This window comes from Staphylococcus edaphicus (assembly GCF_002614725.1).
Classification (GTDB): Bacteria; Bacillota; Bacilli; order Staphylococcales; family Staphylococcaceae; genus Staphylococcus; species Staphylococcus edaphicus.
Window position 1 is genome coordinate 1 of the sequence record NZ_MRZN01000017.1, and the last position, 57,671, is coordinate 57,671.

General features: G+C 33.6%; 55 protein-coding genes, 6 tRNA genes, 1 rRNA gene and 1 pseudogene (1 of these 63 running past the window's edge). 53 read left to right on the forward strand and 10 right to left on the reverse strand.

Annotated features, from left to right (window positions below):
- Positions 1 to 13 precede the first annotated feature (13 nt).
- The 11 genes from rrf (at position 14) to glmM (ending at position 5,079) form a co-directional block, all read left to right on the forward strand.
- Positions 14 to 128 (forward strand): 5S ribosomal RNA (rrf, locus tag BTJ66_RS09895).
- Positions 129 to 139: 11 nt separating this feature from the next.
- Positions 140 to 214 (forward strand) — tRNA-Asn (locus BTJ66_RS09900).
- A gap of 4 nt (positions 215 to 218) precedes the next feature.
- A tRNA-Glu gene (locus BTJ66_RS09905) sits at positions 219 to 290 on the forward strand.
- A 10-nt stretch (positions 291 to 300) separates the two neighbouring features.
- Positions 301 to 376: transfer RNA gene (locus BTJ66_RS09910), tRNA-Val, on the forward strand.
- An 18-nt stretch (positions 377 to 394) separates the two neighbouring features.
- Positions 395 to 478: transfer RNA gene (locus BTJ66_RS09915), tRNA-Tyr, on the forward strand.
- A gap of 4 nt (positions 479 to 482) precedes the next feature.
- Positions 483 to 557: transfer RNA gene (locus BTJ66_RS09920), tRNA-Gln, on the forward strand.
- A gap of 3 nt (positions 558 to 560) precedes the next feature.
- Positions 561 to 633: transfer RNA gene (locus tag BTJ66_RS09925), tRNA-Lys, on the forward strand.
- 275 nt (positions 634 to 908) lie between these two features.
- Positions 909 to 1,814 (forward strand): arginase, encoded by a 906-nt coding sequence (gene rocF, locus BTJ66_RS09930; RefSeq protein ID WP_099090804.1) that lies wholly within the window; start codon positions 909 to 911, stop codon positions 1,812 to 1,814.
- Positions 1,815 to 1,954: 140 nt separating this feature from the next.
- On the forward strand, positions 1,955 to 2,761 hold the full coding sequence (cdaA, locus tag BTJ66_RS09935) for a diadenylate cyclase CdaA (RefSeq protein ID WP_099090805.1): 807 nt from the start codon (positions 1,955 to 1,957) through the stop codon (positions 2,759 to 2,761).
- Between the two features lies 1 nt (position 2,762).
- The gene (locus BTJ66_RS09940; RefSeq protein WP_099090806.1) at positions 2,763 to 3,695 is read left to right on the forward strand and encodes a CdaR family protein; all 933 of its coding nucleotides are present in this window, start codon (positions 2,763 to 2,765) and stop codon (positions 3,693 to 3,695) included.
- A 28-nt stretch (positions 3,696 to 3,723) separates the two neighbouring features.
- Positions 3,724 to 5,079: a phosphoglucosamine mutase gene (glmM, locus tag BTJ66_RS09945; protein WP_099090807.1), complete on the forward strand. Its 1,356-nt coding sequence runs from the start codon at positions 3,724 to 3,726 to the stop codon at positions 5,077 to 5,079.
- Positions 5,080 to 5,151: 72 nt separating this feature from the next.
- Here the strand turns inward: glmM and BTJ66_RS09950 are convergent, their stop codons facing one another.
- From BTJ66_RS09950 to BTJ66_RS09965, 4 genes are read right to left on the reverse strand one after another with little or no spacing between them, the layout of a single operon-like run.
- Positions 5,152 to 6,255 carry a mannitol-1-phosphate 5-dehydrogenase gene (locus tag BTJ66_RS09950; protein WP_099090808.1) on the reverse strand — a complete coding sequence of 368 codons (1,104 nt, stop codon included), beginning with the start codon at positions 6,253 to 6,255 and terminating at the stop codon, positions 5,152 to 5,154.
- Positions 6,255 to 6,689, reverse strand: a complete 435-nt coding sequence (locus BTJ66_RS09955; RefSeq protein WP_099090809.1) for a PTS mannitol transporter subunit IIA — start codon at positions 6,687 to 6,689, stop codon at positions 6,255 to 6,257. The genes BTJ66_RS09950 and BTJ66_RS09955 overlap by 1 nt, the downstream gene beginning before the upstream one ends.
- Positions 6,690 to 6,694: 5 nt before the next feature.
- Positions 6,695 to 8,725 (reverse strand): BglG family transcription antiterminator, encoded by a 2,031-nt coding sequence (locus tag BTJ66_RS09960; RefSeq protein ID WP_099090810.1) that lies wholly within the window; start codon positions 8,723 to 8,725, stop codon positions 6,695 to 6,697.
- 40 nt (positions 8,726 to 8,765) lie between these two features.
- Positions 8,766 to 10,295 (reverse strand): PTS mannitol transporter subunit IIBC, encoded by a 1,530-nt coding sequence (locus BTJ66_RS09965; RefSeq protein ID WP_099090811.1) that lies wholly within the window; start codon positions 10,293 to 10,295, stop codon positions 8,766 to 8,768.
- A gap of 664 nt (positions 10,296 to 10,959) precedes the next feature.
- On the opposite strand from BTJ66_RS09965, the gene glmS reads away from it, so the two are divergent.
- The 5 genes and pseudogenes from glmS (at position 10,960) to BTJ66_RS09990 (ending at position 16,201) form a co-directional block, all read left to right on the forward strand.
- Positions 10,960 to 12,765, forward strand: a complete 1,806-nt coding sequence (glmS, locus tag BTJ66_RS09970) for a glutamine--fructose-6-phosphate transaminase (isomerizing) (protein ID WP_099090812.1) — start codon at positions 10,960 to 10,962, stop codon at positions 12,763 to 12,765.
- A 202-nt stretch (positions 12,766 to 12,967) separates the two neighbouring features.
- A pseudogene (locus BTJ66_RS09975) lies at positions 12,968 to 13,951 on the forward strand (BtrH N-terminal domain-containing protein).
- A gap of 120 nt (positions 13,952 to 14,071) precedes the next feature.
- Complete coding sequence (locus tag BTJ66_RS09980; RefSeq protein ID WP_099090813.1) at positions 14,072 to 14,428, forward strand: DUF2200 domain-containing protein; 357 nt, start codon at positions 14,072 to 14,074, stop codon at positions 14,426 to 14,428.
- Positions 14,429 to 14,491: 63 nt separating this feature from the next.
- Positions 14,492 to 15,277: an ABC transporter ATP-binding protein gene (locus BTJ66_RS09985; protein WP_099090814.1), complete on the forward strand. Its 786-nt coding sequence runs from the start codon at positions 14,492 to 14,494 to the stop codon at positions 15,275 to 15,277.
- A 66-nt stretch (positions 15,278 to 15,343) separates the two neighbouring features.
- Positions 15,344 to 16,201, forward strand: a complete 858-nt coding sequence (locus BTJ66_RS09990) for an HAD family hydrolase (protein WP_099090815.1) — start codon at positions 15,344 to 15,346, stop codon at positions 16,199 to 16,201.
- Positions 16,202 to 16,380: 179 nt separating this feature from the next.
- Here the strand turns inward: BTJ66_RS09990 and BTJ66_RS09995 are convergent, their stop codons facing one another.
- The gene (locus BTJ66_RS09995; protein WP_099090816.1) at positions 16,381 to 17,478 is read right to left on the reverse strand and encodes a hypothetical protein; all 1,098 of its coding nucleotides are present in this window, start codon (positions 17,476 to 17,478) and stop codon (positions 16,381 to 16,383) included.
- A 132-nt stretch (positions 17,479 to 17,610) separates the two neighbouring features.
- On the opposite strand from BTJ66_RS09995, the gene BTJ66_RS10000 reads away from it, so the two are divergent.
- The gene (locus tag BTJ66_RS10000; protein ID WP_099090817.1) at positions 17,611 to 18,342 is read left to right on the forward strand and encodes a metallophosphoesterase family protein; all 732 of its coding nucleotides are present in this window, start codon (positions 17,611 to 17,613) and stop codon (positions 18,340 to 18,342) included.
- Between the two features lie 194 nt (positions 18,343 to 18,536).
- Here BTJ66_RS10000 and czrB read toward each other — a convergent pair whose 3' ends face one another.
- Both czrB and BTJ66_RS10010 read right to left on the reverse strand, forming a co-directional pair.
- The gene (gene czrB / locus BTJ66_RS10005; RefSeq protein ID WP_099090818.1) at positions 18,537 to 19,502 is read right to left on the reverse strand and encodes a CDF family zinc efflux transporter CzrB; all 966 of its coding nucleotides are present in this window, start codon (positions 19,500 to 19,502) and stop codon (positions 18,537 to 18,539) included.
- 23 nt (positions 19,503 to 19,525) lie between these two features.
- Positions 19,526 to 19,819 (reverse strand): ArsR/SmtB family transcription factor, encoded by a 294-nt coding sequence (locus BTJ66_RS10010; RefSeq protein WP_099090819.1) that lies wholly within the window; start codon positions 19,817 to 19,819, stop codon positions 19,526 to 19,528.
- 153 nt (positions 19,820 to 19,972) lie between these two features.
- On the opposite strand from BTJ66_RS10010, the gene BTJ66_RS10015 reads away from it, so the two are divergent.
- The 9 genes from BTJ66_RS10015 (at position 19,973) to BTJ66_RS10055 (ending at position 28,059) form a co-directional block, all read left to right on the forward strand.
- Positions 19,973 to 20,629: an SDR family oxidoreductase gene (locus tag BTJ66_RS10015; RefSeq protein ID WP_099090820.1), complete on the forward strand. Its 657-nt coding sequence runs from the start codon at positions 19,973 to 19,975 to the stop codon at positions 20,627 to 20,629.
- Positions 20,630 to 20,754: 125 nt separating this feature from the next.
- Positions 20,755 to 21,453 carry a FadR/GntR family transcriptional regulator gene (locus BTJ66_RS10020; protein WP_099090821.1) on the forward strand — a complete coding sequence of 233 codons (699 nt, stop codon included), beginning with the start codon at positions 20,755 to 20,757 and terminating at the stop codon, positions 21,451 to 21,453.
- Positions 21,454 to 22,014: 561 nt separating this feature from the next.
- A complete protein-coding gene (locus BTJ66_RS10025) occupies positions 22,015 to 22,953 on the forward strand; it encodes a type I phosphomannose isomerase catalytic subunit (RefSeq protein WP_099090822.1) in 939 nt (312 codons plus the stop codon).
- A 24-nt stretch (positions 22,954 to 22,977) separates the two neighbouring features.
- The gene (locus BTJ66_RS10030) at positions 22,978 to 23,208 is read left to right on the forward strand and encodes a hypothetical protein (protein WP_099090823.1); all 231 of its coding nucleotides are present in this window, start codon (positions 22,978 to 22,980) and stop codon (positions 23,206 to 23,208) included.
- A gap of 204 nt (positions 23,209 to 23,412) precedes the next feature.
- A complete protein-coding gene (locus BTJ66_RS10035; RefSeq protein ID WP_099090824.1) occupies positions 23,413 to 24,393 on the forward strand; it encodes a YeiH family protein in 981 nt (326 codons plus the stop codon).
- A gap of 72 nt (positions 24,394 to 24,465) precedes the next feature.
- Positions 24,466 to 25,833 carry an EVE domain-containing protein gene (locus BTJ66_RS10040; protein WP_099090825.1) on the forward strand — a complete coding sequence of 456 codons (1,368 nt, stop codon included), beginning with the start codon at positions 24,466 to 24,468 and terminating at the stop codon, positions 25,831 to 25,833.
- A 314-nt stretch (positions 25,834 to 26,147) separates the two neighbouring features.
- On the forward strand, positions 26,148 to 26,531 hold the full coding sequence (locus tag BTJ66_RS10045) for a thiol-disulfide oxidoreductase DCC family protein (protein ID WP_099090826.1): 384 nt from the start codon (positions 26,148 to 26,150) through the stop codon (positions 26,529 to 26,531).
- A gap of 33 nt (positions 26,532 to 26,564) precedes the next feature.
- Positions 26,565 to 27,434 carry a ribokinase gene (gene rbsK / locus BTJ66_RS10050; protein ID WP_099090827.1) on the forward strand — a complete coding sequence of 290 codons (870 nt, stop codon included), beginning with the start codon at positions 26,565 to 26,567 and terminating at the stop codon, positions 27,432 to 27,434.
- A gap of 175 nt (positions 27,435 to 27,609) precedes the next feature.
- Positions 27,610 to 28,059: a Dps family protein gene (locus tag BTJ66_RS10055; RefSeq protein WP_099090828.1), complete on the forward strand. Its 450-nt coding sequence runs from the start codon at positions 27,610 to 27,612 to the stop codon at positions 28,057 to 28,059.
- 110 nt (positions 28,060 to 28,169) lie between these two features.
- Here the strand turns inward: BTJ66_RS10055 and deoD are convergent, their stop codons facing one another.
- Positions 28,170 to 28,880 (reverse strand): purine-nucleoside phosphorylase, encoded by a 711-nt coding sequence (gene deoD / locus BTJ66_RS10060; protein WP_099090829.1) that lies wholly within the window; start codon positions 28,878 to 28,880, stop codon positions 28,170 to 28,172.
- 183 nt (positions 28,881 to 29,063) lie between these two features.
- On the opposite strand from deoD, the gene deoC reads away from it, so the two are divergent.
- From deoC to BTJ66_RS10080, 4 genes are all read left to right on the forward strand, one after another.
- Positions 29,064 to 29,726, forward strand: a complete 663-nt coding sequence (deoC, locus tag BTJ66_RS10065; protein WP_099090830.1) for a deoxyribose-phosphate aldolase — start codon at positions 29,064 to 29,066, stop codon at positions 29,724 to 29,726.
- A 67-nt stretch (positions 29,727 to 29,793) separates the two neighbouring features.
- The gene (locus tag BTJ66_RS10070) at positions 29,794 to 31,095 is read left to right on the forward strand and encodes a pyrimidine-nucleoside phosphorylase (RefSeq protein ID WP_099090831.1); all 1,302 of its coding nucleotides are present in this window, start codon (positions 29,794 to 29,796) and stop codon (positions 31,093 to 31,095) included.
- 12 nt (positions 31,096 to 31,107) lie between these two features.
- Complete coding sequence (deoB, locus tag BTJ66_RS10075) at positions 31,108 to 32,295, forward strand: phosphopentomutase (RefSeq protein ID WP_099090832.1); 1,188 nt, start codon at positions 31,108 to 31,110, stop codon at positions 32,293 to 32,295.
- Positions 32,295 to 32,645 (forward strand): DoxX family protein, encoded by a 351-nt coding sequence (locus tag BTJ66_RS10080; protein WP_099090833.1) that lies wholly within the window; start codon positions 32,295 to 32,297, stop codon positions 32,643 to 32,645. The genes deoB and BTJ66_RS10080 overlap by 1 nt, the downstream gene beginning before the upstream one ends.
- A 97-nt stretch (positions 32,646 to 32,742) precedes the next feature.
- Here the strand turns inward: BTJ66_RS10080 and BTJ66_RS10085 are convergent, their stop codons facing one another.
- Positions 32,743 to 33,213: an S-ribosylhomocysteine lyase gene (locus BTJ66_RS10085; protein WP_099090834.1), complete on the reverse strand. Its 471-nt coding sequence runs from the start codon at positions 33,211 to 33,213 to the stop codon at positions 32,743 to 32,745.
- Positions 33,214 to 33,497: 284 nt separating this feature from the next.
- Between BTJ66_RS10085 and BTJ66_RS10090 the strand changes: the two genes are divergently transcribed.
- From BTJ66_RS10090 to BTJ66_RS10100, 3 genes are all read left to right on the forward strand, one after another.
- Positions 33,498 to 34,682: a M20 family metallopeptidase gene (locus BTJ66_RS10090; protein WP_099090835.1), complete on the forward strand. Its 1,185-nt coding sequence runs from the start codon at positions 33,498 to 33,500 to the stop codon at positions 34,680 to 34,682.
- Positions 34,679 to 35,875, forward strand: coding sequence for an L-aspartate--L-methionine ligase LdmS (gene ldmS / locus BTJ66_RS10095; protein ID WP_099090836.1), 1,197 nt, complete (start codon positions 34,679 to 34,681; stop codon positions 35,873 to 35,875). Before BTJ66_RS10090 ends, ldmS begins: the two co-directional genes overlap by 4 nt.
- A 229-nt stretch (positions 35,876 to 36,104) precedes the next feature.
- On the forward strand, positions 36,105 to 36,770 hold the full coding sequence (locus tag BTJ66_RS10100) for a DUF2750 domain-containing protein (RefSeq protein ID WP_099090837.1): 666 nt from the start codon (positions 36,105 to 36,107) through the stop codon (positions 36,768 to 36,770).
- Between the two features lie 325 nt (positions 36,771 to 37,095).
- Here the strand turns inward: BTJ66_RS10100 and coaW are convergent, their stop codons facing one another.
- Entirely contained in the window at positions 37,096 to 37,893 is a 798-nt protein-coding gene (gene coaW, locus BTJ66_RS10105; RefSeq protein WP_099090838.1) for a type II pantothenate kinase, read from the reverse strand.
- Between the two features lie 500 nt (positions 37,894 to 38,393).
- On the opposite strand from coaW, the gene BTJ66_RS10115 reads away from it, so the two are divergent.
- From BTJ66_RS10115 to atpB, 20 genes are all read left to right on the forward strand, one after another.
- Positions 38,394 to 39,254 carry a GNAT family N-acetyltransferase gene (locus tag BTJ66_RS10115; RefSeq protein WP_099090839.1) on the forward strand — a complete coding sequence of 287 codons (861 nt, stop codon included), beginning with the start codon at positions 38,394 to 38,396 and terminating at the stop codon, positions 39,252 to 39,254.
- Between the two features lie 109 nt (positions 39,255 to 39,363).
- Positions 39,364 to 39,909 carry a DNA-directed RNA polymerase subunit delta gene (gene rpoE, locus BTJ66_RS10120; protein ID WP_099090840.1) on the forward strand — a complete coding sequence of 182 codons (546 nt, stop codon included), beginning with the start codon at positions 39,364 to 39,366 and terminating at the stop codon, positions 39,907 to 39,909.
- Between the two features lie 322 nt (positions 39,910 to 40,231).
- Positions 40,232 to 41,842, forward strand: a complete 1,611-nt coding sequence (locus BTJ66_RS10125) for a CTP synthase (RefSeq protein ID WP_099090841.1) — start codon at positions 40,232 to 40,234, stop codon at positions 41,840 to 41,842.
- 262 nt (positions 41,843 to 42,104) lie between these two features.
- Positions 42,105 to 42,965, forward strand: coding sequence for a class IIb fructose-bisphosphate aldolase FdaB (fdaB, locus tag BTJ66_RS10130; RefSeq protein WP_099090842.1), 861 nt, complete (start codon positions 42,105 to 42,107; stop codon positions 42,963 to 42,965).
- A gap of 402 nt (positions 42,966 to 43,367) precedes the next feature.
- Positions 43,368 to 44,627: a UDP-N-acetylglucosamine 1-carboxyvinyltransferase gene (locus BTJ66_RS10135; protein ID WP_099090843.1), complete on the forward strand. Its 1,260-nt coding sequence runs from the start codon at positions 43,368 to 43,370 to the stop codon at positions 44,625 to 44,627.
- 87 nt (positions 44,628 to 44,714) lie between these two features.
- On the forward strand, positions 44,715 to 45,059 hold the full coding sequence (locus tag BTJ66_RS10140; protein WP_099090844.1) for a winged helix-turn-helix transcriptional regulator: 345 nt from the start codon (positions 44,715 to 44,717) through the stop codon (positions 45,057 to 45,059).
- Positions 45,060 to 45,449: 390 nt separating this feature from the next.
- On the forward strand, positions 45,450 to 46,877 hold the full coding sequence (locus BTJ66_RS10145) for an aldehyde dehydrogenase family protein (RefSeq protein WP_099090845.1): 1,428 nt from the start codon (positions 45,450 to 45,452) through the stop codon (positions 46,875 to 46,877).
- Between the two features lie 173 nt (positions 46,878 to 47,050).
- A complete protein-coding gene (gene rho, locus BTJ66_RS10150; RefSeq protein ID WP_099090846.1) occupies positions 47,051 to 48,367 on the forward strand; it encodes a transcription termination factor Rho in 1,317 nt (438 codons plus the stop codon).
- Between the two features lie 145 nt (positions 48,368 to 48,512).
- Entirely contained in the window at positions 48,513 to 48,770 is a 258-nt protein-coding gene (locus tag BTJ66_RS10155) for a type B 50S ribosomal protein L31 (RefSeq protein WP_002482711.1), read from the forward strand.
- A 357-nt stretch (positions 48,771 to 49,127) separates the two neighbouring features.
- Complete coding sequence (locus BTJ66_RS10160; protein WP_099090847.1) at positions 49,128 to 49,727, forward strand: thymidine kinase; 600 nt, start codon at positions 49,128 to 49,130, stop codon at positions 49,725 to 49,727.
- Positions 49,727 to 50,803, forward strand: coding sequence for a peptide chain release factor 1 (gene prfA / locus BTJ66_RS10165; RefSeq protein ID WP_099090848.1), 1,077 nt, complete (start codon positions 49,727 to 49,729; stop codon positions 50,801 to 50,803). The genes BTJ66_RS10160 and prfA overlap by 1 nt, the downstream gene beginning before the upstream one ends.
- Positions 50,790 to 51,629, forward strand: a complete 840-nt coding sequence (gene prmC / locus BTJ66_RS10170; RefSeq protein WP_099090849.1) for a peptide chain release factor N(5)-glutamine methyltransferase — start codon at positions 50,790 to 50,792, stop codon at positions 51,627 to 51,629. Before prfA ends, prmC begins: the two co-directional genes overlap by 14 nt.
- A gap of 90 nt (positions 51,630 to 51,719) precedes the next feature.
- Positions 51,720 to 52,763, forward strand: coding sequence for an L-threonylcarbamoyladenylate synthase (locus tag BTJ66_RS10175; RefSeq protein ID WP_099090850.1), 1,044 nt, complete (start codon positions 51,720 to 51,722; stop codon positions 52,761 to 52,763).
- Entirely contained in the window at positions 52,760 to 53,182 is a 423-nt protein-coding gene (locus tag BTJ66_RS10180) for a low molecular weight protein arginine phosphatase (protein WP_099090851.1), read from the forward strand. The genes BTJ66_RS10175 and BTJ66_RS10180 overlap by 4 nt, the downstream gene beginning before the upstream one ends.
- 146 nt (positions 53,183 to 53,328) lie before the next feature.
- Positions 53,329 to 53,853 carry a TIGR01440 family protein gene (locus BTJ66_RS10185; RefSeq protein ID WP_099090852.1) on the forward strand — a complete coding sequence of 175 codons (525 nt, stop codon included), beginning with the start codon at positions 53,329 to 53,331 and terminating at the stop codon, positions 53,851 to 53,853.
- Between the two features lie 22 nt (positions 53,854 to 53,875).
- On the forward strand, positions 53,876 to 55,114 hold the full coding sequence (gene glyA / locus BTJ66_RS10190) for a serine hydroxymethyltransferase (RefSeq protein ID WP_099090853.1): 1,239 nt from the start codon (positions 53,876 to 53,878) through the stop codon (positions 55,112 to 55,114).
- A 19-nt stretch (positions 55,115 to 55,133) separates the two neighbouring features.
- Complete coding sequence (upp, locus tag BTJ66_RS10195; protein ID WP_099090854.1) at positions 55,134 to 55,763, forward strand: uracil phosphoribosyltransferase; 630 nt, start codon at positions 55,134 to 55,136, stop codon at positions 55,761 to 55,763.
- A gap of 22 nt (positions 55,764 to 55,785) precedes the next feature.
- Complete coding sequence (gene wecB / locus BTJ66_RS10200) at positions 55,786 to 56,916, forward strand: non-hydrolyzing UDP-N-acetylglucosamine 2-epimerase (RefSeq protein WP_099090855.1); 1,131 nt, start codon at positions 55,786 to 55,788, stop codon at positions 56,914 to 56,916.
- A gap of 157 nt (positions 56,917 to 57,073) precedes the next feature.
- Entirely contained in the window at positions 57,074 to 57,424 is a 351-nt protein-coding gene (locus tag BTJ66_RS10205; RefSeq protein WP_099090856.1) for an ATP synthase subunit I, read from the forward strand.
- 28 nt (positions 57,425 to 57,452) lie between these two features.
- Positions 57,453 to 57,671 carry the 5' end (the start) of a F0F1 ATP synthase subunit A gene (gene atpB, locus BTJ66_RS10210; protein ID WP_099090857.1) on the forward strand. Its footprint extends 510 nt past the window's final position, so the window shows 219 of its 729 coding nt (coding positions 1-219); the start codon lies at positions 57,453 to 57,455; the stop codon falls past the right edge of the window.

Genomic DNA, 57,671 nt, shown 5'->3' on the forward strand with positions numbered 1-57,671 from the left:
ATACATTTCATTGTCTGGTGACAATGGCAAGGAGGTCACACCTGTTCCCATGCCGAACACAGAAGTTAAGCTCCTTAGCGCCGATGGTAGTCGGACTTACGTTCCGCAAGAGTAGGACGTTGCCAGGCAATTAAATTATTCCACAGTAGCTCAGTGGTAGAGCTATCGGCTGTTAACCGATCGGTCGTAGGTTCGAGTCCTACCTGTGGAGCCATTATGGCCCCGTGGTCAAGCGGTTAAGACACCGCCCTTTCACGGCGGTAACACGGGTTCGAGTCCCGTCGGGGTCATTACATATTTGGAGAATTAGCTCAGCTGGGAGAGCATCTGCCTTACAAGCAGAGGGTCGGCGGTTCGAACCCGTCATTCTCCACCATTTTTAATTGAATAGCTTGGAGGGGTAGCGAAGTGGCTAAACGCGGCGGACTGTAAATCCGCTCCTTCGGGTTCGGCAGTTCGAATCTGCCCCCCTCCACCATGAATGGGCTATAGCCAAGCGGTAAGGCAATGGACTTTGACTCCATCACGCGCTGGTTCGAATCCAGCTAGCCCAGCCATTAGAGCCATTAGCTCAGTTGGTAGAGCATCTGACTTTTAATCAGAGGGTCAGTGGTTCGAGCCCACTATGGCTCACTTTTTAAACACTTCTCGTATGAGAAGTGTTTTTTTGTTATGAACAAATATTTGCATTTATGAAAATTAAATTAATAATTTTTTCTTTATACATAATTCTAGTCAGAAAATATCTGAATAGTGTAAAACCAGTCAATTTATTGAATGATAAACCAGTAAAGTGGTTTTATATGTAAAATAAAATTCAATCGATGAAAGCGTAACATTAACAAGCTTGAAAACTAAAACGCTTTAGATTATTCTATTAACAAGATAATAACAAAGGGGTTTTATAGATGAATAAAATAGTAGAAATTATAGGGGCACCATCCACATTTGGTCAAAGAAAACTTGGGGTGAATCTTGGGCCAGATGCAATACGTTATGCAGGTATAGTCGAAAGAATTGAGGCAATTGGGTTAAGTGTAAAGGACTCTGGTAACATAAAATTACCAGAAATTGATTTAAAAAAATTCAATTCGGAACAACAAGGTTTACGAAATTTAGAAGAAATCATTGAAACATCAGAGTTATTGAGTCATGCTGTTTCTAATAGTATAGAAAATAATCATTTCCCATTAACGTTAGGTGGGGATCATTCAATAGCGATTGGCTCTATTTCAGGAGTGAGTAAGCACTATGAAAACCTAGGTGTTATTTGGTATGATGCTCATGGAGATTTAAATGTCCCAGAAGAATCACCTTCAGGTAATATACATGGTATGCCTTTGAGAGTACTCGCTGGAGATGGTGACGAAAGGTTAGTCAATATTTCAAATTATGCACCAAAAGTAAAGCCAGAGCATATTGTACTGATTGGTATGAGAGATTTAGATGAAGGCGAACGACGTTATATAAAGGAACATAATATTAAAACATATACGATGGCTGAAGTAGATAGATTTGGTATTAAGCAAGTAATGGAAGAAACATTAGATTATCTAAAAGAGAAAACAGATGGCATTCACCTATCTCTAGATGTTGATGCTTTAGATCCGATTGAGACGCCGGGCACGGGCACAAGAGTATTGGGAGGACTTACATATCGAGAAAGTCATTTTGCTTTAGAAATGCTTCATAATTCCAACTTAGTAACTTCAATGGATTTAGTCGAAGTCAATCCATTGATTGATCATAATAATGATACAGCAGAACAGGCAGTTGGTTTAGTAGGTAGTTTCTTCGGGGAAACTTTATTATAAATATTAGAGGAAAACTGATGTAGAATACTTTTACATCAGTTTTTATTTATTTTGGCTAAAAAATTAAATACTAAATATGACAGTTAGTGTTATGATTGGTATAATAGATAACATGGTAACAGTTAACCGGAGGAGATGTTATGGATTTATCCAACTTTTTTGACGACTGGAGTACAGTTAAAATTATTGCTAGTGTACTTGACTTACTCATAGTATGGTATGTACTTTATCTTCTGATTACAGTTTTTAAAGGTACCAAAGCCATTCAACTATTAAAAGGTATTGTAGTTATAGTGATTGGTCAACAATTGAGTAAAATGCTGAATTTAACAGCAACATCCCGATTATTTGATTTAGTTATTCAATGGGGTGTATTAGCATTGATTGTAATATTCCAGCCAGAAATCAGACGTGCCTTAGAACAACTTGGTCGGGGCAGTTTATTTAAGCGATATTCAACGAATTTAAATAGTGATGAAGGTAAACTCATATCATCTGTATCAAAAGCAGTACAGTATATGGCAAAACGTCGTATTGGTGCTTTAATTGTTTTTGAAAATGAAACAGGATTACAGGATTATATTGAAACAGGTATACCGATGAATTCAGAAATATCACAAGAATTATTAACGAATGTATTTATACCCAATACTCCGTTACACGACGGCGCAATGATTATTCAAGGTAATAAAATTGCAAGTGCAGCGAGTTATTTACCGCTGTCTGATAGTGCAAAAATAGCCAAAAGTTTAGGTACAAGACATAGAGCGGCAGTAGGTATTTCAGAAGTATCAGATGCTTTTACCGTAATTGTTTCTGAAGAAACAGGCTCAATTTCCGTCACTTTTGATGGCAAATTGAGAAAAGATATCTCAAATGAAGCTTTTGAAGAATTATTAGCTGAACATTGGTTTGGCACACACTTTCATCAGAAAGGTGTGAATTAAGATGTTAGAAAGCAAATGGGGTTTAAGATTAATTGCGCTTATGTTAGCAGTTTTATTTTTCCTATCAGCCAATAACATGTTTGGTAATATTTTTGATGCTGATAATTTAAGTCAAAAATCATCAGAAACCATTCAAGATGTACCAGTGCAAGTGAAATATAATAGCAAAGAACTTTATGCAAGTGATGTTCCAAATAAAGTGGATGTAGAAATATCTGGCCCACAATCACAAGTGTTAAAAGCAGAAAATGGGGAAAATATAAGAGCAGTATTGGATCTTAGTGATGAAAAAGCAGGTAAACATACAGCACAATTTCAAGTGAACGGATTAAATAAAGATATTGATTACAAAGTGAAACCTAAAGAAACCACAGTTTCACTTGAAGAAAAAGTAAATAAAACATTTAATGTTGAAGCAGATGTGAGTAATAATGACTTAAACGCTAACTATAAAATAAGTGAACAAAGCGTTTCACCTAACACAGTAAAAGTTACCGGTGGTCAAAATCAACTTGATAAAATTGCTTATTTAAAAGCAACTTATAAAAACAAAAGTAAAGTTTCAAAAGATACCACAGACGTTGCAAAAATCACAGCATTCGATAGAAACTTAAATAAAATTGATGTTTCAATAGATCCTAACGAAGTTAATTTAAGTGTTAAAGTTGAGGATTATAGTAAAAAGGTAAAAGTTAAAACGAAATCTATTGGTTCGCTTTCAAATGGACAAGAAATTCAAAATATTAAATTAGATGATAATGAAGTTGAAATCTATGGTAATAAAAACGATTTAGAAGATATCAATGAAATTACAGCAAATATTAATTTAGATGGAATTTCAGATTCTACAGAGAAAAAAGTTGATTTCGAAGTTCCAGATAAAGTAACGAAAGTTAGTCCAAAAGACACTACTGCAAAAATTACAGTTAAATAGATTTTTTAATAAAGGAGATATATATATAATGGCAAAATATTTTGGTACAGACGGCGTAAGGGGCGTTGCAAACAAAGAATTAACGCCAGAACTTGCGTTTAAGTTAGGACGCTACGGTGGCTATGTTTTAGCGCACAATGAAGGAGAAAAGCATCCTAAAGTACTAGTTGGTAGGGATACACGTGTATCAGGCGAAATGCTAGAATCTGCTTTAATTGCAGGTTTAATTTCAATTGGTGCAGAAGTCATGCGCTTGGGTGTTATTTCTACTCCAGGTGTAGCTTATTTAACTCGAGAAATGGAAGCTGACTTAGGTGTAATGATTTCAGCTTCTCATAATCCAGTGCCTGATAATGGTATTAAATTCTTTGGTTCTGATGGTTTTAAATTATCAGATGATCAAGAACAAGAAATTGAAGTATTATTGGATCAAGAAAATCCCGACTTACCTAGACCAGTTGGTGAAGACATTATACATTACTCAGATTATTTTGAAGGTGCACAAAAATATATTAGTTATTTAAAATCAACTGTAGATGTTGATTTAGAGGGAATGAAAATCGCACTTGATGGTGCTCATGGTTCTACATCATCTCTGGCGCCGTTTTTATTCGGTGATTTAGAAGCTGACACGGTAACAATAGGATGTAATCCAAACGGTTATAATATTAATCAAGATGTAGGCTCTACGCACCCTGAATCGTTAGCTAAAGTGGTTGTAGAATCTGATTGTGATTTTGGGTTAGCCTTTGATGGTGATGGAGATAGGCTCATTGCAATCGATGAAAAAGGTAATATTGTTGATGGAGACCAAATTATGTTTATTATTGGTCAGGCAATGAGCAAGAACCAAGAATTAAATCATAACATGATTGTATCTACAGTCATGAGTAATTTAGGTTTCTATAAAGCACTTGAACATGAAGGTATCCAATCAAACAAAACTAAAGTTGGAGATCGTTATGTCGTTGAAGAGATGAGAAGAGGTAACTATAATTTAGGTGGAGAACAGTCAGGTCATATTGTATTGATGGATTATAATACTACTGGCGATGGTCTACTCACTGGTGTCCAACTCGCAAGTATAATTAAAATGACTGGAAAAAGCTTGAGTCAGCTTACAAGTCAAATGAAAAAATATCCTCAATCATTAGTTAATGTTCGTGTGACTGATAAATATCGTGTTGAAGAGAATATTGATGTACAAGAAATAATGACTAAAGTTGAAGTAGAAATGAATGGTGAGGGTCGTATCTTAGTTAGACCTTCTGGCACAGAGCCACTTGTTCGCGTAATGGTTGAAGCAGCAACAGATGAAGACGCGCAGAGATATGCAAATACAATTGCTGAAGTAGTCCAAGATAAAATGGGACTAGACAAATAATATATTTTAAAATGTAAAAAGCACTGATAGGCTTATTTAAGTCTATCAGTGCTTTATTTTAATTAATAAGGTTTACAAGACGTTATATTCTTTTACAATTTCTGAAGTTAATTGATCATCTGTTTTAGCAAATGCTTTTAAGAAAGCTTCAACGCCATGTTGATGGATGTACTCATTTTTTTCAACGGTTTCTTGGTCATTTGTATCTTCATATTTTAATAATAAAGCTGCAGTTTTAACTAAAGCATCGTGTTTTAGATTATTTTGATATAAATATGATAATGGTTTGATAATTCTATCTTGAGGACCAATCTTACGTAATGTGCCACGTCCAACCCGTGTTACTTCATCTGATAAATTTGGGTTTTTGAAACGATCAATAATTTTATCAACATATTGTGCTTGTTCACTTTCTGTAAAATCAAATTGTGTGGTAATGTATTGACTTGTTTCTTTTAAAACATTTTCTAAACCATGTCTAATATTGGCATCATTAACAGCATCTAATACTGTTGGTTGACCATAATACCTTCCTGCATATGCAAGGTAAGCGTGACCAGTGTTAACTGTAAGCAGTTTACGTTCAATGTATGGCGTTAAATTCTCAACATATTTTATGTGATTTAATTCAGGGCCGAACCAAGCATCTTTTTCGATTACCCATTCATAAAATGGTTCAACTACAACATCCAAAAGATTTTCATTTGTTTGCATAGGTACAATACGATCGACGGCAGAATTAGCAAAGTGTATATGATCACCTAATGGACCAGTAATATCTAATATTGCATTTTTCAATGTGTTAGTTGCCATTATTGCATTTTCACAAGCTACAATATTAACGGGTTTTTCTTTTTCTTTTAAATAAGATGCAAATGATTTTGCAATAATAGGTAAGATGTTGACACCTACAGCAGTTGTAATTAAATCTGCTTCTAATACAGCTTGTTTTAGGCTTTCAGATGGACCACCTGAATTAATTGCATCGACATTATGCACACGTGTCGTTGTTTTCGATTCATCAGCTAAAATGACATCATATTGCTGTTGTTCGTCTAAAGCATTTATTATATCTGCGTTTACATCTGCAAAAGTAACTTTCACATCGTTATCTGCTAGAATATAACCGATAAAGCCACGTCCGATATTACCTGCGCCAAAGTGTAATGCTTTCATTATGCTTCAGCCTCCTCAAAGACTTGTTTAATTTCTTCTGCAGAAGAAGCATTAATAATGCGTTCGACATTTTCTTCTTCACTAAATGTAATTGCAATTTTAGAAAGTAAATCTAAATGTTCGCCATCTTTTCCGGCAATACCTACAACGACTTTAACCTCTTCTCCTTCCCAATCAACACCATCAGGAATTTGAATTAACGTTAAGCCAGATTTTAAGACACTTGTTTTTGCGTCATCCGTACCGTGTGGAATAGCTAAAGCATTCCCCATAAATGTAGATACTAGTTGTTCACGGTCTTTCATTGCTTGGATATAATCTTCTGTAACTGCACCGCTAGATACTAGGGCGTTACCTGCTTTTTCAATTGCTTCATTTTGATCCTTAATAGATTGGTTAATAAAAATGTTTTCATTACTAAATAATTCACTCATGTTCTTCACTCCGTATTTAATAGATTTTGTAATTGTATAAGATAACTTTGTTTCAATAAGTCTTGAAGTTGTTCGGGTTTTTCCATAAATCCGTCAATATTATCAAGGTGTTCTACCAATTTTCCAGATATATCACTAACCAATTGAGACATAATATCATCTGGTGGTACAAACATATTTAATAAATATGTCACGGTTTGATTGTCATTTTGATTACTTTTAAGCACGATAGGCTCATTTAAAATCGTTATAAGAATGAAAGGTTTTTTGATAATTTCATTTTTCAAATGAGGTATAGCGATAGGGTAGGGTTCTAAAACAAACCCTTGTCTATCCATGTGTTGCTTAATAAGATCAGCGAATGACGTACCATCCGTAATAATTTGATGAGATATTAATGTTGATGTTAAGTAATTAGTCAAATCTGAAACTGCTGTGTAGTCAATATTTACTGAGTCGATTATCTCTAATCCTTTTCTAATATAGTTCAGCTTATCATCTGGATTTAAAATATTTTGATCTGTTTGTTGAATTGGTTGATACTTCAGTTGATGTTGCTGAGTATTTAAGAAAGCAGCAACATGATTGATATCTGAATCAGGTAGTAGAGGATTTACCGTAATATACGGTGTTGCTATATCAATATCTACAGTAGAAATAATGGCATCAAATTGGGAGGTATCCATTTCTTTTAGGTCTCCAACTGATGCTTGTGTTGTTTTTTGAATTTCACTAAAAGTCTGTTGAAGTCGAGTAGCCAGTAATCGGCTTGTACCAATACCACTACTACAGACCACAAGGACATTGTATAAGTGAGCACCTTGGCTTTGAATTGCACCTCCGAAGTGTAATACGATAAATGCTATTTCACTATCCGGAAATGAAAAATTTGGCCAATTTTGAAGTAAGGCCCGATGGACACTTTCAAATAATCTAGGGTATTTGTGTTTTATCATTTCAGTTAAAGGATTATATGTTTCAATGTTGGCATTTAATCTATTAATAGCTGGAATAATATGCAATTTTAAACCTTCGCTTAATGTTTCGGTATCTTTAAACGTTTGCTGTGAAAAATGGGTTACGGATTGTATGAATTTTTCTATTTTTGATTCATCTTTACTGTCTTTAATTGCTTCTACAGAATCTTTACGTTTAGCACCTCGAAGATGAATCGTAATAAACGTAACTTCCGCTGGATTAAACTGAACACCATATATATGTTCGAGATGCAGTGCCAAGGCTTGAGCTATTTCGTGTTCAAAGGAATATTTGACACTTTGATAAATATCATTATTTAATGCGACATACTGGCCATTTAACATTCGGTCGATACTTAAGACAATATGCACGGTTAGCGTTAAATAACTTGATTCGGTCAATGAGTAAGGCAATTGGCCAAGATGATCCATCAAAATTCGTTCGATTTGGAAAATCTTATCCATATCGACCATGGCTAATTGAGATTGATTAATAGATTGATATACGAAATGATTTTCAATAACAGAATAAACACTAGTACTGTTAAGGTTATTGACCATTAATTGACTTAATAACTCACGTTTTTTAGATTCAGCACCAAGCAATTGAATACCTTCACCGCGTTTTTTCTTTAAACGTAATTGATATAAATCAAGTTCAGACTCAAGTTCATCTAAAAGTTTTGTTAATGTTTGATTTGAAACCCCAATTTCTTGTGCTAAACCATATTGTTTAATAGGGGTGTTAGCCTGAATTAATGCATATAAAATAATTACTTTTTGTTCCTCTTGGGATAAATCTATCGTATTTTCATGTAATAATGCGTGTTTCAATGATGATAATGCAGCTTCACTCGTATTGAGTTGAATGCCTTTCTTTGTGACACGGTCGAGAACAATTTCGAAATGAGATAAAAAAGCTTCAATCGATTTTAATTCTCTATGAATAGTACGAGAGGATACAGCCAAGTTTTGAGCAATGTCATAAATCGTGACATATTGACCGTGATATTTAATTAACATTTCGATAATTTCTTTTTCACGTGTACTCAAAAACATAGCCATACCCTCCAGTATTGTCCTATATAGTGATTATTTATTATTTAAGATTTTCAAGTAATTCATCATATCTTGGAGAGTTTAAGAAATTATCTACAGAGATATGGATTGCATTTGGAACTTGTTTAATTGCTCTGTCAGTAAGTTTCTTCTGAGTGATAACAAGTTGTGCATCGCTAGGTAATTGATTGATTGCAGTATTAGTCACATCTACATCTTGAATACCTGCTTTTTTGAATTTATTACGTAACATGCTTGCACCCATAGCACTTGAACCCATACCAGCGTCACATGCAAATATAACATGATTAACTTTGCTATAGTCGTGTGCATCTACATTTTCAGTATCATAATTATCTAATAGTTCGTCCTCAGATTGGGCTTCATCATTATCTGAAGTAGAAGCCGTAGCACCAGTTGTTGAAACCTTACTACTATCTTCATTCCCTTTTAACTTAGAAGATACACTTGATTTTTTCCCTTTTGAAGCTTCCATTTTTTCAGTAGCAGCTTCTAGGTCTTCTTCTGGCTCTTTTGTGAACTTCAAAATAAGCGCCGCAACAACAAATGAAACAATGGCAGCTAATAAAACACCGAGAACCATGTGTAAGAATTCACCCTTAGGTGCGTTTAACATGTATACGATGAATGAGCCAGGTGAGGCAGGGCTCTTGAAACCGAAATCAACTAATGAATAAGTTGCAACGCCAGTCATTCCACCTAAGATAACAGCAATGAATAATAAAGGACGCATTAATACGTATGGGAAATAAATTTCGTGTATCCCACCTAAGAAATGAATAATACCTGCACCATAAGATGTTGCTTTAGCTGTCCCTTTACCAAAAATCATATAAGCAACTAAAATACCTAAACCAGGTCCAGGATTAGATTCAATTGTGTATAAAATAGATTGTCCTGCAGTAGCTGCTTGATCTGCACCAAGTGGTGTAAATACACCATGATTAATTGCATTATTTAAAAATACTATTTTAGCAGGTTCTACAATAATACTTACTAATGGAAGTAAATGTGCATGCACTAATGCTTCAACAGCGATTGATAAAATGTGCATTATAAATTGCATAATTGGTGCTAAGATTTTAAATCCTACAATTGTCATGATAAATCCTAAGATACCAGCTGAGAAGTTATTGAACAACATCTCAAAACCTTGTGGTGTTCTAGGTTGAATAAATTCATCTGTTTTTTTCATTAACCAACCAACCAGTGGCCCCATAATCATAGCACCAAGTAACATTGGTGTTTCAGGTAATGCTACGATAACACCCATAGTTGCAACAGCAGCAATAATACCGCCGCGCATTTCATGTATTAGGCGACCACCGCTATATGCAATTAGCAAAGGAATTAAGTATGAAATCATTGGCCCAGCTAATTCACTTAAATCTTTATTAGGCCACCAACCGCCGTCGATAAATATGGCAGCGATAAAGCCCCATGCGATAAATGCGCCAATATTCGGCATTATCATACTACTTAAAAATGACCCGAAAGATTGAACTTTACGTCCCAGCCCATTGTTTTCATTAGTTTCTGTTTGTGACATAGTATTGCACCTCTTTTTCTTTTTTATTTATAACTTAATTGTAGTGGTGCATTATTGAATAAACAATATAAAGTAATTTCAAATTTGGCACAGTGTTTTTGACAATTTTGAGAATATATAATGGTGCATCATAAAGATAATCATACTTAGGATAATTAGTTTGATATTTATAAGTCACTTTGTAAATTTATTGTTAATAAAATATTTGCATTCAGTGTTAAGGACATTGTACAATTAACAGTATTGAAAGAAAGGAGGACAGTTTAAGCAAAAGTTCAATTAAAGCGCCTGTACAAGTGAAGAGGTTATGTGTTAGTAATTTAAGGTTTATAACAGAAATCTTAATAGACATCATTATCGAAGCTTGTAGACGAGGAGGATAGTTATCGAACCATCGGCGGATGCTATCCCGGATGTGGCTCATTCGTAAGCTTATTAAGGAAAACATTAGGGTAACCTGGTGCACAAAGTTAATAAGATAGCCAAAACTAAATATAAAGAATATAAGGTGAATGAGATAACCATTGCTATCAAGAGATTTTCAATTTCTATAGAATGAATATAGGGATAAGTCTGTCTATGATGGTTTATATTAAATTGAACAGGTTCGAATTCGCTAGAAGTTCAATTATCTCTTCATCATTAAACTGGAGGAAAATTTAAAATGTGTGGAATTGTTGGATATATTGGGCATGATAATGCCAAAGAATTATTATTAAAAGGTTTAGAAAAATTAGAATATAGAGGTTATGACTCTGCTGGGGTAGCGGTAGTAAATGATGAAGGTACGTCTGTATTTAAAGCAAAAGGCCGTATCGCAGAATTAAGAAAAGTTGCAGATAGCGAAGCTACAGACGGTACTGTTGGGATTGGTCATACGCGTTGGGCGACGCATGGCGTACCTAACTATGAAAATTCACATCCGCATCAATCAACGACGGAGCGTTTTACGTTAGTTCACAATGGTGTTATTGAAAATTATGAAGAGTTAAGAAACGAATATTTATCAGATGTTTCATTTATTTCTGAAACAGATACAGAAGTCATTGTACAACTTGTTGAATATTTTTCTAATAAAGGTCTTAATACAGAAGAAGCATTTACAAAAGTTGTGTCATTATTAGATGGATCATATGCTTTAGGGCTAACTGATAACGAAGATAAAGATACTATTTATGTAGCAAAAAATAAATCACCATTATTAATTGGTGTTGGCGATGATTTTAACGTTATTGCTTCAGATGCCATAGCTATGTTACAAGTTACAAATCGCTATAAAGAAATACATGACCACGAGATTGTTATTGTTAAACGTGAAGAAGTGATTATCAAAGATCAAGAGGGTCAAGTTCAGGAAAGAGAAGCCTATACAGCACAGATTGATGCGGCTGATGCTGAAAAAGGTGTTTATGATCACTATATGTTAAAAGAAATACATGAACAACCAGCCGTTATGCGTCGTATTATTCAAGAATACCAAGATGAAGATGGTAACTTAAAAATGGATCCAGAAGTCGTTAAAGATGTTGCAGAAGCGGATCGTATTTATATTATTGCAGCAGGTACAAGCTATCATGCTGGTTTAGTTGGTAAAGAATTTATTGAAAAGTGGGCAGGCGTACCAACGGAAGTACATGTTTCTTCTGAGTTTGTGTATAATACGCCTTTACTTTCTGAAAAGCCATTATTTATCTATATTTCTCAATCAGGTGAAACAGCAGATAGTCGTGCCGTTCTTGTTGAAACAAACCGTTTAGGCCACAAGTCATTAACAATTACGAATGTAGCTGGTTCAACATTATCACGCGAATCTAATCATACTTTATTGCTACATGCCGGTCCTGAAATCGCAGTTGCTTCTACTAAAGCCTATACAGCACAAATCGCAGTATTATCCATATTGTCACAAATTGTTGCCAAAGAGCACGGTAGAGATGTAGATGTAAGTTTATTACGTGAATTAGCAAAAGTAACAACTGCAATTGAATCAATTGTTGATGATGCAGATATTATGGAACAAATCGCTACAGATTTCTTAAGAACAACAAGAAATGCTTTCTTCATAGGACGTACTGGAGATTATAATGTAAGTTTAGAAGGCGCATTGAAACTTAAAGAAATTTCTTATATCCAAGCAGAAGGATTTGCTGGTGGCGAATTAAAACATGGTACGATTGCATTAATTGAAGAAGGTACACCAATTATTGCACTCGCTACGCAAGAAAAAGTAAATTTATCTATTCGTGGTAACGTAAAAGAAGTTGTTGCACGTGGCGCGAACCCATGTATTATTTCAATGGATGGCTTGAATAAAGATGGAGATTCATACGTCATTCCACATGTTCATGAACTGTTAACACCATTAGTTTCTGTAGTTGCATTACAATTAATTTCATACTATGCTGCATTACACAGAGACTTAGATGTGGATAAACCACGTAACTTAGCTAAATCAGTAACAGTTGAATAAATGTATAATTTAGATTGAGCTGAGACATTTTGATGTCTCAGCTTTTTATTTATAATTTTTAGTGATTGATAAGTTTCAAAGAACAACTTTATTTATGAATCTTTTTAATAAAAAAATGTTACATTCAAAGAAGTTATAATAAACAATTGGGAGAATCTATTTCATTAGTAAAGAAATCATACATAGAAGGGAAAACAAAATGATGGATAGTGAATTTAATTATTTTTATGGCGACCATTGTGAAACTACAGCGACTGGTACATTATTAAAGCATATTGGAATAGAGTTATCCGAACCGATGCTATTTGGTATCGGAGAAGGACTTGGATATATTTATTGGGATATGAAAAACATGGCTTTTCCATTTCTCGGTGGACGTATTAAACCAGATTATTTAACGAATAATATTGTGAAAAATTTGAATTTAGAAATTTTTTTAGAAGAAACTACATCCGTTAAAAAAGCTTGGAAAAATGTCGAAAAATCGCTAGATAATGGGCACCCAGTTGGTTTAAAATTAGACAGTTATTATTTAGATTATTTTTCGAGTAAAGTTCATTTTGCAGGGCATTATGTAGCTATGTATGGTTATGATGACACCTATGCCTATTTGTTTGATACAAAGCAACAGGGCAGTGTTGTAAAGGCGACGTTAGAACACTTAGCACAAGCTAGAAATGCTAAAGGACCGATGTCATCTAAAAATCTTTCTTACACGATTAAACAAAGCCAATCTTTACCAGACTTGAAAGAAGTCATAGTAAAAGCTATACATAAGAATGCACAAGATTATTTAAATCCGCCAATTAAAAATATAGGATATAAAGGTATAAAGAAAACAAGTGATAAAATACAAACATGGTTCGAAAGAAGTTCAAACATTCAAAATGATTTATTACTTACTGCCAATTTAATGGAAAACGGCGGGACTGGTGGTGCATTGTTTAGAAAAATGTAGCTATCCTTTCTTGAAGAAGCTAAATTATTAATCAAAGATAGTGCATTAGACAGAGCATACCAGCTATTTTCAGAAATAGTTATTTTGTGGGATGAAGTGATAAAATTAATTAAATTTGCTGGAGAAACACAAGATAAAGCTTATTTAAAAAAAGCTTCAGACATACTCGTTGATTTATCAGACAAAGAACACACTGCGATGAAGCGACTACTAGAAATAAAAAATTAAGACCATTAGCGCTGTAATTTTTTATTTACCAGGAAAGTGATATATTTTCAACAATATAGAAAATTTAATGTGCTAAGTAGAACAATTACATTTAAAAATTAAGGAAAGGTGTATAAAATAATGACAAAACCCAAAATTTATACTATAGCTTTTGGAAAGGTTTATGATTTATTAATAAAAAAAGTGGAAAAAAAGCATAGATCAAAGGAAGAAGTGGATAAAATTATAAAATGGATGACAGGTTATTCACAGTCAGAGCTTAACGATAAAGTTGAAGATGGTACCGATTATGAAACTTTTATTAATGAAGCTCCTAACTTAAACCCAGATAGAACAAAGATAACAGGTATGATCTGTGGTGTTCGTGTTGAGGATATGGATGCATCCATAATGAAAGAAATTAGGTATTTAGATAAAATGGTAGATGAATTAGCTAAAGGCCAAGTATTGGAAAAAATATTTAGACAAAAATTATAGCACTTAAATGACTTTGGAATAACAAGGTTATAAAAGTACGTGTCATCGGAAAAGGGGAAAAATATGTTAATTGATTTGAAAAATATTTCACGAAGAAAACAAGGTAAAGAAATAATTGAAAATGTAAGTTGGCGAATTAATGAAGGGGAAAAATGGATGCTCTATGGTTTGAATGGTGCTGGTAAGACCACTTTACTTAACATATTAAATGCTTATGAACCTAATACATCGGGAACGATGACACTATTTGGTATGCAACCAGGAAAAATAGGGTATTCTGCAGAAACGGTCAGAGATCATATTGGCTTTGTTTCAAACAGTTTAATGGATCGCTTTCAAGATGGGGAAACAGTGAGAGATGTTGTTATTAGCGGTATATTTAAATCTATAGGTATATTTAAAAAAATTGAGCCACAGCATATTGAATTAGCTCAACACTATTTACAGCAAATGGGGATGCATGAATTTGAAACACAATATTTTGGTTATTTATCTACAGGAGAACGTCAAAAAGTACTTATAGCACGTGCATTAATGGGTAATCCTAAATTACTTATTTTAGATGAACCAGCATCCGGTTTAGATTTTATATCGCGAGAAGATTTATTACAATCATTAGAAAAATTATACCAACAATATCCTAAATTAGCTGTTATATATGTGACACACTTTATTGAAGAAATTACTACTGATATACAAAAAGGTTTTTTACTGAAAAAAGGTAAGAATTATAAACAAGGTGACATTCAACATATATTGAAAAGCGATATAATGAGTGACTTTTTCAATAGAAGCGTGCAGGTATTATATCAAAACCAACGCTACGCGCTATTTATGAACCATGGGTAAATTGCACAATTTCTTAGATAATGCCATAATTTAATATAATAATACGTGATGGAGGATTATAGAAAAATGAATAAGGTAAAAGCAATATTTTTAGATATGGATGGAACAATTTTACATAAAGATAATCGTGTTGACCTAGAAACTACTGAGGTTATTCAACAATTAAGAGAAAAAGGATTTAAAGTATTTCTAGCAACAGGTCGAGCACATAATGAAATACATTATCTGGTTCCTAAAACATTTGCAGTCGATGGGATTATTAGTTCAAACGGTACATTAGGAATGGTAGAGAATAGCGTCATATTTCAGCACAGTTTGTCATATCATACTGTAATTGATATTGTAAAACGCGCGCAACAACAGGAGATTTATTATGAGGTATTTCCCTTTGATAGTAACCGTATTGTTTTACAAGAAGATCAAGAATGGGCAAAAGCATTATTCAAATCAGAAACGCCACCTGATGAAGTTGGTGTTTCCGAGTGGTCTTCCCGTAAATCATCGCTTATAGATAAAGTAGATTGGAAAACAAGCATACCTGATAAAGCATTTTCAAAAATCTATTTATTTTCACCGGATATTGAAAAAATCACAAACTTTAGAAATAAATTATTAGAAGATCAGCATGATTTGCAGATTAGTGTTTCTAATTCTTCACGCTGTAATGCAGAAACGATGGCATATAAGATTGATAAGGGCACAGGCATTAAAGAAATGATAGAGTACTTTGAAATTTCGCAACAAGAAACTCTAGTTATTGGAGATAGTGACAATGATAGAGCAATGTTTGCATTTGGGCACCACACGGTTGCTATGAAGAATGCAAGACCTGAAATTCAAGCTTTAGCTAAAGAAGTGACCGATTATACAAATGAAGACAACGGGGCAGCACGTTATTTAAAAGCACAATTCTTGAATGATTAAAAATGGGAACGATGAGAAGTATAATTTAACAAATAATTTCGTATTCGCAGAAGCCAAAGATGACAAAGTAAAAAGATAGTAGCTTTTTGCTTACTAGAACCAATATAAATAAAAGCGTCCGAGACATCAATAAATGCCTCGGACGCTTTGTGTTTATATGATTTTATTCACAAAATATATTACTTTTCCTTGTTGTTTAAGTTGTTTTTTAAATCTGTAGTTTCATCTTTGACTTTATCTTGCAATTCCTCTGATTTGTCAGTGACGTTCGAAGTTGTTTTTTCTGTTGTGTTTGAGACACTGCTGTTTACTTTTGATTTTTGGCTTGATAGTGTAGCACTGTTATTTCGTTTAGATTTTTTAGAGCTACTTGATTCTATTCTTTCGCCATTACGATTATAGTATTGAATGATTGCTAAAATATTTGTGTAGTAGATGATTAATCTAACAATGATGACAATCACAATTACGATGTACGTAATGACTGTAGCAATTGTTTGTGACATGCTACCAGTAAATATTGAAACCAATTGACTAATTGGATTTGCGAGCAAGATTACAAGTAAATTCAATAATAGTAAACCGAGATAGAATTTGAACCATGTTTTCTTACCATTTTTAATGCCTTTAAATCCTTGTTTTACTGAAGACCATGCACCATTACTAGGTTCTTTAACAAATGCTAATGTATAGTTTATTGTAATAATAGCAAAGAACCAGTATATGAATGATTGGATAAATAAAATAAGTGTTGCAGCGATAATTTGATAAGTAAGTGAAAATCCAAGTGCGTGGTCAGAACTACTTAATGACCCTTGCAACGCTGAGAATAATTGAACTACTCCTAAATTAAGTACTTTTGAAACTACTAGATTTATTAAAATCGCTAAAATAACAAATATTAAAGTTATTAAAGACAATTTTAAGCCTTTCAAATATCTACCTTTTTTAAAAGTAGAAAGTAAATCTTTGAAATTCACCTTGTCTTTATTTATAGCTTTGTCTATAGTGTAGATAGTTCCAGCAATTAATGGGTAACCTATAAATATAAATACGATTAATGGTATAAGCAATGCAAGTACAAGTGAGAATATTGCACCACCGATAGGTTGTTGCATAGCCATTGACATTAACATTTTATAAATAGCAGGTTGAACTGGCATAAATGTTAGAACGGTTAAAGCAAATAATATTATAAAACTTACAATTGTGAACATTAAAATTTTAGCATTTTGGGGTTTGGCATGATTTAATGCTAATTTATGAAATTTAAACAAATTTTAAGCACTCCTTTTTAGTGATAAACATACGATATCAAAAATTTGAGGATTTTAAAATTAATAGGTACAAAAATAGCAATAAAATGTTAAAATGTCCTAATGAGTAAAAAGTTGAAAGGAGATATCATCATGAAATTTGCAATAATTACTGATGTTCATGGCAATTTTGATGCATTAGAAACTGTTTTGGATGATATTGATAGACGAGAAGATATCAATAAAATATTTAACCTTGGTGATAATATTGGGGTTGGGCATGAAACGAATAAAGTACTAGATGAAATTTTTGATAGAGATGATATGGAAATCATTGCAGGTAATCATGATGAAGCGGTGATGTCAATTGTAAATGATACGCCTTATCCTGCAGACTTAAAAGACAAATTTTATGAACATCATCAATGGATTGAAAGTCATTTAGATGAAGACTATTACGATAGACTAAATGCGTTGCCACGCGTAATTGAAAAAACATTTAATCATAAAAAAGTATTGTTCATACATTATGAAATACCGAATGATCAATTAACTACGCCAATTGACGGCCAACCTTTTAGTCCAATTGTTGAACCAAGTGAAGAGAACATAAAAGCATTGTTTGAAGACAAACAAGCAGATTTAATTGTATTTGGCCACAATCACACGGTTCACTTATATGATGATAAATCTACGGTTTATTTTAATCCTGGCTCAGTAGGTCTTAATAATGGCGCCTATGCAGTTTATGGTATTGTGACTATAGATGAGAATGAATTTTCAATTGAGCGTGTGAAAATACCATATGACAATGAAGAATTTATTAGAGGATTTGACGAAAAGCAAGTTCCAGCTAAAGCACTCATTTTTGATAAATTTATATAAATTTATGATTTAGACTAAGGACAATAATGTCTGATTTGTAGAGATTTAGTTAAAGTTATTCAGAAGATGATATACTATGATTATCAGTCAGATTATAATAACGTGTCATAAAGTTAAAAATGCGAGCGTACAAATCCAATATGATTGCGTACGCTCGCATTTATTAATTTATAATGTTAACTTTAGTTTTAAATTTAATGTTCGTGCGTGTGTTCATGGGCAGATGATTTATAAATGGATGAACATAACATCTCATCGTCATGTTGATGATCATTTGTTTCTAATTGTATTGTCATGTGTTGAATATTCAAGTGGTGTAGCTTATGTTCTAGTTTATTCAATAATTTCTCACTTTGCGCGACTGACATTTCATGTGGAACTACAGCATGGCAACTTAGTGCATTTAATTCATTAGAAATCGTCCATATATGACAATCATGTATACTTTCAATAGCTTCTTCATCTTTGATAGCAGTGATTACTTTGGACATTTTTACATCTGATGGCGTACCTTCCATTAAAATATTTATGGAAGATTTTGTGATTCCCCAACTGCTTTTAATTATTAATAATGAAACTAGTATACTAGCGATTGGGTCAGCTATAGTTAAATTTAAAGACCATATGAGTATCGCAGCGATAATTGCGCCAACAGAGCCTAAAAGGTCCCCCATAACATGTAAGAAAGCACCGCGCATATTAATGTTATGAGATGTATCGCCACCTCTAAACATCAATAAAGCTACAATGATATTTACAATCAGACCAACAACGCTGATGACAAACATTTCAGTGGATTGTACGTCTACTGGATTGAAAAATCTTCCGATAGCCTCAATTATGATTAGTATCCCAATGACAAACAGTGTAATTCCGTTAAATAGTGCTGCTAAAATTTCAAAGCGCTTATAGCCGAAGGTTTTATTTTTATTTGCATGCTTTTCAGCATAGATAAAGGCAAGAAGCGCGACACCAAGCGATATCGCATCACTAAACATGTGTAATCCATCTGAAAGTAAAGCTAAACTATTTGCTAAAAAGCCACCAATGATTTCTACAATCATAAAGCTTCCAATTATAAAAAAGCTTATAAGTAAGATTTTTTTATTGTTAGTGTGTACATGGCCATGAGCATGATTATGTTCATGATGTTCTGACATATATATCCACCTTTCAGTAATTGTTAGTGTGTAGCATGATGTATTGCTTGTTTGATTAAAGTAGTCACATGTGAATCGTCTATTCGATAAATCATAGATTGTCCATTGCGATTTGATTTTACTAAATGTGCTTGTTTAAGAATGCGTAATTGATGAGACACATTAGATTGGCTTAAATTAAGTGTGTGTGCTATGTGACCTACACTGCACTCATTTTGAATTAAAAGGTGCATTACGCGCAGTCTATTGCCGTCACTTAAAGCTTTGAAAATTTCAGTAACACGTTCAAGCGTTTGTTCGTTTAATGATGACTCCATATAAGTTAATCCTCATTTCGTTAATTAATATATGAACATTTGTTCATATATTAATATGATTTTGTTTAAAAGTCAACGCTCTAAGCACAATAGTTTTAAATATAAGCAAAAGTGGTAAAGTTAATTTAAGATTTTATTGAAGGAGGCTATATAATGAATACATTAGTTATAGGTGCAAATGGTGGCGTGGGTCACTATTTAGTAAAGCAACTAAAAGATAGTGGCGAGTCATTCGTTGCGGGTGTGAGAAAAAAAGAACAAGTACAAGCTTTAGAAGAACAAGGTGTTAAAGCTACTTTAATAGATGTTGAAGCAGATGATATTGAATCGTTAACGGACAAACTTAAAGGATTCGATAAAGTAGTATTTTCTGTTGGTTCAGGTGGTAGCACTGGCGCGGATAAGACAATAAGCGTCGATTTAGATGGTGCTATAAAAACGATGAAAGCTAGTGAAGCAAACCAAGTGAAACAATATGTTATGGTGTCAACTTATGATTCAAGAAGAGAAGCATTTGATGCAAGTGGAGATTTAAAACCTTACACAATTGCCAAACATTATGCAGATGAATATCTTAAACAAGCGAATTTAGGATACACAATTGTACATCCAGGCGCACTGTTAAATGATCCAGCTACGCATAAAATTGAAGCCAAAGCATTTTTTGACGATAGACGATCCATTTCTCGCGAAGACGTTGCTTTAGTGATAAAAGAAGTGCTTGATACAGATAACTATATAAATACTGAATTTCAAATTGCGAATGGCGAAATGCCAATTAAAGAAGCCCTAGCACAGTTTAAAAAATAGTGCCATAAAAGAACCAATTTACATGATGGTGTAAATTGGTTCTTTTTTTGTTGGAAATAATTGGCTTTTCACGTAATTTATGTGTGAAAATTTGATACAATAAAAGATATCGTTTGGAGGTTAATATGAATATTTCAAACCAGAAAATATATGAACAAGTCGCAGATATCATTTTAGAAAATATTAAATCTGAAGCGTATCAAGTTGGTGATAAACTACCTTCTATACAAAACCTGAGTAAGCAATTTGGTGTGAGTATAGCGTCGGTTAGAGAAGCACTGAATGCACTTAGAACGATAGGGATTATAGAGATGAAGCAGGGGTATGGGACTTTTGTTAAGCAATTAGAACCTACTTTTTTTGAACTTGGAGATAAATTTAATTCACTAGAGCAAATAAAAGAGTTATTAGAATTAAGAGAAATTGTAGAAAGTGCAACAGTTGCCAACGCGGCTCGATACCGCAATGAAAATGACTTGAGCCAATTAAAAAAAGCGCTAAAAGTGATGAGTGAAGCAGTGACTGATGGGACTTCAGGTGAGAAAGCAGACTTGGCGTTTCACCTTGCTATTGCTAATGCAGCACAAAATACTTTACTGGTAGAATTGTTAAATAATATTTCAGAGTTAATGCAAAACTCAATGGAAGAAACTAGAAAAATATTTATTTATAACAAGCAAAAAACAATGACTAAGTTACTTGAAGAACATGAAGTTATTTATCATGCAATTTTAAAGCGGGATGATGAAGTAGCAGTTAAAGCGATGCAAATGCACCTACTAGAAGTCAAAGACACGATACTAGCTAACTTTAAAGAACAATAAATAGAAAATAAAAAAGCGTCATTTCCTTTGTAAATATGAGAATGCACTTTTACCGTGTTGTCATAATATCAAGTTTGTAAAAAAGTAATGTACCTTATAAGAAACATATAAAAGCCCAAACTTTTATGAAGTTTGGACTTTATCGCAAATTTTTAATTTGAAAAAGTAATCAACTTTTTCAAATAATCATAATTAATACATTACCTTATATGTAAAAACAGATAGAGTTTACAAAAACTCTATAATTAATTATAAAATTAATTATATGAAATTGACAAGAGCTAATATGAAAAATTTCTAGCTATAATATAATAGTTCATTAAAAAGACATAAATATGTGATTGTGCGAAATAGAATAAACTATCAATTTAAAAATGCCATTGATATAATAACAAGTGATTTTAGCATAGTAAACTACCTGTATTGTCGTTTATACTCTCAGTCATTATGTGATACAATCACACTAGTTCTCTAAAAAGATGAAAACAAATAAAAATAATACACTTAAATAATATATATAGTAACTTACTAATACAACTTAAGAATGTGGAGGTGCGAAGAATGCCATTATTTTTAAAACCAGTTTTTCATGAAAAAATATGGGGTGGCAAGAGATTAAAAGCATTTGGATATGATTTACCCAGTGATTCTATCGGGGAAGTTTGGGGTATTTCAGCACATCCTAATGGCAAATGTGAAATTTTAAATGAGCCCTATAAAGGTCAAACATTAGATCAAGTATGGGACGAGCATCGAGAATTATTTGGTGATTTCCCAAGTCAAGCATTCCCTTTAATGACTAAAATAGTAGATGCTAAAGAATCATTATCTATACATGTACATCCTGATGATGCGTTTGCTTATGAAAATGAAAATGGTCAATATGGTAAGTCTGAATGTTGGTATATTATTGATGCTGAGGAAGATGCTGAAATTATATATGGATTAAATACGCAATCGAAAGAAACAGCCATCGACAAGATAGATGAGGCGGATTATGATTCGATATTTAATAAAGTAAAAGTTAAGGCAGGAGAATTTTATTTTATACCTGCTGGTACTATTCATTCTATTGGTGCAGGCGTTCTCGTTTATGAAACAATGCAATCCTCGGATGTGACTTATCGATTGTTTGATTATGATCGTGCTCAGGCATCTGGAGATAAACGAGAATTAAATCAAGTAAAAGCAAAAGAAGTTATTGAACTCTCGCAAGAAAGTATCAATATCCCAACAGATACTGAAATTATAGAAAATCACAAGCGTACACAGCTTGTCTCAAATGACTTTTTCACAATTGTAAAGTGGAATATTTCTGGTACATTAAACTATATGAAGCCTAGGGAGTTTGTACTAGTATCAGTACTTAAAGGCGAAGGGCAGGTCATTATCGACGGTGAAGTATTTGATTTAGTCCATGGACAGAATTTTATTTTAACTTCTGATGATCTTGATACGATATTTGAAGGACAATTTGAATTAATAGTAAGTTATTTATAGATAGATAAATAGGAGTGCTTTAAAATGATTAAGTTTTTATATATTTCATTAGTATGTGGTCTATTGTCTGGTGCTGGCATATTTTTAAAGACAGATATATTTCCTTCAATGGTAATTCCAATGATTTTTGGAGTGATTGGTATCATCTCAGCATTGATTACTATTCCAGATAAAGAAATAAGTGGTATGCTTAAATTTGGTGGTGTGTTAATTAATATCATGCCAATTATGGGTGCTTTAACATTAACTTCATGAAGTATAAATTCAGTATCTTTACGGTAACGTAAACGATACTTTTTTTATGATAGTTATAAGTGATTATAGAAAGCGTTTGATTCATAAATAAAAGCATTAACGTTATGCGTTTAATTAATTTTATCGTTCCCTATACATTTGAATCTATACGGTTAAGCTCAATTGAAATATGTTAAAATGGTATTGAAATAGGAGGTGGCAAGATTGGATAAAGCAAGAGGAATCGTTATGACTTTGGTAATCGCAATGGTAGCCACAATTATGGGTAGTAAATTCCCTATTATTGGTAGTGCTATTTTTGCAATCATAATTGGTATTTTGATAAATAATGTAATAACAATTCCTAAAAAATATGAAGCGGGTATAAATTTTAGTAGTAAAAAAATATTGCACTATAGCATAGTGGTGCTAGGATTTACATTAAGCTTTCATTCCATTGGAGCCATCGGTTGGAAATCTTTACCTATTATATTTATAACATTGTTTGCGGCATTTTTTATCGTTTATGTATTAATGAAGCTATTTAATATTAATGAACATTTAAGTATATTGATAGGGGTAGGGACTTCAATATGTGGTGGTTCAGCAATTGCCGCTACGAGTCCAGTCATTAAAGCGAAGGAAAGCGAAGTTGCATTTGCTATCTCAACGATATTTTTATTTAATCTAATAGCCGTATTCGTTTTTCCACCACTTGGACATATTATGCATATGGGAGAAACAACGTTTGGCTACTTTGGGGGCACGGCAATAAATGACACATCAAGTGTCATTGCAGCGACTTCTATTTATGGGAAAACAGCATTGGAGACAGGTGCAGTAGTTAAATTGACACGTACATTGATGATTATTCCAGTAGTGTTATTTTTTACATATAGAACCATTAAAAAAGAACAAGAAACACAGTCGAACACATCCATTGTAAAAATATTTCCATGGTTTATTGTTTGGTTTGTCGTAGCATCTTTAATAAGTACAATTTTCAATTTTTCACCATCAGTAATTAATATTTTTCAACAATTGTCGTTATTTTTAATTACAATGGCAATGGCAGGCATTGGATTGAATGTGGACTTCAAACAATTTAGACAAGCAGGAATTAAACCTATATTATTAGGCTTAGCAACGTGGATTGTTGTTATTATTTCAAGTTTAATCACAATGAAATTAATTAACCTATTGTAATGTTTGTTCTATAAGATTATTTTGCATATAATAGGAAAAATAGAATTTTTATATGAGATAAGGAGTATTTAAATGACAGAGGAAACAAGTTATTTTTGGTTAAACTGCGGTTATAATCGCTGGAACCATAACGAACCAATGGTTGGACAAACAACATTATTTGAATCAGGTGCACAATTTAATCCTTCTCAAGGTTTCCGTTCATTTAAACAGGCCAAGGTTGGAGACCAGGTCATTTTTTACCAAGTGCAGATGGATACTGGTCTATTAGGATTTGGTGAGATTACAAGTGTACAAACTGGTGCTCAAAACAAAATTCGTGTTCATTTTCAATTGCAAGAACAATTAAAGCCACTAACAGCAGATTACTTAAAAAGAAGTGAACAGTTAGAATTTAGAATGGGGAATATGAAAGAGACACTGTTTAATCAAATTACTAAAGAAGAATTTGAATTGATCGTTAACCTAGGTAAAGGACAAACTAAAATACCAAGATACTTTTTTTTAGCAGAGGAACAAGAATTTGAACCTGAATCATATAATACAATATATACGCATACGTATAATGGTATTAAACGCAATGGTTATCATTTTTATACTCAACTTGAAATAGGGGATCAATTGATCTTTTATAATAAAAAACGGGATCAATCGGTTATTGGTATTGGTGAAGTGAGTAAACATATTCATGAAAAATCACCAATACCTGGTAGAACCAATAGTACAGCAATAGAAGTTTATTTTGAAAAGGAAATAGAACCTGTGTCTTTAGGTACCTTAAATAAGCACCCTAAATTAAAAAATCTGTACTACTTACAAGAAAACGCAAAACAAGCGATTGCAAGCATGTCACAGACTCAATTTGAGTCTATATTAGAAATGAGTAATAATGATGGCTTGAAACCGCAATTTGAAGCTGTTGAAAGTGAAAGTGTCATAGATAAGCCAGCCGATGATTTAAAACCATTTATTTTACTCGTCGTTGATAAGGGCGAAGGATTAAAAGCTGCAGAAGATTTACTACAAAAAACAAATGCGAATCCCGTTATTACCTCAGGACATCCAGACTTTACAGAAGATATGCTTTATGGTAAATATTTGCCAAACGAGACGGGTGCTTTATATTATAGAGAAGGTTTTATCACGAATTTAATGCCACGCAAAGATAAGAGCTATTTGGTAATTGATAATTTTAACCGTATAGATCCTGACATTTTCCAAACATATATTAATGTGTTAGAAGGTTATGAAATGACATTACCTCGATATAATAAAGATGGCTCAATGGTAAAATGGTCTAGAAAGAAAGATTCATTTTATCATTTTAATCCAAACTGGCATATCGTTGGTGTCACATATGATCGTTTAAATGATATTAAGCAAAAATATACAGAACAATTTTTAAAATATACAAGAATTGTTAAAGTTAACCAAGATTAATATCGATGTAGATTATTTTATGATCGTTTAATCATAGATATATTTTTCTAGATAATGAAATGACCAATCCTTCAAGAAACGGATTGGTCATTTTTATATATTCAGTGTCACTTTGTTGATTAATCAAACATTTTCCAGATATGTGGGAGAAAGCTATAGTATGACATGATATTTATTATATAAGTGAGAATCAACGTTTATGTGAAGTGAAGCACACATATGATTTATTTTCTTAAAATTAGGATATAATAGAACTAAGAACAAATATAGAATAATAATTAATGTTTAATTATTTAATTAGAGGAGCGTTGTATATGCCAATAATTTATTACGATGGTAATTGTGTCTATTGTTATAACTATGCAATTTGGTTGATTCAACATGGGCTTTCTACTCGTTATCAATTTGCCAAATTACAAGGTGATGTTGCACAAAACTTATTAGAAAATTATCCAGAAGCGCAACAATACGATAGTGTTATTTTGCAAGAAGGTGATTGCTTGAAATACAAATCGGATGCTATTGCAACACTGATTACATCACTGACAAATTATAAATGGTTAGGTATCTTATTGCGCTTAGTACCAAATAGCATAAGAGATTTAGGTTACCAATTGTTTGCAGATAATAGAAATCATATGTGGAAAACACATTGGCACAAACCCAATGCTTATGAACAATCATTTTTTATTGACTAATTTATTTTTAACCGAAAACACGGAGGAAACAACATGAAGAAAATTATAGTAATTGGAAGTGCTTCTATTGATTTAGTTGTAAAATCTAAAATATTACCTGAAGCAGGAGAAACAGTAATGGGTGATTCGTTTTTTACTACGCCTGGCGGTAAAGGGGCAAATCAAGCCGTTGCTGCTGCACGCTTAAGTGATCAAGTGTATATGATAGGTGCAGTGGGGAATGATTCGTATGGCAAACAAATTTTGGAAAATTTGAAACAGAATCATGTAGATATATCATACATGGATATCATTGACAATGAAAAGTCAGGTACAGCACATATCACATTGTTTGAAGATGATAATCGTATTATTGTAGTACCCGCAGCCAATAACTACGTTACACCAGAAAAAGTATTACCCAAACTAGAACATTTTAGTGAAGGTGACATTATTCTGTTACAACACGAAATTCCTGAAGATACGATTCGTTCGGTTGTAACATATGCACAGAAACAGGGCATGAAAATTATTTTAAATCCAGCACCTTATCGTAAATTGGATATAGATGTAATTGAAAAAGTGACATGGCTTACTCCGAATGAATCAGAAAGCGAACTACTATTTGAACATCAAGTAGAAGAAGCGCTTAAAACATATCCGCGCAAGCTGATAATTACACAGGGTGCCAAGGGGGCTTTATTTTATAGCGATTCTCAACAACTTATAGAAGGATATAAAAAAGAAGTCGTTGATACTACAGGCGCTGGAGACACATTTAATGGTGCATTAGCAGTTGCTCTAATTGAAAATAAATCACTGGAAGAGGCAGTGAATTTTGCTAATTTGGCAGGCAGTTTTTCAGTGACAGGTTTAGGCGCACAGGGTGCAATGCCACACAGAAAAGACCTAGAAGAAGTATAGGCTGATTTGTTATAATATAGGTGTATCGGCAAATGATAACCTAAATTAAAATAATTCTAATTTAAAATAAGAAACCTCTTTACAGATTATAATCATTATAATATAATAATTAATGTAAAGAAGATTTGTGTTGTCATTTAATGATAATATTTGAAATTTAAAGGAGAGATTTTACATGGCAAAAAGTAATGAAGAAGTAGTAAAAGTATTAAATCAACAAGTAGCAAACTGGACAGTAGCATTCACCAAATTACACAATTTTCATTGGTATGTAAAAGGGCCTAATTTCTTCTCACTACACACTAAATTTGAAGAACTATATGATGAAGCAAGCCAATATATTGATGATTTAGCAGAGCGTATTTTAGCTGCTGGCGGCAACCCAGTTGCAACGCTAAAAGAGAGTTTAGAAATTTCAATTATTAAAGAAGCTGGTAAAGGGTATAAAGCTGAAGAAATGGTTGAAGAACTTTCACAAGACTTTGACAATGTATCTAAACAATTAGAAGAAGCGATTGAAGTTGCATCAAATGCAGATGATGATGTAACAGAAGATATGTTCATCGGTATGCAAACAAACATCGATAAACATAATTGGATGTTGAAATCATATTTAGGTAGATAAAATAATCAATTTCATACAAATAGAAAAACTAGACCGGGACATTAAATTATGTCCCGGTCTAGTTTTCTTTGACAAATATTTAAGTATTGGGTTCTTATTTTTTAGGTCAATTACTCAGCTATTTCTAATGCAATTTCCATCATTTGTGTGAAGGAATTTTGACGTTCTTCAGCGGTTGTCGCTTCATCACGTAAGATATGATCACTTACAGTAAATATACCTAAAGCTTTTTTATTAGCGTATGTGGCATTTAAATATAATGCTGCGGATTCCATTTCAATACCTAAGATACCCATGCGCTGCCATTTTTCATTGAATGAGTCATCAGCATTATAGAAAGTATCAGAAGATAAGATATTACCAACATGTGTTTTAGCTCCTATGTCATCTGCTTTTTGTTTCGCTTTTAGAATTAGTTCAAAATCTGCTAACGGTGCGTAATGACCAGGAATGTTGTATTGCTCAACATAACTAGAATTAGTAGAGGCACCTTGTGCAATAATAACATCATATAGGTTTACATTTTCTTGTAATGCGCCACATGATCCAATACGGATAATCGTGTCTACATCGAAAAAATTATACAATTCATATGAATAGATGCCAATACTTGGCACACCCATGCCAGATCCCATTACAGATACTTCTTTACCATTATAGGTACCAGTATAGCCAAACATGTTACGTACTTCATTAAATTGTTCAACATTTTCTAAATAGTTATCAGCAATGTATTTTGCACGAAGTGGATCTCCTGGCATTAATACTGTTTTAGCGATTTTCTTTCCATTAGGTTGAATATGAGGTGTTGCTTTTGTCATAATCATCTTCTCCTTTAAATACTTTATCAAATTAAAGATAACATTTGTTTATTATTTATGCGAATTTTTGTAGTATAGAGGTATATAGAGAATGTTTATATACATATGATTTTATTTTGCTATATAATTATTAGTGGATAAAAACATCATATTTATTATAAACGAAAAATAGGAGGATTTCATATGAATTATGCAAAATATATAGACCACACATTACTTAAACCTGAGTCTACGAGAGATCAAATAGATAAAATTATCGAGGAAGCAAAGGCGTTTAATTTTAAATCAGTTTGTATTAATCCAACACATGTAAAATATGCTGCAGAACAACTTAAAGATTCGGATGTATTAGTTTGTACTGTAATTGGATTTCCATTAGGTGCTGCAACTACTGAAACTAAAATGTTTGAAACAGAAGATGCAATAAATAAAGGTGCTTCTGAAATAGATATGGTAATTAATATAGGTGCATTAAAAGATGGCCGCTTCGAAGATGTTCAAAAGGATATCGAAGGTGTTGTAGGAGCAGCGAATGGTAAGACAGTAAAAGTTATTATTGAAACATGTTTATTAACAGATGCAGAAAAAGTGAAAGCGAGTGAATTAAGTAAAGCAGCTGGTGCTGACTTTGTGAAGACATCAACAGGATTTGCTGGCGGTGGTGCAACACCAGAAGATGTTAAGTTAATGAAAGATACAGTTGGAGATGCATTAGAAGTAAAAGCTTCTGGTGGTGTTAGAAATCTTGAAGACTTTAATCAAATGCTTGAAGCAGGGGCAACACGTATTGGTGCGAGTGCCGGAGTTCAAATTATTCAAGGTTTAGAAACAAATTCTGACTATTAAGCAATCATCGATAATTTTATGAACTAAATTTAAGCTTTTATTTGAAGATTAGGGGAGGCCAACTCATATGAGAATGGTAGATATTATTGAAAAGAAACGTGATGGTCAAGCACTGACAACACAAGAAATTGACTATTTTATCGCTGGCTATACAAAAGGTGATATTCCAGATTATCAAGTATCTAGTTTGGCAATGGCGATTTATTTTCAAGATATGAATGATGACGAACGTGCTGCATTGACTATGGCGATGGTTAACTCAGGTGACGTCATTGATTTATCTAATATCAATGGAATTAAAGTGGATAAGCATTCGACGGGCGGTGTAGGAGACACTACAACGTTAGTACTTGCGCCACTAGTTGCTGCAGTGGGTGTTCCAGTAGCTAAAATGAGTGGTCGTGGACTAGGTCACACAGGCGGTACGATAGATAAACTTGAATCTGTTGAAGGTTTTCATGTTGAAATAACTGAAGATAAATTTGTTAAGCTAGTCAATGAAGCAAAAGTCGCTGTCATTGGTCAAACTGGGAATCTAACTCCCGCGGATAAAAAATTGTACGGACTGCGCGATGTTACTGGAACAGTCAATTCGATTCCTTTAATTGCATCATCTATCATGAGTAAAAAAATTGCAGCTGGTGCAGATGCTATTGTATTAGATGTTAAAACGGGTAACGGGGCATTTATGAAAACATTGGAAGATGCAGAGGCACTAGCACATGCGATGGTCCGTATTGGTAATAATGTCGGTAGAAATACAATGGCAATTATTTCAGATATGGGTCAACCACTTGGTAATGCTATCGGTAATGCCTTAGAAGTTAAAGAAGCGATAGAAACATTACAGGGAAATGGTCCAGAAGACTTGACTGAGTTAGTGTTGACGTTAGGTTCACAGATGGTCGTTGTAGGTGGTAAAGCCAAAGATCTTGCTGAAGCACGTAGCATGCTGGAACAAGCAATTCAGGATGGTACAGCCTTAGAAAGTTTCAGAACATTTTTAGAAAATCAAGATGGCGACGGTTCTGTAGTGGAGGATGTATCTAAATTGCCACAAGCTAAATATCAGATTGAGTTACCGGCACAAAGTTCAGGTTACGTAACTGAAATTATTGCAAATGAAGTAGGCGTTGCATCTATGATGCTAGGAGCAGGTAGACAAACCAAAGAAGACGATATCGATTTAAGTGTAGGTCTCGTATTGCATAAAAAAGTAGGAGACAAAGTCAATAAAGGGGATGCTTTATTAACAATCCATAGTAATCAGGTTCAAATTGATAATGTGAAAGAAAAATTATTACAAAGCATAACGATTAGTGAACATGGTGACGAGCCTACATTGATTCATAAAATAATTACTGAATAGGAGAGGAATATTATGACTACACCATTTAAACGTGTTCATTTAATTGTAATGGACTCAGTTGGTATTGGAGAGGGCCCTGATGCAAAAGCTTTTAATGATGAAGGCAGTCATACTTTAAAACATACACTCGATGGGTTTGAACAGTCATTACCCAATTTGCAGAAATTAGGCTTAGGTAATATTGAACCTCTTCCAGTTGTCGAAAAAGAATCACAACCTCAAGCTTTTTATACAAAAATGAGTGAAGCTTCCGTCGGTAAAGATACTATGACAGGACATTGGGAAATCATGGGATTAAATATTATGCAACCATTTAAAGTTTATCCAGAAGGTTTCCCGGAAGAGCTAGTTAAGGAAATCGAATCATTGACTGGACGTAGAGTTGTAGCTAATCGCCCAGCATCTGGCACACAAATCATTGATGAATGGGGAGAACATCAAATGAAGACAGGTGATCTCATCATTTATACTTCTGCTGATCCTGTACTCCAAATTGCTGCCCATGAAGATATTATTCCCTTAGAAGAATTATATGATATTTGCGAAAAAGTCAGAGAACTTACAAAAGATCCAAAGTATTTAATAGGTAGAATTATTGCTAGACCTTATATTGGGGAGCCTGGCTCGTTTAAGAGAACATCTAATAGACATGACTATGCATTAAAACCTTTTGGCAGAACAGTGATGAATTCCTTGAAAGATAGTGGATATGATGTCATTGCACTAGGTAAAATTAACGATATATTTGATGGTGAAGGTGTTACAGAATCAATCCGTACGAAAGACAATATGGACGGTATGGATAAATTAATTGAAACTGTGCAACGTGACTTTAATGGTTTGAGTTTTTTAAATCTGGTAGATTTCGATGCACTATATGGTCATCGTCGTGATAAACCAGGGTATGCGCAAGCAATTAAAGAATTTGATGAACGATTGCCTGAACTTATAAGTCATTTAAAAGAAGATGACTTGGTTATTATTACAGCAGATCACGGTAATGATCCTACAGCAGAGGGCACAGATCACACTAGAGAATATATTCCTGTACTTATGTTTAGTCCTAAAGTATCGGAATATCATGAGTTGTCCGTAGACAACACATTTAGTTCATTAGGCGCAACGATTGCAGACAATTTCGGTGTGGAAATGCCTGAATTTGGTAAAAGTTATTTAAAAGAAATGGGTGTTGAAAAGTAATGACTAAGTTAAGAATACTATTTGGCATTGTATTTAGCGTTGCAGGTATACTCCATTTTAAAGATGAAGCACAATTCAGGAAGATTGTACCAGCATATTTACCGTTTAGAAAAGCGGCTGTTCTAATCACTGGTATAATTGAACTCGTGTTTGGCGCTATTTTATTGATTAAAAAACCTACAAATAGTCAAAAGAATACAATGATTGCATTTTTATGGGCAGTGTTACCAGCAAATATCTATATGGCTCGTAAACAAATACCATTAGCGGGTAAACAATTACCTAAATGGATTTTATATGGACGTATACCTTTGCAATTTGTGATAATCAAATTAATTAAAAAGTTATAATTGAGTAAATCAAAATAAGAGCGCGCATGCAGTTGTTTATATGCATGTGCGCTCTTATTTGTTTTTTTATATTAAATAGCAAGGTATTGCTCTAAAATTATTTAGCTTCACCATAAATATCATGCCATTCTGCTTTTTTATCAATGAATGTTTGTGCTATTTCTTTTGCGCCTTCTAACGAATGGCTAGCAGCCCAACCACATTGTACTTCATTACAAGCAGGCACTTCTGTAGCGTTTAATACATCATTAATTGTGCTTTCTATAATATTTAGCACATCTTCGTAGTCATTATGGTTGATGAATGAAACGTAAAACCCTGTTTGACACCCCATCGGACTAATATCAACAACTTTATCCGAATGATTTCTGATGTTTTCTGCCATTAAATGTTCTAATGAGTGTAAGCCAGGCATATCCATATGTTCTTTGTTTGGTTGTTTAAAGCGAATATCATATTTATGAATTACATCGCCGTTAGCGCCTTCCATTTTACCTGCTAATCTCACAAAAGGTGCTGAAACGATTGTATGATCCAAATTAAAACTTTCTACGTTCATTTTTGGCATGGTATGTCCTCCTAATATTTAACTTATTTCAATTGTAACAAGACAATAAGGGATTTACAATTTTTGAAATGTGGTATAAAGGCTTATGAAAATTATTTTTATAAATTTCAGAAAAATGAATGACAGATTCCAATAAACCCGATAGAATAAGTAATAATTAAATCGTGTTTTGTGCATTATGAATCATATGTTGTGTTATATAATAAATTACTTATTGCATTTGATTTATTTTATAGATGGATTATAAGCATAATGCCAAGTAATTTAGGAGGCCATGTTTAATTATGGAAAATAAACAAAGTATATTAGACTATATAGAAAATGAAAAATATAAATATTTAGAAATGAGTCACCAAATTCATCAAAGACCAGAATTAGGTAATGAGGAGATATTTGCATCAAGAATGTTGACAGAAACATTAGCGCAACATGGATTTGAAGTTGAAACAAATATTGCGGGTCATGCGACAGGCTTTATTGCAAATTATGATTCAGGGCAAGTAGGCCCAACGATAGGCTTTTTAGCTGAATATGACGCACTTCCAGGACTGGGTCATGCATGTGGTCATAACATTATCGGTACAGCGAGTACATTTGCTGGTATAGCACTAAAGCAAGTAATCAATAAAATAGGTGGTAAAGTAATTGTATTGGGTTGTCCTGCAGAAGAAGGTGGAGAAAATGGCAGTGCAAAAGCGACGTATGTTAAAGAAGGCGTTATTGATGACCTAGATATTGCATTAATGGTTCATCCAGGTAATGAGACATACAGAACAATCGATACTTTAGCAGTGGATGTTTTAGATGTTAAATTTTATGGGAAAAGTGCACATGCATCTGAAAATGCAGATGAGGCAAAAAATGCACTTGACGCTATGATTTCGTATTTTAATGGTGTTGCACAATTGCGTCAGCATATAAAGCGTAGTCAGCGTGTTCATGGCGTTATATTAGATGGTGGTCAAGCAGCGAACATTATACCTGATTTTACGCATGCAAGATTTTACACTAGAGCAACAAGTCGACAAGAGTTAGATGTTTTAACTGAACGAGTTGGACAGATTGCTAAAGGTGCAGCATTACAAACAGGATGTGATTATGAATTTGGACCAATTCAAAATGGTGTAAATGAATTTATAAAATCTTCTAAATTAGATGATTTGTTTGCTAAATATGCAACTGAAATGGGTGAGGCTGTGATTGATGATGATTTCGGTTATGGCTCAACTGATACGGGTAATGTAAGTCATATTGTGCCAACAATACATCCGCATATTAAAATTGGATCACGTAATTTAGTTGGTCATACACATAGGTTTAGAGAGGCAGCAGCAAGCACACACGGCGATCAAGCATTAATTAGAGGTGCTAAAATTCTTTCTTTAATGGGATTAGAATTAATAACTAACCAAGCGTTGTTTGATGAAATTGTTGAGCAACATCAATTTATAAAGGGGCATAAAAAATGACTAAACAAAGGGCTCAAAGACCGAAATTAACACTTAGTGATCTGTATGATTCCAGTGTTGTCTACACTTCTAGACCATCCTATGTATCGAATCCATGGTTGGAACCTGAGGAGCATCAGTCTAATTTTTTAACGGGTAGAGAGCTTATTATTGCTAATCATATGCCAGTGATTGTTCATGAAGCAAGTGTCACTGATAAATTGAAACGATTATTTGAAACGGTAGGTCAACGTATGCCAACGAATATTATTCAGTTTAATGATCAACAAAGCTATGAACAAACGTTAAAAAAATTAGCACAAGAACAGCAGAAGAAAATTTATTTTCAATATATTCATGGAGAAGACATTTTAACGAAAGATTATTATGCCCTAGATAAAGACATTTTTGTTGCTTTAAATAATAAGGCACGTATTCCCGAGTGGACGAATAATAAATTTCTTCCGAGGCGAGAAGTGGTAAAAATCGAGGATTTTGAAGCGGCAGTATCTTTATGGGAGTTTCCATTTGTATTAAAACCAGGCGATGATTTACCAACTGCTGGTGGTTATGGTGTTATGATTTGTTACACTGAAGAAGATTTGGCGAAAGCAAAAATACGTATCGCTAATGCAAAATCGGAAACAGATACGATAATTATTGAGCAAAAGGTTGAAGCAAAGGCGAATTATTGTGTCCAATTTGCTTATTCTGAAAATGAAGGCATACGATATATAGGAACTTCTAAACAACTCACCGATGCTTATGGTTATTATAGTGGTAATCAAAATGCGTCCGATGTACCAGAGCATGTCATTCAAGCCGGTAGAGAAATCATGGAAATAGGTGTATCTAAAGGTTATTTTGGCGTAGCAGGCTTTGATTTATTACTAGATGATAATGAGGATGTATTTGCCATTGATTTAAATTTCAGACAAAATGGGTCGACGAGTATGTTGCTATTAGAGCCTTTACTTCAAGATGGCTATCATAAATTCTATAGTTATATTTCGCCTTGTGATAATGAGCATTTTTTCACAACAATTTTGAAATATGTGCGTAAAGGCGTGTTATTTCCTCTTTCATATTATGATGGAAGTTGGTTTGAAAACGAGACAGTTCAATCTAGATTTGGCTGTATATGGCACGCTGAAAGTAAAGAAACCGTCGATGCATTGGAACAACAATTTTTAAAAGATTTACAGGGCAACTAAGATATAGGTAATGATAACAATAGACATATGTTAATGCTATAATATGTTTGCCATATGAAAATAATTTAAGATGCATCATAATAAAAAATATGAAATTTGCCTATGATACAATTTTGTGTGTCGTAGGCTTTTTAAAAACTATAATTAGCATGCGTTGTTTGACTAGAAACATACAGTCATTTATATTTTAAATATGAGAAATTATTACAAATGAATTGAAGGTGTAAATATGTCTTATAAAGAAAGTTCATTTTTTCAAGATATTTTAATTAATGAAGTTTTTTATATCGCAACAAAATCAAAGCGTATGATTAGACAAGAAGTATCTGAAAAAAATGTAGTGTGTGCATGGACAGACGTAGCAACTGCGGAAAGTTATTTGAGTAAAGAAAATATTGAATATGACAAAATTAAAACGGTTGATATTGACCGTTTTGTAACTTATGAAATAGATGATATTTTCGATGAAGACGATGAAGTATTAATGAATCCTACTTCTCATAAAGATGGTGAGATTGTTCGTATTGTTGCAGCGTCAAACGAATTGATGTCTGATTTAGATAATATTCGATTAAAAGAATTTGTAAAAGATGTTGCTAAAGAAGATGCTGTATTTGGTTTAACAAATAAAAATGAGAAACAATTTATTATGATTAGCGATGAAGCACATCAGAAACCGCATATAATGCCTGTTTGGAGTATTAGAAATAGAGCTGAAAAAGTAAGAGATCAAGATTTTGAAGAATGTGAAATTATTGAAATTGAAGGTGAAGTATTTGCTGAATGGTTAGACATCTTACGTGATGACGACCATGCAGTAGCAATTGACCTGAAATCAGGTGTAGTTGGTACAGTTGTACCTGCTCAAAAAGTAATCGACCAACTCACATTTTAAATAAAGTAAATATTGGGTTAGCAATTAAGATTTATGTATTGATTGATATTTGAAAGATACACATTTATATTACTATGAAGCAGTCATTGCTTTTGTTAATAAAAACATGTTGCTAAGGTTAAGTGATATTTCTCGTTTAATTGAAGTGGAACAGCGAGATAAACACTACCATTTTCAGATGAATCATCCAATTGTCTATAATTTATTTACGAAGCGAGGCCAAGACATAATCCTATGTCTTGGCCTCGCTTTAAAAATATGTCCAATTTACCATAATCAATTCATTGAGGTAGGGTTTACCATTTTACATCGATTGAACTAAGACTTATAAGTGTATAGAACCTAAAGCACCAGAAAAAGCACCGTGTTTAATGTAATAGGGTTTGTAGCCACGAAGTATAGTGTAATCTTTGACGACGTCTTTTAGTAAATCATTGTTGTGGAAAGAAGAACCGATATAGGCAACATTTTTAGTGTTATATTCTCTAGCTACGGTAATTGACATCGTTGTAATGACTTCCCCGACAACTGCAATAGCAGAAGCTAGTTTATCAGCGTCTGTAAACGACTTATCTAAATTATGTAGCACATTACCAAAGTTAGCAGCGGTTAAATCTCCAGAAATGGGAGGTTCACTATCTTTATAAATATGTTTAACTTTTAAATCAATGATATCACGATTGCCATTTTGAGCAGTATCCGTTAATTGTTTATAATCATTAATACCTGTCAGTAAGTAACCAAGACCTTGTATCATACCGCCACCAGTTCCAATACCACCAACACGCTTTTGTTCTTTGCCATTTGAAAAATGAAGTGAAGAACCAGTACCAACATTGGTGAAAATATAGTTATCTAAGAAGTGACCTTGTTCTTCTAAAAGAATTTCTAGACCTTTAGCGGCAGCATCGAATTCAACAAATACACGTGATTTGCAATTTAATTTTTCATTAATGACCGCAGCTTGTCCACCAGTAAGACTAATGTTATGACATTCTTGTTGGTTAAGCCATTGAATGACTTCTTCAATCTCAGTAGTTAACTTCGTGTTATATGTTCTTTTGCCTTCCTTTTCTTGAACAATTTTTATGAGTGTACCACCAGCATCGATGCCTATCTTCATCTGTATTCCTCCTAATATAATTTCCATTATTACTTATAGTATAATAAAATGAAGGAAAATCAAACACGAATTTATAGGGGGACGAAAGCATATTATATAATTAAGTTCATATGTTGAAGTAAAAGATGTGAGAGAAGCAGTTGATTTTTTAATCAAGCATTTGGTAGAAAGAGAAAATGTTGAATAAAACAAAAGGTCATTTGTTGTATATAGCATTGCATATCAATGAAACCATAGTGTTACATATTTCAAGCACGTATGGTCGAGACGGCGCAATGACAATACGAATGTCATACTCACTTTTGACAATTTAGAAGTGCATCACAATGTCTATGAGTCTATAAGGGGAACATCATATGCTACTAGAGAAATCGTTTTTAGGTGCAATATCTGGTCAAGTGAAGTCCAATTTGAAATAAATTAGTTAGTGAATTATAGATTAAATTTGATGAACAAGTGGTATGAATAAGTAATTACTACGTTATAATAGGGGATAAAAAATGTTAATTAAGAAAAATTTTGAAAATATCACGGTACAAGTTTATGAAGAGAAATACAAACAATCATTATATGATTTTAAATTAAGTGAAAGACAACAAATATATTCTTCATTGCCCAAAGATGTATTGGACGACGCGATAAATGACGAAAATAGGGTGGCCAACATTGCACTCAATGAAGCCGGTGAAGTTATTGGTTTCTTTGTTTTGCATCAGTATTATCAACATGAGGGTTATGACACACCAAATCAAGTCATATATGTGAGATCCTTATCGGTCAACGAAGCTTTTCAAGGATATGGTTTCGGAACTAAAATGATGATGTTCCTTCCTGAATATGTACAAACACTTTTTCCAAATTTTAATCATTTATATTTAGTTGTTGACGCTGAAAATAAAGGGGCATGGAATGTTTACGAACGTGCAGGGTTTATGCATGCTGCTACAAAAGAAGAAGGTCCAATTGGTAAAGAAAGGTTATATTATCTTGATTTAGACACTAAGCACGTGTCTTCCTTAAAATTAAAGTCTAATACAGACGAGCAACCTTTTAATATCCATATGATAGATTTAATTAAAGATGCAAATAAGGTAGGGTTTATTGCTATAGAAAGACATGAAGATCGCATGAATATTTCTTCAGTCGAAGTGAATAAAGAAGAGCGACATCGTGGGATTGCCGAAAGTGCATTAAGACAATTATCTACCTATGTACGAAAACATTTCGATGGTGTAAAGTTATTGTCAATAACATTGTATGGTGAGAATAATGAATTAAAACCATTATGCATCAATAGTAATTTCGTTGAAATTGATGCTGCTGATGATTATATTGTCTTTGAAAAATATATAAATTACTAAATGCGATTGCGAAATCAGGGATTGTCATTTATAATTTACATTTGTTATTATTACTTATGTTAAACTTAGTACTGGTTTGGATAAATGCCTTTGAAAGGAAGAATAAATTATGAGAATTCAAGATTACACAAAAGAAATGGTTGATGAGAAATCATTTATCGATATGGCTTATACATTATTGAATGAAAAAAATGACACAATGAACTTGTACGATATCATTGATGAATTTAAAGCACTTGGTCATTATAAAGATGATGAAATTGAAAATAGAATTGTTCAATTTTATACAGATTTAAATACAGACGGTCGTTTTTTAAATGTTGGAGAAAACATCTGGGGATTACGTGATTGGTATTCAGTAGCTGATATCGAAGAGAAAATCGCGCCTACGATACAAAAATTTGATATTTTGGACGATGATGATGAAGAAGATAAAAACTTAAAATTACTTGGTGAAGACGATGCTGATGACGACGATGATATCCCAGCAGTTACAGACGACCAAGAAACTTTAAATGACCCAGAAGATCCAGAAGAAGATGATGTGGATGAAGATCTTAACGAAACAGAAATTGTTATTGATGAAGATGATGAAGATTTAGATGAAGAAGATGAAGACGAAGAATTTGAAGACGAAGAAGAAACCGAAAAATAATTCTTTTAGATTTAATTGACTTTTTTCGTGAACATGATAAAATTTTATTCGGGCTCCTTTAATTAGGACGACGTGTATAAATCTTATACGCTCCCCCTTACAACCATGTGAGAGGGAGCGATTTTTTTATTTTAATTACTTTATAAGTTTTATAATAATTTATAATTCGAAAAGCATTTGTTACGACATTTGATATATATTTGGTGAGAACTTAAATATGTAAACAAGTTGAATCACAAAATAAAATAATCAATAAATAAGAAAATTATTGCTAATCACAGGTATTGAAAGAAAATACTGTTTTAATCATAGGAGGCAGAACATGACAAAGTTTATTTTTGTAACTGGTGGGGTCGTTTCTTCACTAGGTAAAGGTATTACAGCGGCATCTTTAGGAAGATTATTAAAAGATAGAGGATTGAAAGTAACGATTCAAAAGTTCGATCCATACTTAAATGTAGATCCAGGTACAATGAGTCCATATCAACATGGTGAAGTATTTGTTACCGATGATGGCGCTGAAACGGACTTGGACCTAGGGCATTATGAAAGATTTATTGATATTAATTTAAATAAATATTCAAATGTTACAGCAGGAAAAGTCTATTCACATGTCTTAAAGAAAGAGCGTCGTGGTGATTATTTAGGTGGTACGGTTCAAGTGATACCGCATATTACGAACGAAATTAAAGAACGTTTATTACTAGCAGGAGAAAGCACGAATGCAGACGTTGTTATTACTGAAATTGGTGGTACAACAGGTGATATAGAGTCATTGCCCTTTATCGAAGCGATCAGACAAATTCGTAGTGATTTAGGACGTGAAAATGTGATGTATGTCCACTGTACATTACTCCCATATATAAAGGCAGCAGGAGAAATGAAGACAAAACCAACACAACATAGCGTTAAAGAATTGCGCGGCCTTGGTATTCAGCCGGATTTAATTGTTGTTAGAACAGAATATGAATTAACTCAAGATTTAAAAGATAAAATTGCATTATTTTGTGACATTGATAAAGCAAGTGTTATTGAATGTCGTGATGCTGAATCATTATATGAAATTCCTTTACAATTAAGTAAGCAGGATATGGATGATATCGTTATCAAACGATTAGAATTGAATCCAAAATATGAAACACAACTAGATGAATGGCAATATTTATTAGATACTGTTAATAATTTAGATGGTAAGATAACGATTGGTTTGGTAGGCAAATATGTAAGTCTACAAGACGCATACTTATCAGTTGTCGAATCACTAAAACATGCTGGGTATCCTTTCAAAAAAGATATCGATGTTAAATGGATTGATTCAAGTGAGGTAACAGATGAAAATGTTGCTGAAATTTTAGCAGATGTAGATGGTATTTTAGTTCCAGGTGGATTTGGATTCCGTGCGAGTGAAGGTAAAATATCGGCAATTAAATTTGCGCGTGAACATAATGTGCCTTATTTCGGTATTTGTTTAGGTATGCAGTTAGCTACTGTAGAATTTGCAAGAAATGTTATTGGTCTAGATGGGGCGCATTCTGCAGAATTAGATCCTAATACACCTCACCCAATCATTGACTTGCTACCAGAACAAAAGGATATTGAAGACTTAGGTGGTACACTACGTCTAGGTTTATATCCTTGTCATATTAAAGCAGACACGTTAGCTAATTCAATTTATAATGAAACTGAAATTGAAGAAAGACACCGTCATCGTTATGAATTTAATAACGAATATAGAGCGCAACTTGAAGCGAATGGTATGGTATTTTCTGGAACAAGTCCGGATGGCCGTCTAGTAGAAATGGTAGAAATTCCAAGTAATGATTTTTTCGTTGCATGTCAATTCCACCCAGAATTTTTATCAAGACCGAATCGCCCACAGCCAATATTCAAAGCATTTATAGAAGCTTCTTTGAAACAACAGCAATCTAAATAATTCTATAGACACATGTATTAGAGCCGTATGTAAAGTATGAGGCCAATATGTGTGTCTTTTTCGTTTATGGTTTATATTTATCCCGAATGACTTATGGTTTAGTGGATAGTAAAAGTTAGCATTTACAGTGTTTTTTGTTCGACTATAATAAAAAACATGAAATAAAAACGCTTACAATTATATTGAAGCATGCAAAAGGCATTTGACTTTGATATAATTAGATTGTAAAAATATGTGCTTAAAGCACCAAGGAGGAACTTTCATGCCTTTAGTTTCAATGAAAGAAATGTTAATAGATGCAAAAGAAAATGGTTACGCAGTAGGTCAATATAACCTTAATAACTTAGAATTTACACAAGCAATTTTAGAAGCTTCTCAAGAAGAAAATGCGCCAGTAATCTTAGGTGTATCTGAGGGAGCTGCTCGTTATATGGGTGGTTTCTACACAGTTGTTAAAATGGTTGAAGGTTTAATGCACGATAAAGAAATTACTGTTCCAGTTGCTATTCACTTAGATCACGGATCAAGTTTTGAAAAATGTAAAGAAGCGATTGATGCTGGTTTTACATCAGTAATGATTGACGCTTCACATGGTTCATTTGAAGATAACGTTGAAATTACTTCTAAAGTTGTGGAATACGCTCATGAACATGGTGTTTCAGTTGAAGCTGAATTAGGTACTGTTGGCGGGCAAGAAGATGATGTCGTTGCTGACGGCGTAATTTACGCTGATCCTAAAGAATGTCAAGAACTTGTTGAAAAAACTGGTATCGACACATTAGCTCCGGCATTAGGTTCAGTACACGGACCATATAAAGGTGAACCTAAATTAGGATTTAAAGAAATGGAAGAAATTGGTGCTTCTACTGGACTACCATTAGTATTACATGGTGGTACTGGTATCCCAACGAAAGACATTCAAAAAGCAATTCCATTCGGTACTGCTAAAATTAATGTAAACACTGAAAACCAAATTGCTTCAGCTAAAGCAGTTCGTGAAGCTTTAGAAAATGACAAAGAAATGTACGATCCACGTAAATATTTAGGACCTGCACGTGAAGCAATTAAAGCAACTGTTATTGGTAAAATCAAAGAGTTTGGTACATCTAATAAAGCAAAATAAGCTAGCTTTTATATATGTAAAACGGTCATATTTAAAGTTGTCACATAGTCAGTGAAACTTTAGTAATTATGTATCAACCTTATGGGGGCGAGACGACGAAATCAAATTTTTTTGGTTTCTGTCCCGCTCTCTTTTTTTTATGTTATAATTTGTTGAGCTTTAGCAAGCAGTGTAATAAAGTAAAGATTCAAATCATAATAAGTCTTAATAATTATGATTTGAATCCCAAAATAGTGGGAATTAAATTAATAGTAAAAATTTATATTCATGAGATGAGACTTTATTCTATTTGAAATAAGTTTGAACAAACAGACGCGCTTTGCAAACAGTAATAAATTAATTTATAATGCAATGATGTAGTGGAAGAGAAATATTGATTGAAAGGCAAAGGAGAACATACGAATGGCTCAAGAAGTGATTAAAATTAGAGGTGGTCAAACACTTAAAGGTGAAGTGAACAACCACGGTGCTAAAAATAGTGCAGTAGCAATTATACCAGCGGCAATTTTGGCTGAAGATAAAGTGACGATTGAAGGCCTTCCAGAAATCTCTGATGTAGAAACATTAGTTAGTTTACTTGGAGATTTAAATATTAAGACTGAGTTAGATGGCATGACATTAAATGTGGATCCAAATGAAATTGAAAATGCGCCACTACCTAATAATAAAGTTGAATCCTTACGTGCGTCATATTATATGATGGGTGCCATGTTAGGCAGATTTAAAAAATGCGTCATTGGTTTGCCAGGTGGCTGTCCATTAGGGCCACGACCAATAGACCAGCATATCAAAGGTTTTAAAGCTTTAGGTGCTAAAATTGATGAATCAAGTTCTACTTCAATGAAGATTGAAGCGGATAAATTAACAGGGGCTAATATCTTCTTAGATATAGTTAGTGTTGGTGCAACTATTAATATTATGCTTGCAGCAGTGCGTGCTGAAGGCCATACTGTAATTGAAAATGCTGCAAAAGAACCTGAAGTAGTAGATGTAGCTAATTTCTTATCTAGCTTAGGTGCGGATATTAAAGGTGCTGGAACAAGTACAATTAAAATTAATGGTGTGGAGCATCTACATGGTTCTCATCATCAAGTCATTCCGGATAGAATTGAAGCCGGCACATATATGTGTATTGCAGCAGCGTGTGGTGACGATATAACGATTAATAATATTATTCCAACACATGTAGAACCTTTAACAGTAAAATTAAAAGAGCTGGGTGTAGATATTAAAGTAGGCGATGATAGTGCCATAATAAAACGTAGTACACCTTATTCAAGTGTAGATATCAAGACGCTTGTATACCCTGGATTTGCTACAGACTTACAACAACCTATCACGCCATTGTTATTTATGGCTGATGGTGTGTCGTTTGTTACTGAAACGATTTACCCAGCAAGGTTCAGACATGTAGATGAATTGAAAAATATGGGCGCAAATATTTCAGTAGATGATGGTACAGCGACTATTAAACCTTCTACGTTAACTGGCGCAGAAGTTTATGCAAGTGATTTACGTGCGGGCGCTTGTCTTATTGTTGCTGGACTACTAGCAGAGGGTGTTACGACAATTTATAATGTAAAACATATTTATCGTGGTTATACTAATATCGTTAGTACTTTAAAATCTCTTGGTGCAGACATTTGGACTGAAGAAGTTTAAAAAATGTGGTATACTAAATATACTTAGTAATTAAAGAGTACTTAGTATAAAAGACAATAGAATAATATCGATATTGAGGTGATGACCATGGAGGTTTGCCCTTATCTAGAAGAAACCTTTAAAATAGTAGGTAGAAGCTGGAATGGTCTAATTATTAATTATTTATCTAGATGCACGGAAAAATCTGCACACTTTTCAGATATGAAACGTGATTTAAAAACAATCACGCCGCGTGCGCTTAGTATAAAGTTAACAGACCTAAGTGAATGGGGGCTGGTTGAAAAGAAAGTCATTTCTACGAGCCCTATGAATATTCTTTACCAGCTAACAGATAAAGGTGATGCTTTAGCAACAGCGTTGGTGCCGATGGAAAAATGGGCTCAAGAATATATTGAACTCGAAAATCAAGCGCATGCGAATACTAAAGAATAATTAATGTTCAAAATGTATAAAGATATTTTTCTTACTTCACATAGGTTAGAAAATATCGAGACTCATTGGCATTCATGAACATTTTAGTGATTTTTTGCGTTTAACGAAGGGCTTTTTATATTTTTGGGTTGATATTTTGATATGAAAGACTAAGACATGCTTGTGTCTTAGTCTTTTTTTGTATCATTCAAATCTATATAAAAACGAAGCAATTTAGCACAATACAATAAGTTTTGTATGCGTATGTTAGCCATTTAAAAAAATGTGTAAAATGAATAGAAAACGTTTTATAACAACGTTTGTTGAGATTCAGCGTGAGCACTTATGTTTAAAAAAATAAAATCTAGGTTAGAATAATACTATCAACACAAGATAAGGAGTGAATTATTGATGAGAAATTTCACTAAACAATATATCAACGGAGAATGGGTTGAAAGTACAAGTGGAGAAACACTTGAAGTTATTAATCCTGCAACAGAAGAAGTAGCGGGTGTCATTGCTAAAGGTAACAAAGAAGATGTAGATAAAGCTGTAGAAGCAGCTGACAACGTATATTTAGAGTATAGACACAGTTCAGTAGAAGAAAGACAAGCATTATTAGATAAAATCGTACAAGAATATAAAAATAGAAAAGAAGACTTAATTCAAGCTATTACTGATGAGTTAGGCGCTCCGTTATCAGTTGCTGAAAATGTTCATTATCAAATGGGCTTAGATCATTTTGAAGCAGCACGTGATGCGTTAAAAGATTTTCAATTTGAAGAACGTCGTGGTGATGATTTAGTTGTTAAAGAAGCAATTGGTGTATCAGGATTAATTACGCCTTGGAACTTCCCAACAAATCAAACAGCATTAAAATTAGCAGCGGCATTTGCTGCAGGTAGTCCAGTCGTATTAAAACCTTCAGAAGAAACACCATTTGCTGCTATTATATTGGCAGAAATTTTTGATAAAGTTGGTGTACCAAAAGGCGTATTTAACTTAGTGAATGGTGACGGACAAGGCGTAGGTAATCCTTTAAGTGAACATCCTAAAGTAAGAATGATGTCATTTACTGGTTCTGGTCCAACAGGTTCAAGCATTATGAAAAAAGCCGCTGATGATTTCAAAAAAGTTTCACTAGAATTAGGTGGTAAATCACCATATATTATCTTAGATGATGCTGATATTGATGGTGCAGCAAGTGCAGCAGCTAATAAAGTTGTATTTAATACTGGGCAAGTATGTACAGCAGGTACAAGAACAATTGTACCAGTGAGCATGAAAGAAGATTTTTTAACAGCAGTGAAAGAAAAATTCAGCCAAGTTAAAGTAGGTAATCCTAGAGAAGAAGGTACACAAGTTGGTCCAATTATAAGTAAAAAACAATTTGACCAAGTTCAAAATTATATTGATAAAGGTATAGAAGAAGGTGCCGAATTATTATATGGTGGACCTGGTAAACCTGAAGGATTAGATAAAGGTTATTTTGCGAGACCAACTATTTTCAATAATGTAGATAACAGTATGACAATCGCCCAAGAAGAAATATTTGGACCAGTTATGTCTGTAATTGCATATAATGATTTAGATGAAGCTATTAAAATTGCAAATGATACAAAATATGGTTTAGCTGGTTACGTTTATGGTAGTGATAAAGATAAACTTCATAAAGTAGCACGTTCAATTGAAGCTGGTACTGTTGAAATTAACGAAGCCGGACGCAAACCCGACTTACCATTCGGTGGTTATAAACAATCAGGTTTAGGCCGTGAGTGGGGCGATTACGGAATTGAAGAATTCCTAGAAGTTAAATCTATTGCAGGATACTACAAATAATAATTAAACTAATATATTTAATGGAAGCAAGGCGATGATATTGCCTTGCTTTTTTATATTTTATAAATAGAAATACATTTTGTAATTAAATAGGAAATTTGCTATAGTTATAAAAGTAGTAGCGTAGTTACTACGTTATTTAAAAAACTTATTTATGAAATGGGTGCAAGATAATGCCTGATAAAGTACGGACATCACCTCAGTATGAATCGTTCCACGAGTTATACAAAAATTACACTACAAAAGATCTCACTCAAAAAGCAAAATCTCTAAAATTAACAAACTATAGTAAATTGAATAAAAAAGAACTTGTTCTTGCGATCATGGAAGCGCAAATGGAAAAAGATGGTAACTATTATATGGAAGGTATTTTAGATGATATCCAACAAGATGGTTATGGTTTTTTACGAACAGTTAATTATTCTAAGGGAGAAAAAGATATTTATATTTCTGCCAGTCAAATTCGTCGTTTTGAAATAAAACGTGGCGATAAAGTGACGGGTAAAGTAAGAAAGCCTAAGGATAATGAAAAGTACTATGGTTTATTACAAGTTGATTTTGTCAATGATGAGAATGCAGAAGAAGTTAAAAAACGTCCCCATTTCCAAGCATTAACGCCGTTATATCCAGAAGAACGTATTGTGTTGGAAACTACGAAACATAATTTTTCAACACGTATTATGGATTTAATAACGCCAATTGGATTAGGACAGCGTGGTCTTATCGTTGCGCCACCAAAAGCAGGGAAAACATCTCTACTTAAAGAAATTGCGAATGCGATTGCAACGAATAAACCTGATGCAGAATTATTCGTATTACTAGTTGGGGAACGACCTGAAGAGGTTACAGATATAGAGAGATCAGTGGAATCGGCAGAAGTAGTTCACTCTACGTTTGATGAGCCACCTCAGCATCATGTCAAAGTTGCGGAATTACTGCTTGAACGTGCTAAACGTCTAGTAGAAGTTGGTAAGGATGTCATTATATTAATGGATTCTATAACTCGGTTAGCTCGAGCTTATAACCTTGTTATTCCACCAAGTGGTCGCACGCTATCTGGTGGTTTAGATCCAGCATCTTTACACAAACCGAAAGCATTCTTTGGTGCAGCTAGAAATATCGAAGCAGGAGGCAGTATGACTATACTAGCAACAGCTTTAGTTGATACTGGTTCACGCATGGATGATATGATATACGAAGAATTCAAAGGTACTGGTAATATGGAGTTACATTTAGATCGTAAGTTAGCTGAACGTCGTGTATTCCCGGCAATCGACATTGGACGCAGTTCAACACGTAAAGAAGAATTATTGATCAATCCAAAAGATTTAGAATCTTTATGGCAATTACGTAACATGTTTACGGACTCAACTGATTTTACAGAAAGGTTTGTTCGTAAACTCAAACGAACGGACAATAATCAAGAATTCTTTGAACAGTTACAAAAAGCTGCTAAGGAAAGCACGAAAACAGGTAAGCCTATCATTTAATTTGAAAAGTACCAATAGATATCATAAGCAATATTAGATTTAGGGTTGCGTTTTATATTTAAAGACATTATAATTATCAAGTATTGGGTAAAAAACTCACAAAAAACTCTGTTCCAGATGGTTCAGGGCAAAGGAGCTGAAAATAATGAGACAAAATATTCATCCTGAATATCACAATGTTATCTTTTTAGATACTACTACAGATTTTAAATTCTTAAGTGGTTCAACTAAAACTTCATCAGAGACAATGGAATGGGAAGATGGAAACGAATACCCAGTTATTCGTTTAGACATTTCATCTGATTCACATCCATTCTACACAGGACGTCAAAAATTCGCTGCTGCGGATGGTCGTGTGGAACGTTTCAACAAAAAATTCGGATTCAAATCAAGCAACGAATAATTGTTGGCAAAAGGCATTCTCATTTAATGAGAATGCCTTTTTGTTTTCAAAACAACTATAAATTTGTTAATTAGATAAAATATAGAATGATTTTGTGAACAAATGTATTGAAGTGAATTTATAATGTCTTTATGAGAAATTAGAATTTACATACAAGTTGGTTTAAATTAAGACACTGATGCATGAATCATTTTTAAATTTGAACACGATTATCATTTTTAGGCGTTGATTGTTGTCCCGTTTATTGTTCGTAATCACATGCATAAATTAACTTAATAACTTGAAAATATATCCTATTTCAATGTAGAAAATATGATATAATGAATCGATTATGTTTTGAAAAAGGTGGAACGCATAATGTATGAAACTTATCATTCCGGGTGGATTGAATGTATTACTGGAAGTATGTTTAGTGGCAAATCTGAAGAACTTATCCGTCGTTTAAGACGAGGACTTTATGCTAAACAAAATGTTGTTGTATTTAAACCAGCTATAGATGACCGCTATCATAAAGATAAGATTGTTTCTCATAATGGTAATGCTATAGAAGCAATAAATATTTCAACAGCAGCAGAGATATTAAAACACAATTTATCAGAAGTGGAAGTCATTGGTATAGATGAAGTACAATTTTTTGAAGATGGTATTGTACATATAGCCGAACGATTAGCCGAAAAAGGACATAGAGTCATTACTGCTGGTCTAGATATGGATTTTAGAGGAGAGCCTTTCGAACCAATGCCCAAAATGATGGCAGTTAGTGAGGATGTAACTAAACTTCAAGCGGTCTGTGCAGTTTGTGGTGCGTCGTCAAGCCGTACTCAAAGGTTAATTGATGGCAATCCAGCAAAAATAGATGATCCAGTAATATTAGTTGGTGCAAATGAAAGTTATGAACCGCGATGTAGAGCACATCATATTGTAGCGCCAAGTAACATTAAGAAGGAGGAAATGTAGTGTTTGATCAATTAGACATTGTAGAGGAAAGATATGAGCAATTAAATGAATTATTGAGCGATCCTGATGTTGTAAGTAACCCAGATAATTTACGTGAATATTCGAAAGAACAAGCAGAGTTACAAAAAACGGTAGAGGTATACCGAGATTATAAACAAACAAAAGAAGATATTTCAGAAGTGGAAGAGATGTTACAAGATACAAAAGATAGTGAAGAAATTGAGATGTTAAAAGATGAACATCAAACACTTCAAAATAAGGTGCCTAAACTAGAAGAAGAACTTAAATTCTTACTGATTCCTAAAGATCCAAATGATGACAAGGATGTAATTGTGGAAATTCGCGCTGCAGCAGGTGGAGATGAAGCCGCAATTTTTGCAGGTGATTTGTTTAGAATGTATTCTAAGTATGCTGAAGCATTAAATTATAAAACAGACATTGTAGAAGTTACAGAAAGCGACCATGGCGGGTATAAAGAAATTAGTTTCTCAGTCTCTGGTAATGGCGCTTTTAGTAAATTAAAATATGAGAACGGTGCACATCGAGTGCAACGTGTTCCTGAAACTGAGTCAGGTGGACGTATTCATACATCAACTGCTACAGTTGCGGTACTTCCTGAGGTAGAAGATGTTGAAATAGAAGTTCGTAATGAAGACTTAAAAGTTGACACATACCGCTCAAGTGGCGCGGGAGGTCAGCATGTTAATACAACAGACTCAGCAGTCCGTATTACACATATCCCAACAGGTGTTATTGCGACATCTTCAGAAAAATCACAGATTCAAAACCGTGAAAAAGCACTCAAAGTATTAAAAGCGCGTTTATTTGATATGAAATTACAAGAAGAGCAACAAAAATATGCAGCCCAACGTAAATCAGCAGTCGGAACGGGTGATCGTTCAGAGCGTATCAGAACATATAACTACCCACAAAGTCGTGTGACGGATCACCGTATTGGTTTAACATTACAAAAGTTAGACCAAATAATGGAAGGCAAATTAGACGAGATTATAGATGCATTAACATTAGCCGAACAAACGGACAAGTTGAAAGAATTAAATAATGGTGAATTATAAAACTTTATTAAATCAAGCCAAAGTAAAGTGTAGTAAACAAGAGATTGAATCGACACGGGCAGAATGGCTGATGATGGATTTATTTAATTGGTCAAAAGCGGATTACTTAATGCATATGGATGACGAAGTTACAGTACAACATGAAACCTTATTTGAAGAAGCAACACAAAGAATGCTTAATTATGAACCGATACAATACATTGTTGGTAGACAGTCATTTTACGGAGAGGTTTTTAAGGTAAATAAACATTGCCTGATTCCGAGACCAGAAACAGAAGAGGTTATGCTCCATTTTTATAACCAAATCAATGCTGGGGATTGCATTGTAGATATTGGTACTGGCAGTGGAAATATACCAATAACATTAAAAAAAATGGAACCGTCATTAGATGTTTACGCTACAGATTTATATGATTCAGCATTATCTGTAGCTAAGACGAATGCAACAAGTCATCAAGTAGAAATTAATTTTTTGCAAGGAGATACATTGATGCCACTCATTGAACGTGGAATTAAGGTGAATGGACTTATTTCAAATCCACCATATATTGACGATAAAGATGTGGTGCAAATGGATGAGTCGGTGTTGAATTATGAGCCTCATAGTGCATTATTTGCCGAGAATAATGGGTATGCTGTCTATGATAAAATTTTAGAACATCTGCCAGATGTGTTATTACCAAATGCTAAAGTTGTGTTTGAAATTGGTTACAACCAAGGACAAGCCATAAAGCAACGCATTGTGACAAAGTTCCCAACGATAGATGTTCAAGTCATTAAAGATATAAATCATAACGACCGAACAATTTCATTCGTTTGGTGTTAAAAAGTTATGCACTAAACATGATTATTCATGAGAGTGCATAACTTTTTATTTTGCTTTAAAATAGAGACTAAAGTGAAAGGATGTGTCTAAGTGGTAACGAAGATATGGGATTTGCGACAATACGATGAACAAATAGAAGAAAATAAAGATATGAATGAAATTAAAACGATTTTTGAAAATAATGGTTTAATTGCTATTCCAACCGAAACAGTCTACGGATTAGGCGCGGATGCACGTAATGAACATGCTGTTAAACGAATTTATAAAGCAAAGGGGAGACCATCAGATAACCCATTGATTGTTCATATCTATAAAAAAGAGCAAATATATGCATTTACAACCAATCTGACAAAAGAAATTGAAACTTTAATGGATTCATTTTGGCCGGGGCCCATTTCATTTATTATTCCATTAAAGCAAGGATATTTATGTAAAAGTGTGAGTGGTGGATTAGACTCAATTGCAGTGCGTATGCCAAGTCATTTTATTGGAAGACAAATATTAAAATATGTTGATATGCCTATTGCTGCTCCAAGTGCTAATATGAGTGGTAGACCCTCTCCTACTACTTTTGAACATGTGTATCATGATTTAAATGGACGTATTGAAGGCATAGTAAATGGAGATCAAAGTGAAGAAGGATTAGAAAGTACGGTACTTGATTGTACACAATTCCCTTTCAGAATTGCTAGACCTGGTTCGATTACGAAATCTATGATAGAAGAGGTAATTCCAGGAAGTGTTACAACTGATGGTACATTAAATCATCAAAAACCGATTGCACCAGGCATGAAATATAAACACTATGCACCAGATACACCTGTGCAAATATTATCATCATTCAATACGTATCCTTCCTCAAAATCAAATTGGGGTCAAACGGCTTTTATTGTACCTCGTAATAAAGAATTTCTTGTACCTGAAGAGGCGATGTTTATTGCTCTGTGTGAAGATGAAAATGATATTAAACGTGCAAATCATAACCTATACCAAATACTACATCAGTTAGATCAAAATGAAAAAATTAATCACGCCTATATATACGGCTTTGATTTGAAGGATGATACTACGGCAATTATGAATAGAATGATGAAGGCGGCTAATCAAGCAATTGTTAGAGGAGAAGATTTATGAAAATTATTTTTGTTTGTACAGGAAATACATGTAGGAGCCCTTTGGCTGAAAGTATTGCACAGGCCAAACTACCAGATCATACCATTGAGTCACGTGGTATTTACGCTATGGATGGTCAACCTATATCAGAACACGTGAACGATATTTTACAAGCGCATTATTTAGAAGTTCCAACCCACGCCCAATCTTTTAGTGAAGAAGATTTAAATGCGGATTTAATATTGACGATGGGATCTTCACATAAAGAAGTAATTAAGCAGCGCTACAATAATGTCGTTCAAGTATATACAATAAAGGAATATGTAGGTGAAAGTGGCGAGGTATCTGATCCATTTGGAGGGAACAAATCAGATTATATGAAAATATATAATGAATTAAACTTACTGATTGACAGTTTAAAAAATAAAATATTAAAGTAATAAATTAGTGAAATTAGTATGAGTGTGTAAGTAAATACGTTATAATAAACACGTGTAACAAATTTGCTATCAGTCAATTTTGTATGTTTTTTAAGGCGGTTTGAGACGCAGTTACTTTTATGTCATCTATAAAAAGAGGTGGGAGAATGGAAGATTTGAAGTTATTGCTAGAAGAATTGAAATCACGATCTTTTTTCAATACTAATGAGTTATGTGTCATCGGTTGTTCTACGTCAGAAGTAATTGGTGAACGTATAGGTAGTGTTGGTTCAATGGAAGTTGCAAAAGAAATATTTGATTCATTAAAGGAAATTGAATACGAAACAGGTGTTTCTTTTGTGTATCAGGGTTGTGAGCACATAAATAGAGCGGTGACGATAGAAAAATCACAGTTCGATCCTCTCACGATGGAAGAAGTTACGGTTGTGCCAGATGTTCATGCAGGCGGAAGTCTTGCAACATACGCGTATCAGCATATGGATGAGCCAATAGTTGTTGAACATATATCAGTACCAAAAGGTATTGATATAGGACAAACATTAATTGGTATGCATATAAATCACGTCGCTATACCAGAACGTACAAGTGTTAAGCAAATTGGTGAAGCAATTGTAACCATCGCTTCTTCAAGACCTAAGAAAATTGGTGGCGAAAGAGCAAAATATAACTAATACAGAAACGAGGGAATTACCAATGTCATTTATTCAAAAGCAAGATAAAGCAATTTATGAAGTGATTCAAAATGAATTTAACCGTCAAAATAATAATATCGAGCTGATTGCTTCGGAGAACTTTGTTTCAGAAGCAGTTATGGAAGCACAAGGTTCAGTATTAACGAACAAGTATGCTGAAGGCTACCCTAACAGAAGATATTATGGTGGTTGTGAATACGTAGATGTGTCAGAAACGATAGCTATCGAACGAGCTAAAAAACTGTTTGGTGCTGAACATGTTAACGTACAACCACATTCAGGTTCTCAAGCTAATATGGCAGTTTATCTAGTAGCATTAGAACACGGTGATACTGTATTAGGTATGAATTTAAGTCATGGTGGACATTTAACACATGGTGCACCTGTTAACTTTAGTGGACAATTTTACAATTTTGTAGAGTATGGTGTAGACAAAGAACAAGAACAAATTGACTATGATGAAGTATTAAAAGTTGCTAAAGAACACAAACCTAAATTAATTGTTGCTGGCGCGTCAGCTTATTCAAGAACGATTGATTTCAAACGATTTAAAGAAATTGCAGATGAAGTAGGCGCGAAATTAATGGTTGATATGGCACATATAGCTGGTTTAGTTGCGGTTGGTTTACATCCAAATCCTGTGGAATATGCAGATTTTGTTACGACAACGACACACAAAACATTACGTGGACCTCGTGGCGGCATGATTTTGTGTAAAGAAGCATATAAAAAACAAATTGACAAAAAAATATTCCCTGGCATTCAAGGTGGTCCATTAGAGCATGTAATTGCTGCTAAGGCTGTTGCATTTGGAGAAGCATTACAAGATGACTTTAAAGTATATCAACAACAAGTTATTAAAAATGCTAAAACATTAGCTAACACATTGACTGAAGAAGGATTCAGAGTTGTTTCTGGCGGTACGGATAATCATCTTGTTTCTGTTGATGTAAAAGGTTCTGTTGATATTACTGGTAAAGTAGCGGAAGAAACATTAGACGCGATTGGTATTACATGTAATAAAAATACAATTCCGTTTGATCAAGAAAAACCGTTTGTAACGAGTGGTATTCGCTTAGGTACACCAGCAGCAACAACTCGCGGATTTGATGAAACAGCTTTTGAAGAAGTTGCAAAAATCATTAGTTTAGTTTTGAAGAATCCAGAAGACGAAAAAGCATTAGAAGAAGGAAAAGAAAGAGTTAAGACTTTAACTTCAAAACATCCTTTATATAATTAAAATTGGAGGAAGTAAAATTATGGGCAAAGTACATGTTTTTGATCACCCACTTATTCAACACAAATTAAGTTATATCCGTGACGTACATACTGGGACTAAAGAATTTAGAGAACTAGTAGATGAAGTAGGTATGTTGATGGCATATGAAGTTACTAGAGATTTAGAATTGCAAGACGTTGAAGTAGAAACCCCCGTAACTAAAATGATTGCTAAAAGACTAACAGGTAAAAAATTAGCATTCGTTCCGATATTGAGAGCTGGGTTAGGTATGACTCAAGGTATTTTAACATTAGTACCTGCAGCAAGAATCGGTCATGTTGGTCTTTATAGAGATCCTGAGACACTAGAAGCGGTAGAATATTTCGTGAAATTACCACAAGATATTGAAGAAAGAGAAATTGTGGTTGTAGATCCAATGTTAGCAACTGGTGCCTCTGCTATAGAAGCAATTAACTCACTAAAAAAACGTGGTGCCAAAAACATTCGTTTTATGTGTTTAATTGCAGCCCCAGAAGGTGTAGAAAAATTACAAGCGGCTCATGAAGATGTAGATATATTTATCGCAGCACTGGATGAAAAACTTGATGAACACGCCTATATCACACCAGGCTTAGGTGACGCAGGGGACCGTTTATTCGGCACAAAATAGTTTCGCTCAGGAGTGGAGTAAAATGAAAAAAATAATGACTGTATTCGGCACTCGTCCCGAAGCAGTAAAGATGGCACCGCTTATCCAAGCATTGAAAAACGATGATGCATTAGAACCAGTTGTAGTGGTTACGGCACAACATAGAGAAATGCTTGATTCAGTGTTGCATAGCTTTCATATCATACCAGATTATGATTTGGATATCATGAAACAAGGACAGTCGTTGTCTGAAATCACATCACGTATATTGACGCGACTAGAAGATGTTATAAAGAAAGAACAACCGGATATGATACTCGTTCATGGTGATACGATGACGACGTTTGCCGGTGCTTTAGCTGCATTTTATAATCAAATTCCTATAGGTCATGTCGAGGCAGGTTTACGCACATGGGACAAGTATGCTCCATTCCCTGAAGAAATGAATAGACAAATGGTAGGGGTAATGGCAGATTTGAATTTTGCCCCTACTAATAATGCTGCCAGTAATCTTATTTCAGAAAATAAGCCAGCGGAAACCATTGTAGTGACAGGTAATACAGCGATAGATGCCATGAAGACTACGATACATGATCACTATCATTCTGATATTATGGCTAAACATAAAGATAAGCGCATAATTTTATTGACTGCGCATCGGCGCGAAAATATTGGAGAACCGATGGCACATATATTTAAAGCTGTTAGAAACATTGTAGAAACATTTGATGATGTGGTTGTTGTTTATCCTGTACATAAAAATCCTAAGGTTAGGGCAATCGCAGAAACGTATTTATCAAACCATGAGCGGATTGAATTGGTGGAACCACTTGAAGTCATTGATTTCCATAACTTTGCGCATCAATCTTATTTAATACTCACAGATTCTGGAGGAGTCCAAGAAGAAGCGCCTTCATTAGGTAAGCCTGTATTGGTATTAAGAGATGCTACAGAAAGACCAGAGGGTGTTGAAGCAGGTACGCTTAAAATAGTTGGCACTCAAGAAAGAGACATTTTTGAATCGACGAAACAATTATTAGATGACAAATTGTTATATAACAAAATGAGCCATGCTCGAAATCCATATGGTGATGGTAATGCTTCTATACGGATTTGCGAGAATATTAAGTATTATTTTCATATAATTTCTAAAAAGCCTGAATCATTCAAATAATTTAAATGTATAATGTGTCATTTTTGTGACTTTTTTGTAAAAAATTAATCTACATTTTGTATAGAATTGACACGTTAACTACCCTATATTATTATTAAAACTGTATGATTGAAATGGTTTTCATAATTGCATGAAAAAGATGAAGTGAGGCATAGCTATGAAACGTTTCAACATCATTTTTAATAGCTACATTAAATACTATTTTTATGGTATAATTGTACTGTTAATTGTGTTTATTTTCACATACTCACCATTTATATTAGGGCTTATAATTGGTACTATTGGATCACTTTTTAATACTTTTACTTTTGAATACTACTTATTAAAAGCTAAAGAAAAAGATAGCATACATATTTCAACGGGCAACGTTTGGAGATATTTAGTAGTGATTCTAGCATGTTGTATCTGGTATTTTTATAAGGATGAAATTAATATTTTTGGTGTAGTTATTGGTTTAATGATTTCATATGTTTTAATCATATTCAAACCATTTTTACGCAAGGAATAAAATATAATAATGAAAGAGGTGAGAATAAATGCAACATGATCATCCTCTAGTCAGTTGGAATGTATTTGGTCTAGACATCGTGTTTAATCTGTCATCAATAATGATGTTGATTATTACAGCGGTTATTGTTTTTGTCATAGCTATTATTTGTACACGCAACCTCAAAAAACGTCCAACTGGTAAGCAAAATTTTATAGAGTGGGTTTTCGATTTTGTAAGAGGTATTATTGAAAGTAACTTGGCATGG

What these genes read in the sequence shown, in the direction of transcription:
- rocF (WP_099090804.1), top strand. Translation starts at nt 909, where the DNA reads ATGAATAAAATAGTAGAAATTATAGGGGCACCATCCACATTTGGTCAA.
- cdaA (WP_099090805.1), top strand. Translation starts at nt 1,955, where the DNA reads ATGGATTTATCCAACTTTTTTGACGACTGGAGTACAGTTAAAATTATT.
- BTJ66_RS09940 (WP_099090806.1), top strand. Translation starts at nt 2,763, where the DNA reads ATGTTAGAAAGCAAATGGGGTTTAAGATTAATTGCGCTTATGTTAGCA.
- glmM (WP_099090807.1), top strand. Translation starts at nt 3,724, where the DNA reads ATGGCAAAATATTTTGGTACAGACGGCGTAAGGGGCGTTGCAAACAAA.
- BTJ66_RS09950 (WP_099090808.1), bottom strand. Translation starts at nt 6,255, where the DNA reads ATGAAAGCATTACACTTTGGCGCAGGTAATATCGGACGTGGCTTTATC.
- BTJ66_RS09955 (WP_099090809.1), bottom strand. Translation starts at nt 6,689, where the DNA reads ATGAGTGAATTATTTAGTAATGAAAACATTTTTATTAACCAATCTATT.
- BTJ66_RS09960 (WP_099090810.1), bottom strand. Translation starts at nt 8,725, where the DNA reads ATGTTTTTGAGTACACGTGAAAAAGAAATTATCGAAATGTTAATTAAA.
- BTJ66_RS09965 (WP_099090811.1), bottom strand. Translation starts at nt 10,295, where the DNA reads ATGTCACAAACAGAAACTAATGAAAACAATGGGCTGGGACGTAAAGTT.
- glmS (WP_099090812.1), top strand. Translation starts at nt 10,960, where the DNA reads ATGTGTGGAATTGTTGGATATATTGGGCATGATAATGCCAAAGAATTA.
- BTJ66_RS09980 (WP_099090813.1), top strand. Translation starts at nt 14,072, where the DNA reads ATGACAAAACCCAAAATTTATACTATAGCTTTTGGAAAGGTTTATGAT.
- BTJ66_RS09985 (WP_099090814.1), top strand. Translation starts at nt 14,492, where the DNA reads ATGTTAATTGATTTGAAAAATATTTCACGAAGAAAACAAGGTAAAGAA.
- BTJ66_RS09990 (WP_099090815.1), top strand. Translation starts at nt 15,344, where the DNA reads ATGAATAAGGTAAAAGCAATATTTTTAGATATGGATGGAACAATTTTA.
- BTJ66_RS10000 (WP_099090817.1), top strand. Translation starts at nt 17,611, where the DNA reads ATGAAATTTGCAATAATTACTGATGTTCATGGCAATTTTGATGCATTA.
- czrB (WP_099090818.1), bottom strand. Translation starts at nt 19,502, where the DNA reads ATGTCAGAACATCATGAACATAATCATGCTCATGGCCATGTACACACT.
- BTJ66_RS10010 (WP_099090819.1), bottom strand. Translation starts at nt 19,819, where the DNA reads ATGGAGTCATCATTAAACGAACAAACGCTTGAACGTGTTACTGAAATT.
- BTJ66_RS10015 (WP_099090820.1), top strand. Translation starts at nt 19,973, where the DNA reads ATGAATACATTAGTTATAGGTGCAAATGGTGGCGTGGGTCACTATTTA.
- BTJ66_RS10020 (WP_099090821.1), top strand. Translation starts at nt 20,755, where the DNA reads ATGAATATTTCAAACCAGAAAATATATGAACAAGTCGCAGATATCATT.
- BTJ66_RS10025 (WP_099090822.1), top strand. Translation starts at nt 22,015, where the DNA reads ATGCCATTATTTTTAAAACCAGTTTTTCATGAAAAAATATGGGGTGGC.
- BTJ66_RS10030 (WP_099090823.1), top strand. Translation starts at nt 22,978, where the DNA reads ATGATTAAGTTTTTATATATTTCATTAGTATGTGGTCTATTGTCTGGT.
- BTJ66_RS10040 (WP_099090825.1), top strand. Translation starts at nt 24,466, where the DNA reads ATGACAGAGGAAACAAGTTATTTTTGGTTAAACTGCGGTTATAATCGC.
- BTJ66_RS10045 (WP_099090826.1), top strand. Translation starts at nt 26,148, where the DNA reads ATGCCAATAATTTATTACGATGGTAATTGTGTCTATTGTTATAACTAT.
- rbsK (WP_099090827.1), top strand. Translation starts at nt 26,565, where the DNA reads ATGAAGAAAATTATAGTAATTGGAAGTGCTTCTATTGATTTAGTTGTA.
- BTJ66_RS10055 (WP_099090828.1), top strand. Translation starts at nt 27,610, where the DNA reads ATGGCAAAAAGTAATGAAGAAGTAGTAAAAGTATTAAATCAACAAGTA.
- deoD (WP_099090829.1), bottom strand. Translation starts at nt 28,880, where the DNA reads ATGACAAAAGCAACACCTCATATTCAACCTAATGGAAAGAAAATCGCT.
- deoC (WP_099090830.1), top strand. Translation starts at nt 29,064, where the DNA reads ATGAATTATGCAAAATATATAGACCACACATTACTTAAACCTGAGTCT.
- BTJ66_RS10070 (WP_099090831.1), top strand. Translation starts at nt 29,794, where the DNA reads ATGAGAATGGTAGATATTATTGAAAAGAAACGTGATGGTCAAGCACTG.
- deoB (WP_099090832.1), top strand. Translation starts at nt 31,108, where the DNA reads ATGACTACACCATTTAAACGTGTTCATTTAATTGTAATGGACTCAGTT.
- BTJ66_RS10080 (WP_099090833.1), top strand. Translation starts at nt 32,295, where the DNA reads ATGACTAAGTTAAGAATACTATTTGGCATTGTATTTAGCGTTGCAGGT.
- BTJ66_RS10085 (WP_099090834.1), bottom strand. Translation starts at nt 33,213, where the DNA reads ATGCCAAAAATGAACGTAGAAAGTTTTAATTTGGATCATACAATCGTT.
- BTJ66_RS10090 (WP_099090835.1), top strand. Translation starts at nt 33,498, where the DNA reads ATGGAAAATAAACAAAGTATATTAGACTATATAGAAAATGAAAAATAT.
- ldmS (WP_099090836.1), top strand. Translation starts at nt 34,679, where the DNA reads ATGACTAAACAAAGGGCTCAAAGACCGAAATTAACACTTAGTGATCTG.
- BTJ66_RS10100 (WP_099090837.1), top strand. Translation starts at nt 36,105, where the DNA reads ATGTCTTATAAAGAAAGTTCATTTTTTCAAGATATTTTAATTAATGAA.
- coaW (WP_099090838.1), bottom strand. Translation starts at nt 37,893, where the DNA reads ATGAAGATAGGCATCGATGCTGGTGGTACACTCATAAAAATTGTTCAA.
- BTJ66_RS10115 (WP_099090839.1), top strand. Translation starts at nt 38,394, where the DNA reads ATGTTAATTAAGAAAAATTTTGAAAATATCACGGTACAAGTTTATGAA.
- rpoE (WP_099090840.1), top strand. Translation starts at nt 39,364, where the DNA reads ATGAGAATTCAAGATTACACAAAAGAAATGGTTGATGAGAAATCATTT.
- BTJ66_RS10125 (WP_099090841.1), top strand. Translation starts at nt 40,232, where the DNA reads ATGACAAAGTTTATTTTTGTAACTGGTGGGGTCGTTTCTTCACTAGGT.
- fdaB (WP_099090842.1), top strand. Translation starts at nt 42,105, where the DNA reads ATGCCTTTAGTTTCAATGAAAGAAATGTTAATAGATGCAAAAGAAAAT.
- BTJ66_RS10135 (WP_099090843.1), top strand. Translation starts at nt 43,368, where the DNA reads ATGGCTCAAGAAGTGATTAAAATTAGAGGTGGTCAAACACTTAAAGGT.
- BTJ66_RS10140 (WP_099090844.1), top strand. Translation starts at nt 44,715, where the DNA reads ATGGAGGTTTGCCCTTATCTAGAAGAAACCTTTAAAATAGTAGGTAGA.
- BTJ66_RS10145 (WP_099090845.1), top strand. Translation starts at nt 45,450, where the DNA reads ATGAGAAATTTCACTAAACAATATATCAACGGAGAATGGGTTGAAAGT.
- rho (WP_099090846.1), top strand. Translation starts at nt 47,051, where the DNA reads ATGCCTGATAAAGTACGGACATCACCTCAGTATGAATCGTTCCACGAG.
- BTJ66_RS10155 (WP_002482711.1), top strand. Translation starts at nt 48,513, where the DNA reads ATGAGACAAAATATTCATCCTGAATATCACAATGTTATCTTTTTAGAT.
- BTJ66_RS10160 (WP_099090847.1), top strand. Translation starts at nt 49,128, where the DNA reads ATGTATGAAACTTATCATTCCGGGTGGATTGAATGTATTACTGGAAGT.
- prmC (WP_099090849.1), top strand. Translation starts at nt 50,790, where the DNA reads ATGGTGAATTATAAAACTTTATTAAATCAAGCCAAAGTAAAGTGTAGT.
- BTJ66_RS10180 (WP_099090851.1), top strand. Translation starts at nt 52,760, where the DNA reads ATGAAAATTATTTTTGTTTGTACAGGAAATACATGTAGGAGCCCTTTG.
- BTJ66_RS10185 (WP_099090852.1), top strand. Translation starts at nt 53,329, where the DNA reads ATGGAAGATTTGAAGTTATTGCTAGAAGAATTGAAATCACGATCTTTT.
- glyA (WP_099090853.1), top strand. Translation starts at nt 53,876, where the DNA reads ATGTCATTTATTCAAAAGCAAGATAAAGCAATTTATGAAGTGATTCAA.
- upp (WP_099090854.1), top strand. Translation starts at nt 55,134, where the DNA reads ATGGGCAAAGTACATGTTTTTGATCACCCACTTATTCAACACAAATTA.
- wecB (WP_099090855.1), top strand. Translation starts at nt 55,786, where the DNA reads ATGAAAAAAATAATGACTGTATTCGGCACTCGTCCCGAAGCAGTAAAG.
- BTJ66_RS10205 (WP_099090856.1), top strand. Translation starts at nt 57,074, where the DNA reads ATGAAACGTTTCAACATCATTTTTAATAGCTACATTAAATACTATTTT.